The following is a 48,862-nucleotide window of genomic DNA, read 5'->3' on the forward strand; positions in this document are numbered from 1 at the left end:
CTCCTGCAGGATCAGGCCGATCCCGTGACGCAGCGCTGACTGCGCCAGATCATGGATATCGCTGCCACCGATCAACACGCTGCCGCGAGGCGCCGGGTAGAAGCCCAGCAGCAGCGACAAGAGGGTGCTTTTGCCGGAGCCGGTATGGCCGGCGATGGCGTAGAAGCCGCCGTCAGGCACCTTCAGATCAATATCATGCAGTACCGTTTTTGCTGGTAGGTAGCCAAAACTTAACCCCGTCAGCGTCATACTGCCATTGTCGAGCTGCGCCTGTTGCTCGCCATAGCGTGCCTCCGGCTCATCTAACAGTTTCGCCACTCTATCGCCGGCCACCATTGCTTGCTGATACAGATTAAAACGCTGGGTGATCTCGGCCAGCGGCTCGGTAAAGCGAGCCATGTAGTTTAAGAAAGCATAAAGCACCCCGATCTCGGCGACGCCGGCGACCACCTGTTGGCCAAACAACCAGAGGATCCCGACTGTGGTGGTGATACTGAGCAGATCGATCGCCGGACGCAGCAACAGTCCGCTGGCAAACACGGTGCGCAGCCGACTGCGGTAATAGTGATCGTTGATCTGACCAAAGTGGCGCAGGAAGCGCTCGGATTGATTGCTGGCCTGGATCACCGCCATCCCGCCGATCGATTCATTCAAGCTGCCGTTGATCTCGGCACGCTGCACTCGGCTTTGCGCAACCGCCGGGCCGGACAAACGCTGATAGAGATAGATGATGGTGATCACCGCCGGCACCAGCGCCAGCGCGATCATCATCAAGGTGAGATCCAGCAGCGCCATCGCCACCAAAATGCCCAGCAGCATCACCGCATTGCCCAGCACGTTGGAAAGAAACTGGACGTAGAGATCCTTGATCGCCTCCGTATCATTGGTGATCCGACTGACCAGTTGGCCGGTGCGGGCATGATCGAAATAGCGCATGGGCAGCCGCATCACCCGGGCAAAGGCGCGTTTGCGGATATCGGTTACCGCATTGAGCGCCATCTTGGTGAAGCTCAAGGCCTGCAGGTAACGAAACGCCCCGGCGCCCAGCTGACACAATAGATAGATAAGCAGTAATTGCAGGATCAGTTGCCAGCGCAGATCCCCCGTCAACAGGTAGTCATCGATGTAGATCTTGGCCAGAAGTGGCCCAACCACGTCCAGCGCTGTTGCCAGTAACAGCAGCAAGAGCGAGCGGATCAGCAAGCGGGGATCGCGATAGATGTACCCAGCCAAAAGACGGAAGGTACGGTTGTGATCAGGCCTGCTCATCCAGCGCCGCCTCCATCTGTTGATAGGTCCACATGCGGCTGAACCAGCCATCCTGCGCGATCAGCTCATGGTGCCGACCGCGCTCGCACAGCGCCCCCGCGCGCAGTACCACGATCTCATCGGCGTCCATCAAGGACGATAAACGATGGCTGATGATGATCCGGCTCTGCTGCCGGTTGTGGCGACGCAGATGGGAGAGGATCTGCTGCTCGGTCTCCATGTCCACCGCCGATAAGGCATCATCGAGGATCAGGAGCGGCGCCTCACTCAGCAGCGCCCGGGCGATGGCGATCCGCTGGCGTTGCCCGCCGGACAAGGTAACGCCACGCTCGCCCACCTGCGTCTCAAACCCCTCAGGGAAGCGCAGAATGTCGGCTTCCACTGCAGCGAGTCGCGCCGCCTGACGGACGGCCTCATCACTGGCGTCCGGGCGGGCTAGGGCGATGTTATCGCGCACGCTGGCACTGAACAGGAAGGGATCTTGCGGTACCAGCGCAAAGGCACTGCGCAGCTGCGCCAATGGGTATTGATCGATGGCATGCTCGCCCAGCGTGATGGCGCCGGCGCAGTCAAATTGTCGCTGTAGCAGCCGCACCAAGGTCGTCTTGCCAGCACCGGTTGGACCGGCGATCCCCAGCACCTTGCCGGGGGGCAGATCCAACCGGTCAATCGTCAGCGCGGGGGCCGTCGTGCTCGGATCATCCGGGTAGCAAAAGCGGAGATCGGAGATCTGTAGCCGAGTCTGCGTCAGCGCGCGTTCGCCCTCATCGACTACACTGTCCGGCGCATTGAGCACACTATCGAGCCGCACAATGGCCGCGTTGCCTCGCTCGACGATATTCAGCAGCCAGCCGAAGGCAAACATCGGCCAGATCAACTGACCCAGATAGAGTGAGAAACTGGTGAGTTGACCCAGCGTGAGCTGATCATGGACGATCAGCCAGGTGCCAAACCCCAATGACAATACCGTGGTGAAGGCCAGGCAGACGAAGATCACTGGATCGTACATCGCCTCTGCGCGGGCGACCTGATAGGTGCGCTCGGCCGCTGCGTCGGTGATCTGATCAAACCCCTGGCTCTCGATCCGCTCGCGGCCCATCGCCTTGACTAAGCGGATCCCCGCGATCGCCTGTTGGGTCGCCTCGTTCAACTCAGAGAAGCGCTCCAGCGACTGATGAAAATGGCGGTGCAGTAACTTGGAGATCCGATAAAACGCCAGTCCCATCAGCGGGAAGGGCAGCAAGGCCACCAGCGTAAGGCGCCAGTCGATCACACTGAACATCATCAGCAGGATAAAGGTAAAGGTCAGCACGCCGTCGAAGCCGGTCAAAATGCCTTCGCCCGCGGCCACCTCCACCGCATCCACATCATTGGTGGCGCGGGCCATCAGATCGCCGGTGCTGTGGCTGCTGTAAAAAGCCAGCCCCTGACGACTGAGGCGGCGAAACAGTTGCTGGCGCAGATCGCCGCCGAGACGATAAGAGGCGCCAAACAACACCATGCGCCAACCAAAGCGCAGTAGGTACAGTGCCAGCCCCAGCAATAGCAGCTGTGGCAGATAGCCAAACAAGCCGGTTTGTTGCTCTGGCTGCTGTAATAGGCCATCGAGGGTTTGGCCGATCAGATAGGGCACGCTGATGTTCATCAACGCCACCACCAACAGCATCAGCAGCGCCAAGGCATAGGTGAACTTGTGGCGGCGGAAAAACCAGCCAAGGTGACGAAACAGCGACATAACAGTCCTAAAGCAACCCCGCTAAGCATCCGGCGAAACGGCGGTCGCCGATAATAGCACAGCCAAAACAAGTGAATAGCTGTGTGTTTGGTTATCAAATAAAAACAGAGAGACACACTGGGAACCTGGCGATCTCTGCATTAATCTATGGAGTATTGATAACAATAGAGACGAGAGAGATGCGCGCGAGTTTAATTGATGGAAAAGCCCTGTCTGCTGAGGTTTTGGCCGACGTCGAGCAACAGGTATCGGCGCTCATTGAGCAAGGCAATGCCGCTCCCTGTCTGGCGGTCGTGCTGGTCGGGGAAGATCCCGCCAGTCAGGTGTACGTGCGCAATAAGCTGCTGAAGTGCGAACAAACCGGGATCCGCAGCATCGAGCACAAACTCGATGTCGACACCAGCGAAGCCGAACTGTTGACCCTGCTTGCCCAACTCAATGGTGATGCCAGCGTCAATGGCATTCTGGTGCAGCTGCCGTTGCCCAAGCACATCGACGAGCAGAAGGTGATCTGCGCTATCGATCCCCGCAAAGACGTCGACGGCTTCCACCCCGAAAACATGGGCCTATTGCTGTCGGGCGCCAAAGAGGTGTTGGTTCCTTGTACCCCACTGGGTTGCCTTATCATGCTGCAAAAGACCCTGGGCGATCAGCTCAGTGGCAAGCACGTGGTTGTCGTCGGCCGCTCCAATATCGTCGGTAAGCCCGCCGCGCTGCTGACCCTGCAGCAGCACTGCACCGTCACCATCGTCCACTCGCGCACCGCTGAGATCGAAGCGCTGTGTCGTCAGGCCGATATCCTGATCGTCGCCGTCGGCCGTGCCGAGATGGTCACCGCCGATTGGGTTAAGCCCGGCGCCGTGGTGCTGGATGTGGGGATCAACCGCATCGAGCGTGACGGCAAATTCCGTTTGGTGGGCGATGTCGCCTTCGACCAAGTCGCCGAGGTAGCCAGCGCCATCACCCCAGTTCCAGGGGGGGTCGGCCCTATGACCATAGCGTGTCTGCTGCGCAACACCCTGCAGGCGTACCGCAACCAAACGGCGTAACCCGTTTGCTGCGATGACGAGCGAGCCAAGCGGCTCGCTTTTTTGTGCGCATTGGGTGGGAAGGCATTACCTGTAGCGAGGGCAGGGTATGCGTCGCCAAGGGGACCGCTCGGCTGCGATCCGCCACTCCGACTTCGCCTGAATTTGCTTGAGCCTTTCGGTGAAAATGACAGCAGCTTAAAGGGGGGCGCCGCTGGCATTTAGGGCTGATCATCGACATTAAAGTGCAAACTGACATCGACACCGAATAACGTGAATGAACAAAAAAGTGAGGTCAGGGCTTTCGGCTGGCCGTAACGGGCGTTCGCAGTCATCCGTTGTTGCCCTCGATCAGAGCAGTATGAGCGCGTTGTTGCGCGCATTGTGTACATTTGATGCTGCCAAGCGCTATCAAGGAAAAGACGATCCGCATTTCAATGCAGCACCTCATGGCGGATCCCCCCTCGCTTGGCGGCGAATTCCGCTCGACGTTGGATGAACCCGTATAGACACCCACAACATGGCTGCTTACCGCCGCCAACACTAGTCTTTCGATGATGTTGAACTGAGGGAGCGCTGGCTAGGTACTGTCGTGATTGCCGTGCTTTTTTCTTACAAGTATCTGAATGGCTTAATTTTTGCATTGGTACTTAGCATCAAACGAGAACAAGAAAGGAACTCAAACTATGCGCTTATCTGCACAAGAACGGGGCTGGTTGCCCTATTTTGGGGCAAACGGCAAGTGGCACTTAGGTAAAGCCTGCTGGCTAAACCGTCACCGTATCCCTTTATTGGAGCAGACGTTTGATAGCTTTGCCCATAACAGAGTGAAACTGTTGCAAAGCTGGGCCGAAAGTCAGTGGGCATTTTTGCAGGATGCTGCCCTCTATCTCAACAGCAAGCCGGGATCAGAGCAGCAGGAAGCGTTGCTGCAACTGTGTGCCCGTGCGAGTGATATCAGTGAATTGTTTGTGGTGGGGACGCAAGGAGAGGTGCATTACAGCAGCGCGAAGGGAGCTTTGCCTGCGCCGCTGGACAGCGCTCTGGTTTGCCGTGGGCTTGAGGGGCCTTTCTTGCATGGCCCTTATGTGGATCCCCGAACCTTGGCACTTGGGCCATCCAGTTCTAGCTTCCATGATGCGGTGACTCTGATGTTCTATTTTCCCTTGCCGGACGGGCAAGGGTGCTTATGTGCCAGGGTCCCTAATGATGTCTTGGGCGACTTGATCCAGCGGGAAGCGGGTCATATCTATGCTGAATCCGGCGATAACTATGTCTTTATGGTGCGGTCTCAGTTGGAGCCTGACATTTTGCCCGGGACGGCATTGTCTCGCTCCCGTTTTGAAGACGATACATTCAGTCATGGAGAGAATTTAAAGTCTGGGATCCGAACTCGGTGGGGCCAAGTTCGGATCCGTGCCCATACTGAGTTTGAGATCCGTTTTACGGATCCTGCGACAGGGCAACTGCACCCAGGTGTGCGTGAGACCATTGCCAACGGGCAAAACCTGTTTGTTGAGTATCCGGGTTATTCGGATTACCGACATGTGCCGGTGATCGGTAAGGGGATCACCTTTAGCTTGCCGGGCTCACCTGACCGTTGGGGAATGATGTGTGAAGCCGATCTTGAGGAGGTGTATCGTCACCGCTCGGTTGGGTTGACCTTATTGAAGCGGGCGATCCTGGCGATGGGGATCACCGCACTTTTGCCCTTTGGGCTGACACAAGGGTTCGACCTCGACGCCGGAATGGCCATGGTAGTAACTCTGACCACGTTATTGATGACCTGCCTCGGTTTGCACTGTTGGGCGTTTCGCCCCTTGGCAGGTCAGCTCACTGAGATGACCTCAGTACTGCAGCGGATCGCCGAAGGCGAGTGTGATCTGACCCAGCGTGTGCCGCATTCCAGTGGGGTTCCTGACGAGTCAGCTGAGCTAGGGCGCTGGATCAATAGCCTTATCGACAATCTGCAGGGGGCATTGGGACAGATGGTGTGGGCCTCCAATGAGGTGAAACAGGCGAGTGAATCGATGTTGCGTCGTTGCCAACGCGTTGACGACGCAACTCAGCAGACAAAAAACGCAATTGAGGCTTTACTGACGCTGTCGGATCGCCAGTACGCAGAGATCGGCGAGGCGAACGACTCTGCCCACGGTATGCAGACCCAGATGCACGAAGCGCTCGCCCTGGCGCAGGAGGAACAGAAACAGGCCCAAGCCAATACAGGCTCAGTGAAGGCGATTGTACAAAACTCATCTCAAAGCGTGAAACAGGTGAACGCTCAGATGGGGCAGATCGACGATATTGTTAAGTTAATTAGTGATATCACGGCCCAAACCAATTTGCTGGCACTCAATGCCGCGATTGAGGCTGCTCGCGCTGGCGATCATGGGCGTGGATTCTCCGTGGTGGCGGATGAGGTCCGTCAATTGGCCAGCAAAACCTCGGATGCTGCAGCTCATATCGGTACCATCATGGAGCGTTTGCGTCAGGAGTCCGAAGCGGCTGTTGTGTCGATGGAGCGGGGCGTTCAGGCGGTCGATCAGGGCAGCGGTTCCGGGGAAGAGGAGGACCGAAACCGGAGGCTGAGTCAGACTGCAGATACTCTGTTTTCGGCGATGGCGCTATTGGCCCAAAGCAGTCAGGTGCATGCGGCCACGGCGCAACAAGCCAAAGAATCGAGTGAGGGATTGGCGCAGGGTGCGGCGCAACTCAGTCGTCGCACCTCCATTGTACGAAATGCGATCCAGCGACTCGAAACACAGGTTGATCGCTTTGTCCTTTAGGGGCTGAGCGTATTCGCATACAGCAGTGATCCCTGCTTGAAGTTAACCCCGGGGGAAACAGCGCTGTCGCCTGTGTGGATAAAGTGTCAGACTGAGATAAAACTTCAAGGCGTTGCTGAGCCGTGTTTGCTTTGGGGAAGGAGTGCGGGCTTCGGCATATGCGCGAAGCCCTGCGGGGATTAGAAGCGCCGGTCGAACATCATCGTTGCCTGATGGGTATGATTGAGCTGATTGTTGCGGTGGTTGTAGTCCATGTCCAGATAGCGATAACCCAGATCAACGGACCAGTTGCTGGTCAGGCGGTACTGCAGTCCTGCCTGTGCACCCCAGGTAAAGGTGGTGCGCTCACGGTCATCGAGTTTGTTGCTGGCCAAGCCGATGGTTGGCCCGATGTATCCCGCCAGCTTTCCTTGCAATGCCAGAGGCTGCAGGTAGTCATAGCTGATCAATGCCAGGTGCTGGGTGTGGTCAAACTTGTCTCCCGCCCACTGAAAGTCGTCTTGTTTATAGGAATAGCTGGCGCTGATCCTGTGTTGCTCCTCCAGTACCTTGCCGGCACGTAACTGATAGTGAGCGGCATCGCTTGTTTCGCTCACGGTGCGTTGCACTTTATCTTGTTGCCAGCCGATCCCAACCCCCAAAAAGGTGTCATTAGCAACGGCGTAACCAGAACAGGCGATCATTGCGATCATTGCAGTGGTAAGGGTTCTCATCAGTAACCTCCTGGTGGATCAAAATGGCGTAGCTTCATTGTCACCATATCGAACAATAGCGCGGTCAATATTGAGCCAGATCAGAGTTTTTACTCTAGCGCGATGTAATGCCGATACATTCGGTTTGAATTCAGTTTGTGGCTTGTCTCTTGTACTCGAGCTCACGGCATTCGGCGCAGGTCGCTCGGGCCATCGAGAGCGAGCGGGTCATTGTGTCCCATCAGTTCGGACTTTGTCGGACTGTAACGGAAAGGGTTGTTTTTTGGGTGATTAAGAGCGTGAAATTGGATTGATGGCGTTGTTTGCCAAGTGATCCTTTGGCGACACTGTCGGGATTATTTCCATGGAAGAAGCGTTACCAAATGAAATCGTTCGCTCCACTTATTGCCCTAGGTTTGCCGGTTTGTGCCCTAGCTGCGCCGCCAAGCATCGAAGATGTCATCGTTATTCGCGGTGAACAGCCGACCAGCCAACAGATGGCGACCACTCAATATCAGATTGACCGAGAAAGCATTGCGCAATCCGGTGCTGTTTCGCTCGACCAGATCCTGAGAACTGTGCCTGGCGTGAACGTCCGCTGGGGCGGCGAAGGCACCCCACGGGTCGATATTCGTGGTTACAAGACTCGCCATGTGACCTTTTTGATCAACGGTGTGCCGCAGAACATGGCGGAAGATGGCCAGTTTGATCCCAGCCTCATCCCTGCCAGTCAGATCGAGCGGGTAGATGTGGTGACCGGCGGTGGCTCTCTGCTGTATGGCCCAGGCGGCAATGCCGGAACGATCAACGTGATCACCCGTCGTGATTCTGCCGGAGCACACGCCAACATTGGTTACGGCAATGACGACCGCTGGCAGGCGGGAGTTGGGGTGTCGGGCAGCACAGACTCCATGTCTGGCTCACTGAACTACCAGGGCTATGGTGATCGTGGCTTCCGTTTGAGCTCAGACTTTGAGCCCGGCTCCCAAGAAGATGGTGGTTTGCGCAATAACAGCGACCGAGAAACCCATGCCTTGTCCGGTCGTCTCGGTTGGCAGGCTGCGGCAGATACTCGACTAGCATTGACCGCCAATGTGGCGACCGAGGAGAAAGGCGCCCCAATTAAGGTCAATGAGAACAAGAGCGAGGTCTCTCGCGTTGACGACCTGACCCGCTATGCACTGCAGCTCTCCGGTGATCATCGCATCAATCAACATCACAATCTGCGCGGCTTTGCCTACGTCAGTGAGCAAGAACAAACTCTCGGTGATTATTCCGATTACACCTTGGCAGAGAAACTTAGTGAAACGGATTCCCGCGAATTGAATCGCGGTGCAAATGTGCAGTGGCTGTTTCAGCAAGACGCGCACCTGTTGACCACCTCTTTGATGCTCGATCATCAAAGCTGGCGATCCAACTTCTACGAGCTACCCGGGCTGACATCAGGTGATGGTTCTGGCGGCGGTGGCGGCGGTGGCGACGGTAGTGGCGGTGGTTCCGGTGGCGATGATGATGGGGCGATCAATACGCACCAGCAAACCCGCTCTGCAGTCGTAGAATATCAGTGGCAGGGCACCGAGCAGGGCGTCACGCTGTCCGGTGGCGCGCACGATAACACCATCGACGATAAAGTACGTTACTCCGCCTTGGCTTCGGCTTATCAGATGCTGGGCACGCAGACCAAGCTCTCCTCCAGTGTAGCAAGGAAGATCCGCTATCCAGATCTGTCCTCGCTGTTTGAAGGCAGCAGTGCCAATCCAGACTTAGTACCAGAAACCACCTTCCACGCCGAGCTGGGGCTGGATCATCGCCTCGGTCAGGCTAACCGCTTGAGCGCCAGCGTGTTCTACTCCGATGTGGACAACTACATCGAGAAAGACGAAGACGGGATATCGAAAAACTTTGCCCATTACCGCTTTATCGGTGTCGACACCCAATGGCATAACCACAGCTTTGACGCGGTGGATCTGGTGCTGGGATATAGCTATCTGGACGCAGAGGATCGCGAAGGTGAGTTGGGCCGGACTGCGCTGCAGTATCGCCCGACGCACAGCATCAAGGCATCCGCCGTGGCTCGTCTGCCATGGCAGCTAACGGCGCGTTTGGATGCGCAATATCTGCGTGATCAGGTCTACTACCAGAAGGAGGAGCAGTTCAGCATTGATAACTTCTCTTTGGTGGACATCAGCATTTCCCAGCCTTTGCCGTGGGATGGCTTGTCCTGGCAAGCGACCATCACCAATCTGCTCGACGAGGACTACGTCACTAGCCGTGAAGCTCCCCGCCCCGGCCGTGAATGGATGCTGCAATTGAAGGCTCAGTTCTAAACCATGCTGCAGCTTGAACAACTCACCCTGAAACGGGGTGAGTTGACTCTATTTAAGGATGTGTCGCTGTTCCTGTCAGCCGGGGATTGCGCGCTGATCGGCGGGGCGACAGGCTGCGGTAAAAGCAGCCTGTTGTTGGCCGTCGCCGGTTTACTCGAACCCGCTGCGGGCACCATTCGCCGACCGGAAACGGTCGGTTTGGTGATGCAGGATCCCTGCGTGCAACTGATGCGTGAGCAGATCGGACCGGAGGTGGCGCTCTGGTTGGAGCATCAGGGGGTCGATCCGGAGTTGATGCCGCAGCTAGTCCGCTCGGCGCTGGCGCGGGTCGGGCTGGACTTGGCGCTCAATACCCGAGTCGGGACCCTGTCACAAGGACAGAAGTATCGACTGTTAATCGCCGCTCAGTTGATCGCTCAACCGCAACTCTTGTTGCTCGATGAGCCGTGGGCGCAGTTGGATCCTCAGGCGCTCGCCGAGGTGCTCGATTGTCTGACCCAGTTGCAACAACAGGGCCTGACGCTGTTGATCTGCGAGCATCATCTTTCTCCGTTTGAGGCGTTGGCGACCCACAGCCTGTCACTGAGTGACAAGCAAGAGGGGATTGCACCTGTCCTGACTTGGCCTGAGCCGGGCGAGCAGATGGTGCTGACACTGGAGCGGTTTGTGCTGTCGGCGTCGGAGCGCACCCTGTATCAAGGCGAGAATCTGTCGCTGGCGGCAGGCCAATGCATCGCGCTGCACGGCGCAAACGGCAGCGGCAAGAGCACGCTGCTGCAGGCATTGATCGGACTGGGCGAGGGGCTGGAGGGCGAGTGGCACAGCGTCGACGTCAGTCAGATCGCCTGCCTACTGCAGCAGCCCAGTCGCCAGCTGTTCTGCGCGACGGCGCTGGAGGAGCTGTGTTTCTCGTTGACGCGGCGTGGTTATGACACGTCCGCCGCTAAAGATCAGGCTGAGGTGATCCTGGAGGAGCTCGGTCTGGCCGCACACCGTCATCGCTCGCCGTTGCTGATGTCCTATGGCCAGCAACATCTGCTGGCGCTGGCGGTTCAGTTGGCACTAGCGCCGAAGTTGCTGCTGCTGGACGATCCCTTTGCCGGGTTGGACGCTCGCAGCCAGGCACGGATCTGGCAGATGTTGAACCGTTATTGTCATGACGGTGGCGCGATCCTGATCGCCAGCCACCGGCCTATCCATGAGGTGAGTCAGCAATGGCAGATCTGCGCGGGGAGGCTACATGTGGCAGTGTGATCCCGTTCGGCTGACCCAAGCCAAATTGATACTGGTGCCGCTGTTGGTGGTCGCCGCCTTGATGGTGCCCGTCTTGGGGCTGCCTTTGATGGCGCTGCTGCTGGTAGGACTGGTGTTGAAATGCCCCGGTGGAGCGCGTCAGCTACGTCGGGTCGTCCTGTTTATGTCGGTGAACTGGGCGCTGATCATCGGCGTCTATCTGCTCAAGTTCGGTGTTGACGGCGTGTTGCCGGCGATGGAAGTGGCGTCGCGGGTGCTGTTGGCCATCTTACCAGGGCTGTGGTTTTACCTGTCGACCCAGAGCCATCATGTGGTGCTGGCGCTGGATCCTTGGATGTCGGTGCGCAATGCCGCGGTGCTCAGTGCGGCGCTGTCGTTGCTGCCCCATCTGGTCAATGAAACCCGGGTGCTCTATCAACTGGCGCGACTGCGCGGCGCGCGTATTGCCCCAAAAGATTTTACCCGTTTACACGGTTACCGCGAGTTGTCTGAAACCGTCTTGCTGCCCTTGATCGTCCAGTTGATGCGCTACAGCCAGCAGCAGGAGATCGCGCTGCGCTGCCGCGGCTATCAGGAGCAACAACCGGTAACCCGTTTTCCCTATAAGGATCTACTATGAAACGCTTTTCTCTAGCCGATGCGCTGCTACTCGGTGCGCTGGCACTGTTGTTTGTGGCGGTCAAATCGGTGTTTCGCTTTAAGTTGGGCCTGACCGGCCACTCCATGTTCTTTGTGATGACCACCTTCCTACTGGCCCGTGGGCTGGTGCCGGTGCGTGGCTCGGTGATCTACTGCGGTTTGATGGTGGGACTGCTGGCGATGATCATGGGAATGGGTAAAGGCGGTCCGTTGGTGCTGTTGAAGTTTATGATGCCAGCGGTTGCGCTGGAGTTCGCGCTGCTGTTTCTACCCAATGCACCCTGGCGCTTTATCACAGCTTGGGCTGTGGCGTTTGTTGGCGTGTTGGGCTGGGCGCTCAAGGGGGCGATTGAGATGTGGCTGGTCGGAGCGGCCTGGGAGCTCATCGCCGTCAAGGCGTTGTGGAAAACCGGCGGTGGCACACTGTTTGCTGGCCTGGCGTGTCTGATGGTGCCGAAACTGCTACGCCATTTGGCGCACCATCAGTTGATCGGCGAGCACCGAGTCCCTAGCTGGGTACGCAAGGGGGCCCTTGTATGAGTGAGGCACCAGTGAAGCTGTATATGTGTATCGACGATACCGACATTCTGGGCAGTAAAGGCACCGGCGAGCTAGCGGAAGAGATCGCTCAATGTATTGAGGGATTGGCGCTCGGCCGATGCAGTGGCGTGACTCGCCATCAGCTTTTGGTGCACCCGGACATCGCCTATACCTCCCACAACTCCAGCATGTGTTTCGAGGTGGAGACCCAGACACAACATTGGGGCGCCATTTGCGCATTGGCACAGCAATACCTTCTGAGCCATGCTGCTGAAGGTTCCGACCCCGGCCTGTGCATCGCACCCGCCTCAAGGCTGGCCGATCCGCGACTCAAAGCCTATGGCGAGGCCGCGAAACAACAGGTACTCAACCGGGTGCAGGCGTATCAATTGGCGTTTGAGCTGGGGCTGCATCTGAGTGAGCATGGTGGCGAGGGGATCGGCGTGATCGGCGCACTGGCGGGCGTTGCCCTACGTTATGGCGGCTTTGATGGGCGTTGCAAAGGCAAACTGGAGTTGGCCGCAGGCACCTACACGGTAGCGCAATTGTTGGCACAGGATGGGATCGAACAGGTGATGGACTCACAAGGTACCTTGCTGGAAATGTCTGAGGTAGTGAACCTGCAAGGCAAGCTCAAGACCATCTGGTGGGATCATCAAGCGACTCTATTGGTAGAAAGGGTTGACGGCAAGTGGCATAACGCCGGTAAACCCTTGTTGCAGGCGTATTGAGCATGAAGATCGATATGACCTCAGTTGTCTTAGCAAAGGTTCGACAACAAGCAGATCGGTGCTCATTTTTTGTCGCCGATGATGAAGATGAACAGATGGACGATGATTGCGTGCGCAGTTGTTACAACTGTGGGCTTCGCCGTTGGCTGCCTGCAGGGTTTGAATGTGGTAAAGCTTTAGGAGAGCGCAACGAATGAGACACACTCTACTGTGCGGGGCGCTGACGTTGCTGCTTATTGCGGGGCCTACGGCCGCAGCGCAAAAACAGAAACATGAAACCCCGCTGCGGATCGTGTCGGTGAGCACCCCGGTCTATAGCGGACTGCTGGCGATGCTGGCGCAAGGGTTTGAACAGGAAACAGGGGTCAAAGTCGAGTTTCGATCCTCTAATGATCCCCACCGTCAGGGCCGTACCGGCCAAGCGGATCTGGTGATCTCCCATTACGGCAAGTCCGGTATGGAGACCTTTATTTCCGATGGGATGGGTCACTGGCCGCGCATGCTGTTTGCGAACCAAGCGGTGATCATTGGGCCCAAGTCGGATCCGGCAGGGATTGCCGCGCTCAATGCCCGCGACGCGTTTAGTCGCTTGCAACAGCAGCAGTCACCGTTTGTCGCCAACGCGCTGCCCGGGCCGCAATTTATTCACGATTTCTTGCAGGCGCAAAACGGAGGGACACAGCCGCTGGCTCAGGCCAGCGACAAAACGTACGCGAAGGCAGCCGCGGTGCGACAGGCAGAAAAGCAACAGGCTTATGTCGTTTGGGGGGCATTCCCATTCCTGCGTTATCAAGCGCAGAACGACAGTGATTTAGCCATTCTGGTTGCCGATGATCCCATCTTGCACCGAGTGATGGCCAGCTCTGTGGTACGCAGTGACCAGGTATCTGGTGTGAATGAATCGGCGGCCCGCCAATTTGAACAGTATGTGATCCGAACGGATACGCAGGCGAAGATCGCCGCGTTCCGCACCATGGGCAGTGAGCGTCAGCTGTGGTGGCCTTACGGACGTCACAACTGATCCGATGGGTGGCAGCCTCGAGCAGTCAACGTTTTGTTGGGATCGGATTGCCGTTGTCTGAGCGATCCGATCTATTGCAGTGGGCTCGAGTAAAGATCTGGTGCAATGTAAGTGTGAATTTGGTCACGCTCGATATGATGTCGTTTGTAAAACGCAAAGAAAACGAAGGTCGGCCGACTGGAGGTGTTTTGCGGTTTTGTCGTTACTATGGTTACTTCAACGCATTGAGACTACAAGTGATTGTGTGAGTTTTTGGCGCACAGATTAGAGTCTTAACGGATCATTCAAGAGCCAGTTTGTCATGTTATAAACTGCGCTTTTCCACCCCTGTGGTAACCCTTCGCTGCTTGTTGCCCGAGAGTTGTTGTCGCTTGTTTCTTGTGCGATTGCTGTTATTGATATCGATACCGGAGAGGTTTTGGCTATCTTTCCGGCCGCGTCCAAGCTGCTTAAAATCGATGTCTATCATCTCGTTAACGCGGCGGTTCATCATAAATATCTGGCTGAATGGAATGAGCTGCGGACACTTGGCGTAGTGGGTGGCGAGCCGGTGCGTGTCTTTGGCTGGACGAAAGATGCACATGGCAAGGAGTTTCGGGAGTATGGCAGTATCCTGCTTACGGTGATGGCAGGATGCAGTGTGATGGTTGCGTATATCGAGCGAGGTTATTGAGCCGATAGAAATAACGAACGGGTGGAGCCGCTGGATCGCAGTGCACTGCTGTCAAAATCAAGCAAGAACCAACGGCGTGGTAAAGACTACTGAAACATCGCACGCTTTAGTTTGTTTCTTCAAAAAACAAGACGGTGGTGAATGCAAGGAGAGTGCGGATGCACTGGTGCCTGTCTGGAGAGAGCAAACGGTTTCAACGCAGAGCACGAATTTTAAAGGAACTTGCTTGCGTGTCGTCCCAGACTTGATCTGCTATCGATTGTCAGGTTATGTGGGTCGCAGGAACAAGGTATCGGATCAGTCACACGCAGGGGGGCAGTTTCCGTTATGTTGACGAAAATGCAATACCGCACAATTGAGCCAATAGGGCTGCTGAGCGAACGGCAGGCACTGCGGTTTGAAGCGCCTCTTGTTTTCGGCTAGAAATCGATTGTGTACGGCTCTGTCAATACAACCGAGTAAGCCTCTGACGAGTTGGCGTTTGCCGCCGTACACGCAACAAAGCAGTGATCTTTAATTTTCCTGTTTTAAGACTGAATGGAGCGTTGTCCAACATGCCCAGAAGAACCACCCAAACCCCTAAACATACCCACCAAACCCTAAAAAACATGAGTTTTGAGAGTATGGTGATCAGCTGGTTGATGTATGACGGCTGGCAGGTGTTTACGCCGATCCTGGATAACGGCCATCAGACTGACATCCTCATTTCGGATGGGCCGAATTATCATCGTATTCAGATCAAAACCGTCGAGGCGAGCGGTGACGATCATTGGGTCGAGAACAAGTGGCAGGACAGCCACGTCGACTTGGTGATCTACTTCGCGCGCAACTCGACTTGGGGCTACATCGCTCCTGCCTTTGCCGATCAGCGTCGGCCGCTGAATCACCCCGAGCATGCCCGCTTTGCCGCCAACAGTCGCACCGAGTTTCTTAAGGAGTTCCACACTATCGATTAGGTGAACTGTCTCTAGAATATCTTTTCGAACGGTTGAAAAAATGAACGGGTAGTTGTGATGGGGCGGGGCCGTTCGCATACGCGAGTAAGCCTCTGGCCGGAGGATGATGGACAACCGCCTAAGCGCTTCACTGAGGCTCGGCTATAAAGGCCACCGGTTCAGTATATGTGTGATTGACTCGGTGTTTGTGCACGGGAAACGAACCGATCCCCAAGACGTCGGAAGCGTCTCAAGTACACTTACTGAGTCGATCACAAGCGCCGAGCTGAGGGATAAACGGACCTGCGCTAGTCGTTGCTAAAACTTACAAAATGTTACCTTGGTTGCATTTAATAAGCTTAGCTTTATCAGAGTGTTGCTCCGTTTGCCTGAGTGTGAATACAATCCTGAGGCGGTCATTATTCGCCATCAGGAGGAGTGTCTTGTCGGTCTTAGAACGCCATCATTCTGCTTTGCCTTTTATTCTCGGTGTGGTCGGGCACCGGGATCTGCTCCCCGAGCAGGAAGGGCCGATCAAGCGTCAGGTTCGTGAGGCACTTCAGTATTGGCTCGAACAGTTGTCGCCAGCGACCCCGCTCTGGTTGATGAGTGGATTGGCGGTCGGGGCGGATACTTGGGTCACCGAGGAAGCCTTGGCACTTCAGCAGCGATGGGGAGCGGAGCGAATACGGATAAAAGCGTGTTTGCCTATGCCGTTGTCTGCCTACCGACAGGATTTTGATGACACTGAAAGGGATTGCGCTGAATCTCGACGTCTAGACGCTATTATCGAGACGCTGGCGCAGCAAGGGGAAGAGCTACTGGTGGTTCCCAGTCACCTGTCCGATGAACAGCTAAAGGTGGCGCTCCTTGATGGTGGTTACGGCCTCGAACGCAATACCCTATATCTCAATCAGAGCGTGTTTGTGGCGAAGTACGCCAATGTATTGCTTGCATTATGGGATGGCTTGCCTGCCAAAGGGGCAGGGGGGACGGCTGATGCGGTTTCCTACAAATTAGGTTTGCCGACGGAGTGGCCTTTGGGGCAGTCGAATCCGGCCTTGGCCCCCGTCAGTGCCTTTGATGGACAAGTCGGTGGTTTAGTGCATCGGATCCCTGTATCACGTATTGATGGGGCAGAGCCAGCGACTCCTTTATACAGTGCCTTTGAAGCCCGATCGTGCAGTGGCGATTTGATGGCAGGGCATCAGTTATGGGTTTGCCAAGGCGGCGAAACACAATCAAAGCGCTCTGCTGCTGATTTCCTCTCAGAAGAGTTTAACCGGCTAGTACGTGATCTGAATCATTACAATGAGCTGGCCCCTGGCCAAGTGCAACAGGGAGCGGCCGCGCCAGGATTGACCATTAGCTTGCCCGCGTTCCGACGGGCCGATGCGGTTGCGTTGAGTCGACAAACTGAATACCGGCGGGTGTTACAGCGCTTTTTTGTCACCGTTTTGATCGTACTAGTATTGTACGAATTGGCGTCCAACTTCCTTGATAGCGTTGCAGGGATAGGGATCTTTGGGGCGATCTTCGTTGGTATTGGCCTTAGTGCACTGCAAGTGAAATTAGCCTCGCGAAGAGAGATTAAGTGGAAGTATCAATTGGCTCGAGGCATTGCAGAAGGCATGCGGATAAGAGGGTTTCTTAATGCCGCAGCGGTTCCCCCCAGTGCTGCACCACTTATCCCACGTCGATTTCGTCAACACCTCCCGCTATTGAACCACGCAATTGCGTTTGCCGAGTGGGACTGGTGGTACCACAAAACACAGTTTTGTGGTGAAACGACGAGGCAAGTTTGGCTCGATGATCAACTTAGATTCTTCGGTGATCGGCTGCAAACAGAGCCATCCCGTCAGGTCAAATGGCAGGATCGATTCTACAAGCGCCCTCGTTACGGTGCCAAGAAGTGTAAGAGATGGGCTAAGGCTCTCTTTAATGCCAGCATTTTGTTTGCTTTTGGGTTGTTTGCCGTTGTGGCATTGGAGTTCGGATTTGATGTGTCCTTGTTCGCCCAGAGTAAGAGCGTGTTGATGCTGGGAGTTCAGTACTGCTTGATGGCAGCTGGTGCAGTCGCCCTGTGGGGGGAGTTAACCGGTTATGGGGCGATCACCGAGGGCTACCAAACCCTAGAGCAGTTATACCGTCGAGCCGATGAGCTATTGGAAGGCGATTGGGATCTCGGCAAAGAGGTGATGCTAACGGATCTAGCAAGGGAAGCGATGTTTGAACACGTAACATGGCATAACGCAGAAGCGGAAAACGATATAAAGCGAAAGCAGCAACTCTAATACGGATGTGGTTTATGAGTGAGAACAGGCAGTTTAAGACGCTAACGGATAAAGAGCTGAGTAAAGGGACGGTTCGAGAGGCGAAGCTTAATCGAAAATATCGGATCGAGTGGGGACCGAAGTCTCACTTTTCTATCGTATGTGACGATGAGGATAGCCGAAAGAGTTATCAGCGCCATTCGAATGATCTGATCGGGTTGTTGGCACTAAAAAAGTGTCCTCAAACCTTTGTGACCATTGGTTTGGACCACAATATCAGCGTATCGGCATTCAACGGCCGACAGTTGCAATTGTTGACCGGACATACCGATAGGATCCTTGGTGTATTAGAGTTGAGTAAGAGCAAGCTGTTGAGCGTGGCGCAGGATAAAACGGTGCGGATCTGGGATCTCAACAACGGCGAAGCGCTGGCGGTGATGACAGCCGACGTGGTGGATTTGAGTGCGATAAAACGCTTCGCCAACTCTGAACATCTGGCTATTCGGGAGCCAAAGGGGATCAGTATCTGGACTGAGTCTGGGCAAAAAATAGCGGATATGCAGGGGTTAAAATCTGCGCTCAATGCAGTGTATACCCTGTTCAATGACAGCTGGCTGGTCGAAACCGAGCAAAAGCTTCCCAGTATCTGGTCTGCGACCGGCAGCCTGCTTTACCAGTTTGAATTTGATTTCAGTTTTGAAAACGATTTGATTGAGCTGGGTGAGGATCGTTTATTGATCCGTAACAATGGCGCTATCGGTCTTTGGGATCTCGAGGGTAAGCTGCTTTGCGAGCATGAAGCGAGCGAAGAGCTTGAGCAATTGTTTGACACACTCAAGCAAGGACGCAGCGATAGCACGAAGAAAATGAAGTCTTGTCCTGATGTCATTGACTATCCCCATTTGAGGAACCCGCTGGATCCACGGCGGTTCCAATGCGATGCCCGTCAGGAGCTGAAATCGCAAAAGTTGGCGTTGAAGGGCGATCGGAAACTGTTCTGGGACTTTTTCAACCGACCGCTGTTTGAGCCGATAAAAACAGCGATGAAAGAGATCGTCTCGTCCGCACGCCGCCGGTTAAAGCAGCTAGAGACTTTACAGGCCCAGGCCGAGTCGGAGAGAGATGCGTCGATAGTAAAACGTCTCAGGGCAGCTCGATGGAGTTGCGTAGCCCTTGCTATTGCCTTGCCGCTTGCTGGAGCGGGTTATTTGGCCTATTTAGGCAACTCGGCGGTGATCAGGCTGGCAGACTTGTTTGTGGGGCGAGGCCATCTGGAACTCGGGTTAGCCGAGGACGAGTGGTCACTTTTGGTTGCTGTTTTGTTTGGAACCGTCGCAGCCTCTACCGCACTTGTTAGTCTGATCATGTTGAGCCGCAATCGTATTCATTGCAGCCGCCAGTTGCAGCTTGAACATAACATCGAGGTATATCAGGCCATTGCCCCTGCGTTTGAAAGCTTAATCTTGCAAATTAAACAATACCGCCGCCGTTTGCTCAGCCAGATCCCCATTTTCTCAGATAAGACGTTGTTTGATGGTAAGCGGGTTGCACAGGCCATTGATCGTAAGATCGATACTGACCTCAAACTGATGGCGATGGACGAGTGTGGTTTAGAAAAAGAAGACATCATTTATACCGACCATGAAGCCATCGTATTGAAAGATTGGGCCTTGATCCAGGATGACGAAAAGCGTCAACAGGTCGAATCTAAGCTGCATCTTGGTAATGCCCGGAGCTTCTGGAGTGGCGCTAATCGACCGATCCTATTTGCGGTGCAGTACGTGCAGTATATCTTCCTGACAGAAGACAAAGTGGACGTATTCACAACCTATTATGATTTCATTGCCGGGAAGTGCATCGGTAAAGAAGCCAATGCCTTCTATTACAAAGACGTCACGAATATTGCTAAGCGCGAAGTGGACAGAGGCAATATCTATGGCAATGAGGACAACTCTCTCTCTGCAACGGAGATCGCGTTATCGGTTGCCAGCGGTGAGAAGATCCGTTTGACCATCCTCAATGAGGAGGGGGTGAGCTCGATGGCCAATGCGGCGAAGGATAACGAGAGTATGTCGGCTCAGATCCGCATCGACCAGCTCAAGCAAGATCGGGAAAGCATCGTCGAGGATCCCGATCTGGACGAAGATGAAAGATCAGAGGAGTTGGCGTTGATCGATGCCCAGATCATCGACATCACCAATCAGGAAGTTGCTCAGGACGTTTCAGCATCGAACAATATGGCGGATGAGACCATTCGAAATATTCGCAGTCAATTGCGCAATCACAAACAGCTCGAACGAGTTGCCGAGGCGGTCGAATGAGGTTATTCCTCAGCCATTCTAGTCAGGACCATCAGGTGGCAGCCGGCTTGGTAGCGCAACTCAAGGCATTGGGTCATTCGGTTTGGTTCGCGCCAGCGAAGATCCAGGCTGGCCACTGTTTTGCCAGTGAGATCAGTGCTGCGATGAGGGAGGTCGAAGCATTCTTGCTGTTGGCGAGTGGACGTGCCATTGGCTCTGGACATCAGTTGGGTTCTGAAGAAGTAAAGACCGAACTCAAGATGGCGCGTGAGCGCCGGATCCCAGTGATCCCGCTCAAAGTCGACGCAAGTCTGGACGGTGGCGGCGCTCAGGGGTTCGATTATTTGCTCAAAAACTATCAGTGGTTGGATCTTCAGCCCATGCTATCGGTCTCTCACTTTGCGGATATGGCGCTATTGATCGATGCCGCATTGAACGTCAGGGGCAATACCGCCAATCTGCCTATTGAGTCTCTTATCGCGCAGGCGGAGCAACGGCTTCGGGATAAAGACTGGCGTCGTGCCTCTGCACTATTGGAGGCTCTTGCCGTGCCGGTGGAACGGACGGGTCAGCATAAACTGTTGTTGCTCATTGCGAAACTGCAGTCGCAACCGATCAAGCGTCTAACAAAATCTAAGGCTGACGCGATCATTGCGCAGCTGGAGGGGCTCAGCCTCGGTGCTGAGGCGGCACCTGGACTGTATTTGCAGGCTTTGCTGTCTGAAGGTTTTTATCGCGCTCAGGCTATTGCTGATCCAACGCCCGGCTTTGATGCACTCAAGCACGCCGCGCAGGGCCAGGGGCGATTGAAGGCGAAATACGTGACGATGACGGACACCATGCTGAGGAACTCGACGGCTTTTGTGACTCAGTGGCGGTATTAGGTTTTGCTGTGTGTCGCAGCGGCGCTGTGAATGGGGTGAGATGAGCTGGAGATCGCGACAGATCAATTCAGAAGCTCATGCCGAGTCGGGGTTTGGCGGTTTCAAGACAGGATCCACCCAAGCCCGCTTCGGCGGGCCCTTGTTGGTAATTGACGTTCGCCGTTAGAAAGCGCGATGTGTCAATCATTGTGACGGTATCGAACATTGCTGGCTTGGCGAGATTGCTGATTTTGCTGACTTTCGTTACTGTGCGTTTCACTATGAGATGCGATGATGCACGTCATCGCCATCCTAAGAAGATGTCAGGGAATGCAAAAGATGAGCTCAGAACAAGATAATATGGCCATTGAAACCCAGCTGGTAACGGCCGGGCGACACAACAAATTTGGCCATGGTGCGGTCAATACCGTGGTGCAGCGGGCCTCCTCATTGGTGTTCGATTCGGTGGCACAAAAAAAAGTGGCGACGGCGAACCGGGCCAAAGGTGCACTGTTTTACGGTCGCCGTGGCACCGAAACCCACTTTGCGTTGCAGCAGGCGATGACCGAGTTGGAGGGGGGCGCCGGCTGTGTACTCTATCCGTGCGGTGCGGCAGCGGTGACCAACGCCATCCTATCCTTTGTCAGCGCCGGGGAGCATGTACTGATGACCGGCTCAGCGTATGAGCCAACTCAGGATTTTTGCAACGTCATGTTGGCAAAGATGAAGGTGACGACGACCTATTATGATCCGCTGATCGGCGAGGGCATTGCCGCACTGATGCAGCCCAATACTCGCGTGGTGTTTCTTGAATCGCCGAGCTCCATCACCATGGAGATCCCTGATATTCCGGCGATTGTCCGTGCTGTCCGTGCCGTCAATCCCGACGTGATCATCATGATCGACAACACCTGGGCGGCGGGCATTTTGTTTAAAGCCTTGGAGCATGACATCGATATCTCCATTCAGGCGGGAACCAAGTACCTCATCGGCCATTCCGATTACATGTTGGGCACCGCTGTGGCCAATGCGCGTTGTCTGGATCAACTTCGTGAGCAGTCCTATCTGATGGGGCAGATGGTGGATGCGGATACGGCTTACATGGCCAGCCGTGGGCTGCGTACCATGGGGGTGCGGCTGAAGCAGCATGGCGCGGCGAGCCTGGCCGTGGCCCAATGGCTCAAAGGCCGGCCAGAGGTCGAGCGGGTAAACCATCCCGCATTGCCCGAGTGTCCCGGCCACGACTTCTTTGACCGTGACTTTAGCGGTGGCAATGGCTTGTTCTCATTTGTCCTTAAGGCGCGCTTGAGCGATGCGCAGCTGGCGGACTATTTAGACAACTTCAAATTGTTCAGCATGGCCTATTCCTGGGGCGGTTTTGAATCCTTGATCCTCGCCAATCAGCCAGAAGAGCTCAATGCCATCCGTCCGGCTGCGCCGGTGGATTTTGACGGCACTCTGGTGCGGGTGCATATTGGCTTAGAGCAGGTGGACGATCTGATCGCCGATCTGGCGGCAGGCTTTGAGCGACTGCAGCGCTAACCGGTCACTCACCCAATAGAGGCATGGCGGCGGGTAACCTCCCATGCCTTTTTTATTGCCTCAGAAAGGCGTTGCGCGGGATTGACGTGGCTGGGTTGTGATCGGCGACTAATTTTCCGCGCCTTTTTTGCCGGCTTTTCATTTATTGACAGTCGGCGAAAATATCTGCGTTAGTATCGGCCTGAAACCGATCTCTAAGGCTCTGTATAAAAATGAATAAACTATCCCGAGTAGGCAGCTCAGTGTTAATGGGACTGGCGGTGGGCAGTGCAACGCTGGCTCCTACCGCTTTGGCGGCCGATCCGAGTCAGCCGAATATCATCGTGATCTATACCGACGATCAAGGCATGGGCGATGTCGGCTACCACGGCTATGACGACATCAAAACACCGAATATTGATAAGCTGGCTGCTGGCGGGGTTCATTTTCCTCAAGCCTACGTGTCTGCGTCGGTCTGCGGACCTTCCCGAGCCGGTCTGTTGACCGGCGTGTACCAGCAACGATTTGGTGTTTACGGTAACTTCAAGACCACCAAGATCCCTCATGAGCAGCCGATGATGACGGCGATGATGAAGGAATTTGGTTATGAAACCGGCGTCGTTGGCAAGTGGCATATGAGTGCACTCACTGGCACACCTAATGAACGGGGCGCAGACTTTTTTTACGGCTTCATTGGCGGCTCTCATGACTATTACAAGTCGGATGCAGAGGAGGGGGGCAAGCCTTGGCTGTCACCCATTTACCGAAACGAGGTTGCTGAACCGCCGATCCAAGAGCAAAACGGTTATCTGACGGAGCTGTTTACCGATGAGGCGGTGGGCTTTATTGAGCGCAATGCGGACAAGCCGTTTTTCCTGCACCTGGCCCATTTTGCGGTGCATCACCCTTGGACCGTGCCACAATCCTACATCGATCGGGTTGATCATCTGGATGCGGGCGAGGAGCGCAAGCTGTTTGCGGGTATGGCACTGGCGATGGATGATGGCATCGGTGAGGTGATGGAGACGCTGAAAAAGCACGATCTGTACGACAACACCCTGATCTTCTTCATGAGTGACAACGGCAGCCCGCGCGGGCAAGGGTTCGTCGCCCCACGTAAAAAAGCCCGGGGTGAAACCACCATGTCAAACCCAGGGATCTATAACGGGTTTAAAGGCGATACCTATGAAGGCGGCATTCGCGTGCCTTTCCTTATGCATTGGCCGAATGCGCTACCCGCCGGTGCGGTGTTTGAACATCCGGTGATGAACCTGGATATCATGCCAACCATCAATGCCGTGTTGGGCGGCAAAGAGGGTGGGGCCGGACCGGTACCGTTTGACGGGGTGAACCTGATCCCATTTTTGCTCGGCGAAGTGGGCGAGGGTGAGATCCCCCACGAGACCCTATACTGGCGTCGGGATCAAGATTACGCCTTCCGCGAAGGCGATTGGAAAATGACCTGGAACGATCAGAGCGGGCCGCAGACCATTCGCTTGTTTAACATTGCCGAGGATCCGGGCGAGTGGAATGACTTGGCGTTCAAAATGCCGGAAAAGACCCAGCAGATGAAAGACAAGTTCGACGCCTGGGAGTCCGAACTGCCGGAAAATACCCATGCCAAGCAGCGCACCAACCGCAACTATGAGTTTAAGAATGGCCATCGTGTGAATGTCATGCAGTTCAATAACGAGATGGCAGATAAAGCCGAGCGGGAATAACCTCAGGCTGAATTAGGGGCGTTCGAAGTCGTGTGTCACAGGGGGCATCGGGCGCTAACTTGTTGCTTGTTCGACGTGCACCACCAAGCCGCAGGCTTTTATTGTTAAACGCAAACGGCCCGCTCAGAGGATCCTGAGCGGGCCGTTTCAGTGCAGTGGAACGCTTACAGCTTGTGCAGGATGCGGCGCGCCAAACGCTCAGCACAGCCGTAGTTGTCCCACTCTTCAGTCAACAACAGGGTCTCTTTGTTGTTGCAGATATGCGGTAGGAAGGCATCATGGCAGTCGCTGATCAGCTTGATGTAGGAGTATGGCGTGCCATCTTCCGCTTGACGGGCGCGGTTGAGCATACGCTGATAGGCGATCTGTGGGCTGGAGCGCAGATACAGTACGGAGGTGACCTTAGGGTAATCTTCCAGCTTGTCCCAGATATCGTAGTAGTAGGTCAGATCGTCGCCGTCTGGACGACAGGCTTCCTGCAAGTTGGCCTGACAAAACACCAGATCAGAGTAGAGGGAGCGCTCCAATACATAGTTGTAAGCCGGATCCAGATCGGCACACAGAGATGCGCGATGGTTGGTGATAAAGCGCTGGAAGTTGATACGCTTGGTTGGATCTTGCGTAAACTCGGCCAACAGGCGACGGAACTCCGGGTTGGTGTCCACATCTTCGAGGATCATCTTCCAGGGTTTGCCGTCCATCGTGTTGAGGTGCTCGACCAATCTTGGTACCAAAGTAGATTTGCCGACGCCAATGTTGCCTTCTACTGCAACCAACTCAAATTGCTGTTGTTTCATGTTTACCCTCAAACACACGCTGCTGGTGGGCGGACTGTTCCGACCAAAACGGCGGGCAATACTAACGGCATCATTGCCCAGTTTCCACAAAAAATTGAGCGCATGTCGAGTCAAGCAAAAATGGCAAAATTCTCCGATTAAAACTCGCCTGCAAAGCTTGCTTTTGGCTGAGCAGTGAGGTCATTTTGATGACCAAACGGGTAGGCTGAGCCAAGAAATGCCTGCGTCGCGAGAGTCAAGTTCAAATGGAAAGATCTTAGGGGCTCGCTGGCGAGCCAGTCCGCGTGTTGTTGGACGACGCATCGGGTTTGAATGGCGACGAAACGAACGTTCAGGGCTTGGCGTGGTGGGACGATTGGGTACACTAACAGCAACCCCCCCTAGTGTAAGTGGAAAAGAGATGATGAGCCCAGAGTTCGCTAGCAAGGAACCCGCCCCATTTTCGTTGATGCGGATCGATGTCTCATTCGAGTTAGAACAAAAATGGGTGCGGCAAGTGGAGCAGGTGTTGTCTGTTTACGTCGAACACCCTGAGGTCGCAACGGAGATCGTGACCAGCGGTTATGAAGACGGTCAAATGACGCTGGAGCTGGTCTATTTTTCGGTAGATGGCACCTTCAAGAATGAATTGGTTTGGCTGCACAAAGCACTGCAAACCGTTGTTGTCCCTGTGCCTGTGTTTACGATTGAGGTGCGACAGGATTGAGACTCTTGGGAGCCGATCGTTGCGCTAGCCATAAAACGCTCGGCGAACCAACGACCAAGACAACCTTGGCATGCTCCAACGGGAGCTCGATGTGATTAAGTATTGCCGAGGCAGGAGTGCTAGTGCGCAACCTGCCTTGTTGTTTATCGGGCTCGCTATCCCCAGAAATGTCACACAATTCAGGCACCGGCAACGGTATATCGCTGCAGTCTATCGGCACCCTCGAATAAGTTCGAATTCGTCGTCCGGGTATGGCCCGTTATAGGGCTTGCATGATGATCTTGACTTGAACCTCGCCCGATAAAACTGGGATTAGGTTGCCCTCGCGCCATTGGCCATCGACGCAGATCCGGCGTACCCCTTGCTCTAATCCATCTGGGTTGCTGATCTCAATGTGATAGGTGGCATCGCGGAACCGCCGGATCACGCTAAAACCGGCCCATGAGGCGGGGATACAGGGATCGATCCGCAAGCCATCCAGCTCTGGCCGGATCCCCAGAATGAACTGGGTCACCGCGTAGTAATTCCAGGATGCCGTGCCGGTTAACCAACTGTTTTTGGCCTCACCGTGTCGCTTAGCGTCTTTACCGGCGATCATCTGTGCATAGATATAGGGCTCTTGCCGGTGCAATTGCTGGTCGTTTTGCTCGCGATAGGCGGGGGCGATGCGGGTGTAGTAATCGAACGCTTTCGTGCCCCGGCCCAGTCGGGTTTCCGCGATCATGATCCACGGGTTTGCGTGGCAAAAGATCCCGGCATTTTCCTTGTATCCCGGCGGATAACTGGAGATCTCGCCATACTCCGGATAGTAGCGAGAATAGGCTGGTTGTTGGACGACGATGCCGTGGGCCGTGGCCAAGCGATCGGCAACCGCGTCCAGCGCGCTGCGGGCTTTGCCGTTGTGCAGACCGATGTCGGCCATGACGCAAAAGCCCTGGGATTCGATAAAGATCTGCCCCTCTTGGTTTGACCGGCTGCCGACCGGCCGGCCCAAGGCGTCATAGGCCCGCAGGAACCAGTCTCCATCCCAGCCATGGGTTTCGACGGCGCGGACCATGCCGGCAATGGCGTCAGCGGCCGCCGCAGCGGCTTGCGTTCGCCCGGTTTGCTCACACAGTGTCTGGTACTCTCGGCCAAATAAGACAAACTGACCGGCGATCATGACCGATTCCGCCACGTCGCCCTGGCGGTTTTCGGTGATCTGGAACGATTGATCCGGATCGTCGGAAAAGCAGTTGAGGTTGAGGCAATCGTTCCAGTCTGCGCGGCCGATCAACGGCAGCTGATGTGGCCCCAATTTGTTCAATACGTGCTGGAATGACGCGCTGAGGTGATCAAACAGGGCGGCATCGCCGTCCGGTTGATCGTCAAACGCCACGGGCGCGGCTAATATCGACAGATCGCCGGTTTCCCGAACGTAGCCGGAGACAGCAAAGACCAGCCACATCGGATCGTCATTAAAGTTGCCGCCGATGTCACTGTTGCCTTGTTTGGTCAGGGGTTGGTACTGATGATAGGCCGAGCCATCACGCTTTTGCGTCGCGGCGAGATCGAGGATCCGTTGGCGCGCGCGCGTTGGCTCCAGATGGACCACGCCGATCAGATCCTGATTGGAATCCCGAAAGCCCATGCCCCGGCCGATCCCGGACTCAAAGTAGCTGGCGCTGCGGGAGAGATTAAAGGTCACCATATTCTGGTAGGGGTTCCAGATATTGACCATACGATCCAGCAGCGGCTCTGGGCTTGCGACGTGGAAGCCTTGCAGTTGCTGCTGCCAATAGTGTTTGAGCGCGTTAACATGTCGCTCGACCGCGTCGTTATCGGCAAACCGGTGGGCCAAGGCGTGCGCGGGGGCGAGATAAGGCACCGCCGCGCTGGTCGATTGTCGTGACGCCGAGGGTGGGTTGTCGGCCCATTTGTCCGCGGCAGCGACCTCGATATAGCCAAGCACAAAGATCAGATCCCGGCTTTCCCCCGGGGCCAACTCGATGTCGAGCTGGTGTGACGCGATCGGCGACCAGCCGTCCGCCACCGAATTTCGACTTTGGCCACGGCACACGACGTCAGGGCAGGCCAAGGTGCCTTGGGGGCCGAGGAACGCGTCCCGATCGGTATCGAATCCGCTGATCGCTTGATTGACTGAGAAGAAGGCATAATGATCACGCCGCTCTCGGTATTCGCTGTGATGGACCAGTAGACTGCCATCGACCGTCACTTCGCCAACCGAGAGGTTGCGCTGGAAATTGCTGGCATCCTCGTCGGCATTCCACAAACACCACTCAACGAACGAGAATAACTGCATAGACTGCGGTTGTTCGCCCTCGTTGCTGAGGCGTAAGCGATGCACCTCCGCCCGGGTATCCAGCGGGACAAAGCTCAGCAATTCACTGCGGATCGCGCCCAAGCGGCTGTTGATCTTGCTGTAGCCGGTACCGTGTCGACACTCAAAGCTATCGAGCTCGGTATTGGCCGGCCGGTAGCCTGGCGACCAGATCGTGTGGCCCTGTTTTAAGTAAAAGTAGCGACCGCCGCTGTCCGCCGGAATGTTGTTATAGCGGTAGCGGGTGAGACGACGCAGCTTGGCATCCTGCCAAAAGCTGTAACCGCCGCCGGTATGAGAAAACAGGCCATAGAAGCCGTTATTCCCCAAGTAATTGATCCAAGGTGCTGGCGTGTGTGGCGTTGTGATCACGTATTCCTGGGCGTGATCATCAAACGCGCCGTATCGCCGCGGCGATCCCTTCAGCTTGTTCATGATGTTGTTCATCCAATTTATCGTACCAGCTGTACTTCATGACCAAAGCGCACAAGCTAAACAGCAATGCGCTGATCCCAGCCCAGTAAAAGTCCTTTATGACAATAAAAATGGGTAGCGCAACTAGGCAGGTTTGCGCGACCACACCGAGCACAACGTTGGCCATATCGCGCCAGAAGTTGCGGTTGTGGGGGAACTGGGGATCCTGCGCACTGATCTGGGCGGCAACGGGCCCCCAAAAGCCCCAAGGGCGGACCGTGCGGTAGAAAGAGAGCAGGACTTGATTGTCAACCGGCGCCGTGGCGAAGCTGACAATGAAACAGGCGGCGGCACTGATCAGCAGCACGGCCGGAAACAGGTAGAGCGGCAGGAGATCGGACGCGATATAGGGGAATAATCCGCCGGCGAGTGGCGGCAGGATGAGGCTCGCTAAAATGCCGCTTGCCATACCCCAGAAATAGCCGTGTCCATTGAGTCGCCACCAATACCACTTGAGGACATTGGCCACGGTATATCCGCCCCAGAGGCCGGACACCAACCACTGCAAAACGCTGTTGATACTGGTGACAAACAGGCCGATCCCGGTACTGATCACGACGACCAACACGGACACCAGGTAGCTGGCCTTGATCAGGGTGCGATCCGAGGCTTGTGGATTGAAATACCGTTTATAGATGTCGTTGACTACATAGGCCGGTGCCGCATTCACCGTCGAGGCGAAGGTGGACATAAAGGCGGCGAGGAGCCCGGCAAGGAGTAGGCCTAACAGGCCGACGGGGACAAACTCCAGCATGGCGCTGGGCAGGACATTCTCAAAGTCGAGCTTGCCGCCGTTGATCAGATCCAGTCGGTCATAGTGAACCACGGCGAGCACCGCAAAACCGGCGATCATAAAATACCGAATGGGCATGAGTGCCACCGACACAAAGCCGCTCATCAGTGCCCCCTCTTTGGGGCTCTTGGTGGCGAGGATCTTCTGCATGTCATAGTTCGGTGCCGGCCCGGCCGCACTGACCAGGACGCCCTTAAACAGCATCATCATGACGAAGATCCCGAACAATGAATAGCCGTCGCTGTTGACCTTGGCCACGGCTTCGGGGATATGGCTGGCCCAGTCAATGGCCAACTCCCAGCTAATGCTGGGATCGGTCCACCCCGCTGGGACGGCGGCATGCAGGGTTTCCTGTGGCACCGACACCATGGCGATGATCCCGATGGTCAAAGCCGCAACGGTCATGATGGCGAACTGTAAAATGTCGGTCCAGACGATGCTGTACATGCCGCCGAGGATCACATAAAAGGTGGCTATGGACGTAAAGAAGATCCCATAAAAGTGCGGGACATACTGAGGCGCCACGGTAAAGGGAAGGTAGGGGCTGATGGACTCGAACGGAATGAAGATCTCCATGAATTTGCCGACGCCGATAAAGCCGTAGGCGAGAAAGCCTAAGACGGAGATCAGCGCAAAAACCACCACCACCAGATGGGACATCTGCGCTCCGCGCTCAAAGCCAAAACGGGTTCCGATCCACTCGGCACCGGTTAACACATTGGAGCGGCGTAACCAGAGTGACAGAAACACCATCAAAAAGACCTGGTTGAATACCGGCCAGAGCCAAGGGATCCAGATACTTTTCAGTCCGTAGAGGAAACACAGTGCCACCAGCCACATGGTGCCGGAGATATCGAACATGCCCGACGCATTGGATAGCCCCAGCATGTACCACGGCAATTGCTTGCCACCTTGAAAGTAACTCTTGAGGTTCTTGCTGGCCCGTTTCTTCATGGCCAGCCCGATCCCGATGGTGGTTAACAAATAGAGCAGCACGATGGCGCTATCGATCCAGGTCAGATGCATCATGTCTCCTTGTCGATATGTGTTTTGATGGGGCTGTTGCTTCAAGCAACCGGCCAATTGTCGAAGTTGGTGTAGAGCGCGCGATCGGAGTCAGCACAGGGTTGTGGCTGCCGTATTGATAAAATGATGGGTTAGCGTTGGCGGCGATGCATTGGGGGGCGGCTAGTCCGCGTTGGAGAGCCGTGGCTATGCGCTGTGCACCTACTAGGGCGAGGGTACGAATGACGCCATAGGACAAGTGGTGCGCCGAGGTTTGCCACCAGTCGCATGGCATCGTGTTGCATTGACGCAGGGTTAGCAGTCGACTTGACCGGCGCGGAGGTGGGCAATTGCCAACTTGGCCACCGCTGCTTGCGACAGCAATGATCGTGAGGCGGGGCGGGCACTCATTTTGTGGTTCCACGTTGCACTCCTTGCATTGTGGTCGCCAAGATCCGAGCTGTGCTATAGACAGCGGGATCGTTGCTGCAGTGATTGTTTTCTATCTATAGCGTCATTGGTTTTCACCAAAAATGACGTCACATCGTTCTAGTATGGCCGCTTGGGATCGAGGATGAGAAGATCAGGACTGTTTTTTCTTTAGCCAGTCAGTTATGTGGGTCGTTACCCTCTTCCGGCTTTTACGATATTCTGCTCGAATAACGATAATTTATAGAGGTCACCCGTGTTGTTGTTGAACACAGTCTTTTGTATGAAAGGGCGCGACAATCGCGTTCGACACGCCGCCGTTCATGCCGCGCTATTGTTGGCACTGATGGTGCTGGCGGGTTTGTTTTATGGGTTGGCTATCAGTGCTGCGGTCGTCAGCATTGCGGCTTGCGTCGCGACTGTGATCAGCTTTGCAACCAGCCGTCGCCGGTTGCGCGATGCCGGACGCCCACTGTCATGGGCGGCGGCGGTTGGCTCGGGCTGGCTGTTGTTTGCCCTTGTCCATGGGGTTTGGGCTGGCGCGGGATGGAGTTGGTGGCTGTTACTGCTGCCCATCGGCGGTGCAGTGGTACTCGCGGTGTTGCCTGAGCATCAAGGACGCGCGACGCTGATGCGAACCTGGGGGTATGCGGGCCCGCAGACCGATTCGCTCCAGACGACGGCGAACATGATGGCACAACCTCGGGTCGAGCCATCCATCGATGGCGAGACGACGGCGCAGCCGATCCCGAGCGAGGTCCCACACGCGCCACACGATTGGGATGCACCGGTCGCGTCCACTTGGTCTTGGTCATTGCCGCAGATGGATCTTCACGCACTGTGGCAGCGGCTGCGGCCCTATTGGCGTCATCTGGCAGCGGGCGCGGCGGGTTTGGTGATGGTATTTGTCGCGATCGTCGGGTTACGACAACCGGCGCAGCCGCTGCCGAGCGATGTTGAGGTTGCACAGACGACGGTATCCGAGCCGAGTTTTGACCATCAGGTTGATATGCCAGACAGCTATCAACTGCAGTTGCTGAATGATGGCGTGATCGTACGTTGGCCGGGCAGCGCCAACGCCCAAGGGGAGATCTGGTCGTTGTTGACGGCGCAGGGAGATCGCAGTTGTCAGGTTGCCCGCTTTAATAATGGGACGGAGTATCGTCCGGTGAAGGTCGAAGTGTGGGGCGATGACGTTTATTACGCCTATCTGTCACCCCTAGATACCGCAGCCTTTATCTATGATGTGGCGATGCGTGGCAACTTCAAGTTGTGCGGCTACGACTTCAGTTTGCGTGGCAGTATGGACACCTTGCGGGCAGATCCCGCCTTCGCGCTCTACACCCGTCAGCGCTAACAACGGCAGCCCCATCAGCGCTGTACTGTCCACGCGACGCTCAGGTCCTGAGCGCCCATTCAGAACACCCCACAGCTAGATGGCTGTGACACAATTCGAAGCGATGATCGGATGATGTCGTCGTTTGATGAAGCTCCGTGGCTCTCTGAGTCACGGAGCTTTTTTATGGGCCCTGCGGCAACGCCTAATCGGGATAAATCCGGTCATTTGTTTGGCAGTTTTGCCCCGGTTCTCTATGTTTGTCTATTCATCGTCAATCCATGGCTTTGCCTGCGGTAACGGCAGGATGACCCTGAGGGACGGGCCCCGAGCGGACCCAAATTTGGGAGTATAACGGCCTATGACCATCGCCATCGTGCTGGTGCTGATCCTGCTTCTGTCCATCGCCTTTCATTTCTCCGGGCCCTGGGTATTGCCAGAGCTCGCCTCCAATTGGTCGGATATTGATCTCACCATCGGGATCACCTTAGTGGTGACCGGACTGGTGTTTATCGCGGTGATCCTGTTTACCGCCTATGCGGTATTTCGCTTTCGCTACCGGGCGGATCGCACCGCGGACTATGAGCCTGAAAACAAAAAGCTGGAGTTGTGGTTAACCGGGTTAACCACAGTGGGGATCGTGGCGATGTTGGCGCCGGGCCTGGCGGTCTACTCTGACATCGTGACCGTGCCTGACGACGCTATGGAGATCGAGGTGTTGGCCAAGCAGTGGAGCTGGGCGTTTCGCTATGCTGGCGAAGACGGTGAGCTTGGCCGTTCTGACATCAATCTGATCAACCAAACTAATCCCTTTGGGCTCGATCCCAAGGATCCCGCCGCGCAGGATGATCGCCTGGTCAACGCCAATGAGTTTCGGCTGCCGTTGGATCAACCGGTCAATGTCAATTTGCGCTCGATTGACGTGCTGCACGACTTCTACATTCCCCAGATCCGCAACAAGATGGATGCGGTGCCTGGGATCGTCTCCTCGCTTTGGTTTACACCGACCAAGATCGGCCGGTTTGAGATCCTCTGTGCCGAGTATTGTGGTGTCGGCCATTACAACATGCGGGGTGCATTGTACGTCGCCAACACCGAGGCGTTTACGGATTGGCTAGAGCAGCAGCCGACCTTTGCGGCGTCGCAAGCGGCGTCGAATGACAGCGCGCTCAGTCCAGCGGCACAGCGCGGCGAGATCCTATCGGTTGAGCAGGGCTGTCTGGCCTGCCACGGCTTTGACACCAGTCCACTGGGACCAAGCTGGCTGGGCTTATATGGGCGCACTGAAGAGATGGACGATGGCAGTGAGGTGCTGGTTGATGACGTGTATCTTGCGGTCGCCATTCGCGAGCCGGCAGCTCAGATAGTGGACGGTTATGGCAACGTGATGCCCCCCTATGAGCTGAGTGATGAGCAGATCAGCGAGATCATCGCCTACATCAAAGAAGCGGGGGGGATCAGCCCGGCATTGAGCTCCCAGTGGGATGAGCCTGAGCCGCCTCCTCAGGCTGAGCTTGAGCCAGCCCCAACGCCATCCCCCGGTCCAGCGGCGCCGTTAGATGGGGCGACGTTGGCTTCGGCCAAAGGGTGTCGGGCCTGCCACAGCACGGCGCAGCAAACGATGATAGGTCCCGCTTGGGGCGGACTTGCTGGCAGCACGCGTACCTTGGAGGGTGGTGGATCGGTGATCGCCAATCGTCACTATCTGCGCCGCGCCATCGTCGCCCCGGCTGAACAAGTGGTTGCTGGGTATCCGCCGGTGATGCCGGCTGTGCCATTGACGGATGAGGAGATCGAGGCCTTGGTGCAATATCTGATCGATCTGGGAGAGCAGCCATGAGCAGTCTGGATATCGAAGCAAACCGGAACAACGAGCCCGGCGATCGCAGCGAAACCGAACCGCATCAAGATCATCCGCCGCTGGGCTTCTGGCAAACCTATGTGTTCAGCCAAGATCATAAGACCATCGCGGTACAGTACACGCTAACGGCCATCGCGGTTGGCTTAGTCGCCTTGGTCCTATCGGGCGTGATGCGGTTGCAGTTAGGGTTTCCCGATAGCTTTGATCTGATCGATCCCAGCGAGTACTACCAAGCGGTGACCATGCACGGCATGATCATGGTGGTCTATCTGCTCACCGCGCTGTTTCTCGGTGGGTTCGGCAATTATCTGATCCCCCTGATGGTTGGGGCGCGGGATATGGTATTCCCGTTTCTTAACATGCTCAGCTACTGGTTCTACTTTCTCGCGGTGGTGGTGTTAATGGCGAGTTTCTTCGTCACCGGTGGCCCATCGGGGGCGGGCTGGACACTGTATCCGCCTCAGTCGATTTTGCCAGGGACACCTGGGGTGGATGGCGGCATCGTGCTGATGTTGGTCTCGCTGGCGATCTTCATCGTGGCGGCCACCATGGGTGGCCTGAACTACGTCACCACTGTGCTACAGGCGCGCACGCGCGGCATGACCTTGATGCGGATGCCCTTGTCGATCTGGGGGATCTTCACCGCAACGGTACTTGCATTACTGGCGTTCCCGGCGTTGTTTGTCTCAGCGGTGATGATGCTGTTCGATAAGTTGCTGGGCACCAGTTTCTTTATGCCGGAGATCATCTCTCTGGGTCAAAATCTGGACTACGGCGGGGGCAGTCCGGTGTTGTTCCAGCACCTGTTCTGGTTCTTTGGCCATCCCGAGGTGTATATCGTCGCGTTGCCCGCCTTTGGGATCGTGTCCGATCTCATCAGTATCCACGCCCGCAAAAACATCTTTGGTTATCGTCAGATGGTCTGGGCCATTGTCGGCATTGGCGGCTTGAGCTTTGTGGTGTGGGCGCACCATATGTACGTCTCTGGCATGAATCCCTATTTTGGCTTTTTCTTTGCCGCGTCGACCTTGATCATCGCCGTGCCGACCGCCATCAAGGTGTACAACTGGGTGTTGACGCTGTGGCGGGGCAACATTCGCTTGAACGTACCCATGCTGTTTTCATTGGCGTTTATCCTCACCTTTGTTTTCGGTGGCATGACGGGCTTGTTCTTAGGCAATGTGGTAGTGGATCTGCCGCTGTCCGACACCTACTTTGTGGTGGCGCACTTCCATATGGTGATGGGGGTGGCGCCTATCTTGGTGATCTTCGGCGCGATCTATCACTGGTATCCTAAGATCACCGGCCGGATGCTCAATGACATCATCGGCAAGCTGCACTTCTGGATCACCTTCCTTGGTACCTGGTCGATCTTCTTCACCATGCACTATCTGGGCGTGCTGGGCGTGCCACGGCGCTACTACGCCTACGACAATTACGACTTTATCCCACCGGAAGCGGTGACCCTCAACGCCTTTATCACGGTGTTGGCCTTGATCGTCGGGATCGCCCAACTGCTGTTCCTGTTTAACTTGGGCTGGAGCTATTTCCGTGGCAAGGCCTCAGGGCCGAACCCGTGGCAAGCCACCAGCCTGGAGTGGTCAACCCCCCAGACGCCGCCAGGGCATGGCAACTGGGGCCCGACTCTACCTGTGGTGCACCGCTGGGCGTACGACTACAGCGTGCCGGGGGCAGAGCAGGACTTTGTGATGCAAACCAGCGACTGGCAGGCACCCACGCAGGAGGACTCGGCATGAAGGCGGTACAGACCCTGGCGCAAAAGCCGTGGCAAGCGGGCGTGGTCGATGCGCCGCCCTCGGCATTCAATCGGTTTGATGCAATGCGCACCGGCCTGAAGTTTATGATCGCGGTGATCACCTCCATGTTCATGCTCTTTATGGTGGCAATGGTGATGCGGAGCCAGTTGGGCGACTGGCAACCGCTGACTGAGCAGCCCTGGCAGCCGCTGTTTGAGACCAGCAGGATCTGGCAAAACACTTGGTGGTTGTTGGCCAGCAGCCTGTTGATGCAAGGGGCGTATTGGAGCTGCACGCGCGGCGCGCTGTTAGCCCGAGGCCTGTTGCTGGCGGGCGCATTCACTGCGGTGGCGTTTCTGTTTGGTCAATATCAACTTTGGCAAGATTTTGTCGTGCGCGGGCTGGGCGTTCAAAGCTCAGTGGCGGTGAGTTTTTTCTATCTGCTAACCGGTCTGCACGCGCTGCATCTGTTGGTGGGGTTGTTGTTTTGGCCCCGCAGTGCGCGGGCGCTGTGGCACGGCCAACCTCAGGTGGCGCGTCAGCATCTCTCGCTGCTGTTGATGTACTGGCACTTCCTGATGCTGCTTTGGCTGGTGTTGTTTGCGCTGTTAACCAGCACGCCGGCGACCTATAAGGCGTTGGCGGCGTTGTGCGGTGTCGATGTGACCCCCTAAACGCATGATGGAGTCACCTAAGGAGACTCATTATGAGTGACATGAGTGACATGAGTGACATGAGTGACAAAGGCCCGGACAACGCCGGATGGTCCGGCGTGGTCGAAGATTGGTCGCATGATCGGGAGATCTTTAAGGTGTCCTGGGGCAAGGCGATGATGTGGATCTTCCTGCTCAGCGACACCTTCGTGTTTGGTACCTTCTTGGTGGGCTACATGACGGTGCGGATCTCCGCGGTCGAGGCATGGCCACTAACCTCGGAGGTGTTTGCTTTGACGGTGGCCGGCCATCACATACCGCTGCTGCTGATCGCCATCATGACCTTCATCCTGATCACCTCCAGCGGCACCATGGCGCTGGCGGTCAATTACGGCTACCGGCGTAACCGCAAAGTGGCCGCAAGGTTGATGCTGGTGACCGCCATCTTAGGCGCCAGCTTTGTCGGCATGCAGGCGATCGAGTGGACCAAGTTAATCGAGGAAGGGGTGCGCCCCTGGGCCAACCCGATGGGGGCCTCACAGTTTGGCTCGGCGTTTTTTATGATCACCGGCTTTCACGGCCTACACGTGACGATCGGCGTTTTGATGCTGCTGATCTACGCCCGTAAGGTGGCGCGGGGTGACTATGAAAAGCGGGGGGATTACGGCATCGTCGAGATCGTCGGTCTGTACTGGCACTTTGTCGATCTGGTCTGGGTGTTTATCTTCGCGTTCTTTTACCTTTGGTAAGGAGGGTTGTTATGGCACAGGCACAACAACACCCGCTTGGGATCTACTTTAAGATCTGGACGCTGCTGTTTGTCCTGAGCGCCATGTCCTATATGGTGGATTACATGCAGGTGCAAGGCGCGCTGCGCTGGAGCCTGATCCTGATCTTTATGGTGCTCAAAGCGGGATTGATCCTCGCGGTGTTCATGCACATGATGTGGGAGCGGTTGGCGCTGATCTACGCGATCGTATTGCCGCCACTGGTGATATTGGTGCTGGTGATGATGATGGCCCTGGAAGGGGAATACACCTTTTTAAACCGGTTGGCGCATTTTGTCAGCGGGGCGAGCTGAAGCGACGGCACGCGAATGAAGCTCCCAGCATGGGGGCTTTTTTAGGCTGTGTCTGAGTTAACTGTTGGTCTATTTTTTGTTTTTTATCTCAACCTGCCGTATCGACCTCACCCACTAAGTCGCGTTGGCGACGGCAAGCCATCTTTGTGAAGGCATGGGGGGCGAGCCCCTCTGCACTCCCCTTACCGCTGCGTTTCGCTGTCCCCTCGCTTATGGTGCGCTTCAACAGACACGCTGTAAGTCGCCATTTTTCAACGACAAAAGCGGCCAGCCGCTTTCAAAAAGGGCTCCGTCCAGCTCCCGGTCTGCCTCCACGCACCAACGCTCGGCGCTGCACTAGGCGGCCTAAATGCCGTGTTAACCTCGAACTTCACCGTAGAGCTTCAACAATTACTTAAGACACAGCCCTTTTTTATTATCGGGATGGTGAGGGCAGCACGATGAGTTGTGTTTTGGGGGGAGGCGAGGGTGTCAGTCAGAGCGGCGGCGCTTGACCCACCAGTGTTGAATGCGAACCGTGGTTGGCCAGGCGCCTTCGCTGGTTCCCTGTTCGCTGAGCATCGGGTGTTGCGCCATGATGCTCAGCAGGGCGGCCACTTGCTGAGGCTCGACGTCGATAAGCAGCAGGTGCTGACCGCGCTCGATGTCTTTGTGGAAGCGTCCAAGCGCGTGATGGGGCGACTGCAGGCCGATCAATCCGCCCTCCCAGGTGCAAAACCCCAACACCATCAGCGCCAACATGCCAAACGGCAGCCAACTGCCGATCGCTTCTGGCCAGCCCGCGTAGGCCACGCCGATCAACACCGCGATGGCAAGTAATAGTCCGAGGGCCAAGCCACGCCAGAGATAGTGGGGCAGATCGTACAACCAAAATTCGGACAGGGGCAGTAAGCGGAAGCGGGCAGCCAGACTGGGTTTCTGGCTGAGGACGTGGATCTGAGCCGGAGACAAGCCCGAGCGTTCGAGCTGGCGCTCGATCAGCTCCAGCTCCCAAAGGCTGTTGCTTAAGTAATAGTGCCGTACCATACGAATACCCCGTTCCGGTATTTGCAATGAGTGCACAAGCTCCAACTTCCGGTGTTAACCGACTAACCCACTCAGGAATAAATTCCATTGAGTATAACCCAATCAGGCCAAGTCGTAGGCGGGGCGCTACGCTTTGAGCTGGTTCAGTGAGCTGACAAAATCGGCCAGTTGTTCGGTGCGGTAGCACGCCTGGTGTTCGTCGAGATCGTCGCGATTGACCAGAACGGTGCGCATGCCCATTTGCTGTGCCGTGGTCAGGTTGGACGGCTGATCGTCGAACATCACGGCGTTACGGGACTCAAAACCGAAGTGATCGCAGATGGTTTGATAGGCGTGCGGGTGCGGCTTCATCTTGTAATCGGTCTGCTCAACGCTGAACACGCCATCAAAGCAGTGCGCCAGACCCAGGTGCTCGAGCAGGCGCTCGGCGTACGGCCGGGGCGAATTGGTAAAGACAAAGCGTTGCTTGCCGTTATCCAGCAGCGCTTGAGCCAGGGAAGGGGCCTGCGCGACGTGGGTCAGATCCACATTGTGGGCGTAGAAGGAGAGGGCATCGAGATCGATCTGCGGGTGATGCAACTGCATCCCACGCAGGGTGCCACCGTATTTCAGGTAGTATTTGGTGCACAGCGCATCGGCATCCTGTGGTGACAATTGCAGCGCATCGGAGATGTAATCTCGAAAACGCAGGATGATCTGCTCGATGATCTGGCTTTCAGGGCGATAGAGGGTGTTGTCGAGATCAAACAGGTAGATGTCGCGTTCTAGCAATGGGGTCACAGGTCAAACTCCGGTACGGCGGGCGGAGAAGGATATCAGTGCCCCCGCAGTGGCGCAAACCAGGTGCGACAACCGATGGACTTGGCTCACGCTCTGTCGCGTCTGCCTTGGCGCGCGCTATTGATAACGGCCTGATCCTGTTGATTATCTTTGTTGCGGAACTTTGCTTACGCCAATAAGGACAAAGCAAGGCATGCCAACAAAGGAATGGATGGCCAGATGCATAAGCGTGTTCAGCTGAGATCACTGTTCTTGGCGCTCCTAGGCCATATCGTGCTGCTCTGGGCCATCAGCCAATGGCGCACTGAGATCCCGCTGGCGCGTCCCGATGTTCCAGCGTTAGAGAGTTACCTTTATCTCCCACCGGCCGCGGGAGTAGAGCAGGCGAAAGCGCTACCGCTCACGTCTGACGCGGTTGAGCGGTTGGCGCCCGCGCCCGCTAACAATGAGGCAGATGAGGCGCCGGTTGTCCCCGATGAGCGTGGGGAGCGCATGGCGCGGCCAAGGCCACAGGAACCCCAGCGGATGAATGCGGAGCGCCCGGCAGCGGCTGAGTCGGCGCGGCCGGCTCAATCAACGGCGACCAGTCAACCGGCGCAAACGCAACGCGCGCGCGGTCCGATCCCCTCCCCACAGCAATTGGCACGCGGCTACCTCTCCGCTCAGCCCTTTGTTCGGCCAAAGCGCGGGCCGATCGACCGGGCTCCACTGACGAGCGCCGAGCGCGCCGCCTTGATCGATCCCCATGGCTCCAATCGCGCCATCGAATGGCAGCAGCGGCTCGCCAACGGCAACCGCTTGAGCCAAGTCAAAGGCAACTGTTCTGAAGTGGGCGACGATCCGTTGGACAAGGCGCAAAATGGCTATCAGGTTTGGGTGCCGTCGAGTGGCTGCGCGTTACGTCAGCGCCAGGCCGCTCTGCGCGACTATTGGCCCAAGCGCTGATGTTACGGCCGCGTCATTTTTGTTGCGTCGATAGCGGCGCTATTGTGATGGGACGGACTTGTTGTCTATACTGCCCGGGTCTTGTCGGAGTGCCTAAATGCCTGATTATCAGTGCTGCAGGCTGAGATCGCGAAAGCGGGATCCGTGGAACCTGAACCGGCTAATACCGGCGTAGGAAAACAAGCAACGCCCCCGAACTCAGTGTGAGATCGGACTCCATCCCCACTCGGGGGCGCAGAATTTGTTCGCCAACAGGCTCACGTCCGACAGGCAATTTCCCAATGGATTATCCGGAGATTGTTATGTCGAGCACCGAAACACCGCAGGCCATTGCCCCTGCACGTAAGCATGGCCGCGTAAACCCAAGAGAGGTGCGCGCCGAGGCCCAGCAATACCTGGACAACCTCAAAGGCCACCCCTTTCCCAATTCTGAAAAATTGTACCTGACTGGCTCTCGCGATGATCTTCGCGTCGGCATGCGGGAAATTCACCTGGCGCCCTCCGTGATAGGCGGCGATAAAGACAATCCCATCACCCGGGATAACGAGTCCATTCCCGTGTATGACACCGCCGGCCCCTACAGCGACGCGGCCAGCGAGCTGGATGTGCGCAAGGGCCTGCCGCCCCTGCGCCGTGACTGGGTGCTGGAGCGGGATGATACCGAGGAACTGCCGGGCGTCAGCTCCCACTTTACCCAGCAGCGTCTGGCCGATGGCGGCTTCGATCACCTGCGTTTCGACCACCTGCCCAAGCCCCGCCGGGCCAAGCCGGGTAACAACGTTTCCCAACTGCACTACGCCCGCGCCGGTATTGTTACCCCGGAGATGGAGTACGTCGCCATTCGGGAAAACCTGGGGCGGGATCGGGTGCGCAATGAGATCCTGAAAAAGGCCCATCCGGGGCAAAACTTCGGGGCCAACCTGCCCGAGGCCATCACGCCGGAATTTGTCCGCGACGAGATCGCCCGGGGCCGAGCCATTATTCCGGCCAATATCAACCACCCGGAAGCGGAGCCGATGATCATCGGCCGTAATTTCCTGGTGAAGGTCAACGCCAACATCGGCAACTCCTCCGTCAGCTCCTCCATCGAAGAGGAAGTGGAGAAGCTGGTGTGGTCCTGCCGCTGGGGCGCCGATACCGTGATGGATTTGTCCACCGGCCGGCATATCCACGAGACCCGCGAGTGGATCATCCGTAACTCGCCGGTGCCCATCGGTACCGTGCCCATCTACCAGGCGCTGGAGAAGGTCAACGGCGTCGCCGAAGATCTCACCTGGGAAGTGTTCCGCGACACCCTGATCGAGCAGGCCGAGCAGGGGGTGGATTACTTCACCATCCACGCCGGTGTGCTGCTGCGTTATGTGCCCATGACCGCCAACCGGGTGGTGGGCATGGTGTCCCGTGGTGGCTCCATCATGGCCAAGTGGTGCTTGTTCCACCACAAGGAAAACTTCCTCTATGAGCACTTCGAGGAGATCTGTCAGATCTGCGCCCAGTACGATGTCTCCCTGTCGCTGGGCGATGGCATGCGTCCCGGCGGCATTGTTGACGCCAACGATCGCGCCCAGTTCGCCGAGCTGGAGACCCTGGGTGAGTTGACCAAGGTGGCCTGGCAGTACGATGTGCAAACCATCATCGAAGGCCCGGGCCATGTGCCGATGCACCTGGTGAAGATCAACATGGAGAAGCAGCTTGCCGACTGCATGGAAGCGCCGTTTTATACCCTAGGGCCGCAGATCACCGATGTGGCACCGGGTTACGATCACTTCACTTCCGGCATTGGCGCGGCGATGATCGGCTGGTATGGCTGCGCCATGCTCTGTTATGTGACGCCCAAGGAGCACCTGGGCTTGCCGGACAAGCAAGACGTGAAAGAGGGCCTGATCGCCTATAAGATCGCCGCCCACGCCGCCGACGTGGCCAAGGGCCATCCGGGTGCGCAGATCCGCGATAACGCCCTCTCTCTGGCCCGCTTCGAATTCCGCTGGGACGATCAGTTCAACCTGTCGCTGGATCCGGAAACCGCCAAGGCCTATCACGACGCGACCCTGCCGCAAGAAAGCGCCAAGGTGGCCCACTTCTGCTCCATGTGTGGTCCTAAGTTCTGCTCGATGAAGATCACCCAGGAGGTACGCGATTATGCTGCGGCCAATCCTGAGTGTTTGATCGAGGTGGAGGACGTCACCGACGGCCCTGCCAGCGAGCGGGTGGCCGAAGCCGGCATGGCTGCCAAGGCCAAGGAGTTCCGTGACAGCGGCGCCCAGCTCTACGCCGAGGTGAGCAGCACGGAGGAGGGCGTATGAGCCAAGTAGCAACGGCAAAGCGGCCCATTGTCTGGACCATCGCCGGCTCCGACTCCGGCGGCGGCGCCGGCATTCAGGCTGACTTGCTCACGATCCAGGATCTGGGTGGTCACGGCTGCAGCGTGATCACCGCCTTGACCGCGCAAAGCTCGGTGGCGGTGGATCACGTCGAGCCCGTCTCGGATATCGGCTTTATTGCCCAGCTCGATACCCTGTGGGCCGATCTGAAACCCAGCGCGATCAAGATCGGCCTGCTGACCGGTCCGGCTCAGGCGACATTGCTGGCGGACTGGTTTGCCGCCGGCGCTGCACAAGGGCAAGGCGCGCTGCCGCCCATCGTGCTGGATCCCGTGCTCGTGGCCAGCTCCGGCGCCATGTTAAATACGGTGGAGGCGTCGGATCAATTTGACGCCCTGCTGCCTTATGTCGATCTGATCACCCCCAACGGCGATGAGCTGGCGGCACTGACCGGTGTGGTGATCGACTCGCCCGGGGCGGTGGTCCAGGCCTGTGAGCAGTTGTTAGCACGGGGTGCCCGCGCGGTGCTGGCCAAGGGCGGCCACCTGTTTGTCCAAGGCGAGCATCGCCACGGCGACAAGGACGCACCACGTTGTGTCGATCTGCTCTACAGCGCCGAGCGCAAGGCGCTGTTTGACGGCCCCCGCATTGCGACCCACAACACCCATGGTAGCGGTTGTACCCTGTCGTCGGCTTTGGCCACGGTGCTGGCTCAGGACTATGTGCTCGAAGATGCGCTGTGCGTGGTGCGGGCTTACCTGCATAACGGTCTGGTCGCGTCGCAGCAATACGGTGATGGGCCGGGCCCACTGGCCCGTACCGGCTGGCCGACGCAATTGGAAAGCTTTCCCCGCATTCCCTTGCCGGGCAGCGCTTTACGCCGGGCCTATGGGTTAGACGCTCCATTGCTGACCGATCGTGATGCCTACATACCTTCGGGGGGAACAGAGCAGAGCAACACCGCAATCCCATTCGCCGACTGCGATGTGGCGGCGTTGGGCGTTTATCCTGTTGTCGACAGTGTCGATTGGGTCGAGCAGCTGTTAACGCTGGGAGTGAAAACCCTGCAGCTGCGGATCAAGGACAAGTCGGCGGATGAGGTGGAGCAAGACATTGCCCGCGCCATCGCATTGGGTCATGCCTTCGAGGCGCGCCTCTTTATTAACGATTATTGGCAGTTGGCCATCAAGCACGGTGCCTACGGCGTGCATCTCGGGCAGGAGGACATGGCCGTGGCTGATCTGGCCGCCATCCAGCGCGCGGGCCTCAAGCTCGGTCTCTCCACACATGGCTATTATGAGATCCTGCGTGCCCACGCCCTGCAGCCCAGTTATATCGCCATGGGCCACATCTTCCCGACGCCGACTAAGGCCATGCCCTCGGCGCCCCAAGGCTTGGAACGACTCAGCAAGTATGTCGCCCTGGTCCAGCCCCACCGGCCGGCGGTGGCGATCGGCGGGATAGACATTCCCCGAGCGTTCGAGGTGGCCAAGAGTGGCGTCGGCAGCATCGCCGTGGTGCGGGCCGTGACCCAAGCGGACGATATCGGCGCCGCGCTGACGGCACTGCAGCAGGCCTTTGACTCGGCGCCAACCCTGCCGACCCAGACGCTGAGTCCGGAGTGTACGGCCCATGCTTAACGATGAAGCGTACCTGCGTTTCGGTCGCCAGCTCCTGCTGCCTGAATGGGGTGAGGCAGGACAGCAGCGTCTCGCCGACAAACGAGTGTTGGTGATCGGCCTGGGTGGATTGGGTTGCCCCGCGCTGCAGTATCTCGCCGGTGCTGGTATTGGCGCTGGCGAGCGTGGCGCGCTGGTGCTGATGGATGGCGATCGGATCTCCCTGTCCAATCTGCCCCGGCAGACGCTCTACCGCGCCGATCAGATCGGCCAGAGTAAGGCCCAGGCGGCCAAAGCCTGGGCCAAGCAGCACAATCCCGGGATCCGGGTGGAAGCGCTGGCCCAGATGGCCAGTGCCGAGGGGTTACCAAAGCGTCTAGCGGGGATCGATCTGGTACTCGACTGCACCGACAACCTCGCCAGTCGTCATGCCATCAATCGCGCCTGTGTTCGAGCGGGCGTGCCGCTGATCAGCGGCGCCGCCATCGGCTGGCAGGGCCAGCTGATGGTGATCGAGCCCGGCGCAGTCGACGCCCCCTGCTTTGCCTGCTTCAGCGATCCCGCCGATTCGGCCGACGCCGCATCCTGCCGCGAGGCGGGCGTGGTTGGGCCCGTGGTCGGCGCGGTCGGCACCCTGCAGGCCCTGATGGCACTGCGACTGTTGCTGGGGCTGCCGCCGGAGCACAAGCTGCACCGTTTCGACGGACTGACTGTTCACTGGCAGGCTTTCAAGCTAGCCAAAGCCGACGACTGCCCCTTGTGTGGCAGCGCTGCAGAGGAAAGAGTATGAATATCACCTTAAATCAGGAACGCAAAACCGTGGCGGCAGTCACCGTCGGCCAACTGCTGGTCGAGATGGGCCAGGACAAGCCCGGCGTGGCTGTGGCGCGCAATGGTGCCGTGGTACGCCGCACGGCCTGGGCCGACACGGCCATCGCCGAGGGCGACACCCTCGATATCTTTTCCGTGATCGCAGGAGGGTAGGGACGACGTATGTTAACCATCGCCGACAAAACCTTTGATTCCCGCCTGTTAACCGGCACCGGCAAGTTTGCCAGTAATGCCTTGATGCAGGAAACTATCGCCGCCTCCGGCTCCCGCTTGGTGACCCTGGCGCTGAAGCGGGTTGATCTCTCCGGTGCCCAGGGGGATATCTTCACGCCCCTCAACGCACTGGGGGTGGATCTGCTGCCCAATACTTCGGGGGCCAAGACCGCCGAGGAGGCGATCTACGCTGCCAACCTGGCCCGTGAAGCACTGGGGACCAACTGGCTAAAACTGGAGATCCACCCGGATCCGCGCTATCTGCTGCCGGATCCTATTGAAACCCTCAAGGCGGCCGAGGCCCTGTGCGCCGACGGCTTTGTGGTGTTGCCCTATTGCCATGCCGATCCCGTGTTATGTAAGCGGCTGGAGGAGGTGGGCTGTGCCGCAGTGATGCCGCTGGGCGCGCCGATCGGCTCCAATCAGGGACTCAAGACCGAAGCGTTCCTTAAGATCATCATCGAGCAGGCCAGCGTACCCGTGGTGGTGGATGCGGGCATTGGCGCGCCATCCCACGCCGCCTGGGCGATGGAGCTGGGGGCCGATGCCGTACTGGTGAATACCGCCATGGCCGTGGCGGGCGATCCCATCGCCATGGGCCGGGCCTTTAAACAGGCAGTCGCAGCGGGGCGCACCGCCTACGAGTCGGGCCTAGGTCAGGTGCTCACTCAGGCCGAGGCCTCCAGTCCCTTAACAGGCTTTTTGGGATGAACGAGAGATGAGTTTTTACGAGCTTTGGCAGCAACAGGATTGGGACGATCTGGCGCTGCGCATCAATAGTAAGACGGCCGCCGATGTTCAGCGCGCGCTGTCAAAGTCCAAGCGGGATTGGCAGGACTTCCTAGCGCTGATCTCCCCGGCCGCCGACGGTTTCTTGGAGTCGATGGCGTCGGCGTCTCAGCGGCTGACCCGGCAGCGGTTTGGCAACAATATCGGCCTCTATGTGCCGCTGTACCTGTCCAACCTCTGTGCCAATGAGTGCGACTATTGCGGCTTTACCATGAGTAACCGCATCAAGCGCCACACCCTGGATGAGAATGAGCTGCAAGCCGAATTGTCGGCCATCAAAGCCATGGGGTTCGACAACATCCTGTTGGTCACCGGCGAGCATGAGCGCAAGGTCGGCATGGCATATTTCCGCCGTATGTTGCCCAGGGTTAAAGCCCAGTTCACCTACCTGCAGATGGAGGTGCAGCCGCTGGAGACCGCGCAATATGCCGAGCTCAAAGCCTTGGGTCTCGACGCGGTCATGGTGTATCAGGAAACCTACCACCCGCGCACCTATGCCAAGCACCACTTGCGTGGCAATAAAACCGATTTTCGCTATCGGCTGGAAACCCCGGATCGGCTGGGTCAGGCAGGCGTCGATAAGATCGGCATTGGCGCCCTGTTGGGGCTCGCCAACTGGCGGGTTGAAGCGGCTATGGTGGCGCTCCATCTCGACTATCTGCAGCGCACCTATTGGCGCAGCCGTTATTCCGTCTCTTTTCCGCGCATTCGTCCCTGTGCCAGCGAGGGGCAGGGTGCGATGCCGGGGGAGCGGGATCCGGTTTCGCCGGTGGGCGAGCGACAACTGTTGCAGTTGATCGCCGCACTGCGGTTGTTTGGCCCGGAGATCGATCTCTCCCTGTCGACCCGAGAATCCGAACACTTTCGAGACAACGTGTTCCCGCTTGGGATCACCACAGTCTCGGCTGCATCCAGCACCCGACCCGGCGGTTACGCCGAGCCCTCGGACGATCTGGAGCAGTTCTCCATCGACGATGACCGATCACCCCAATCCGTGGCCGGTGCCATCGCGGCCAGCGGACTGCAACCGGTGTGGAAGGACTGGGATCGGGCCTATTCGGGTTAAGACGGGATGAAAGTAGGCACATTGGTGGTGTTCGCCACCAAACGATCGGCCGGACTGAGGGTTCCCGCATGGCGTTGACCCGCCACATGGGTATAGATCTCCGTCGTGCGCAGATCACTGTGGCCCAACAGCGTTTGCACTGTACGAATGTCAGTACCATTTTGTAATAAATGGGTAGCAAAGGAGTGGCGAAAGGTATGGGCGGTGACGCGTTTCCGCGTGCCCGCTGCGATAACCGCTTGGCGAAGCCGCTTGGCATAGGCACTGCGATGTTTATGGTGGCGGCAACGATAGTCGTCATAGGGGTGAACACAGATCGTTGATGAGGGAAACAGGTATTGCCACGCAGGGCTGTTCAGGCTGTGCTGATATTTTCGATACAAGGCCGGTGGTACCGAACTTCGGCCTTCTCCTTTTGCTAAATCGGCCCTGTGCTGAGCTTCCACGTGCTCGATCTGAGATTGAATAGCTGCAATGGCACACTCAGGCAGAAGGGAGTAGCGATCCTTCTGATGTTTGCTGCGAAAAATAAAAAGAGAGCGACTCTCAATATCAATATCCTTGAGCCGAAGTCTGAGTGCTTCGCGGATCCGAAGACCACTTCCGTAAAGCAATGCAGTAATGAGCCAATATTCGCCGCTCAGGTGCGCCATTATTTGATTGACCTCGTGTGCTGACAGGACAGTAGGAAGATTCTTTGGCCGCTTTGCAAGGCCAAACTGCAATCCCTCAATGGGCTTGTCAATGACATGACGGTACATAAAGATCAGTGCGCACAACGCCTGATTCTGAGTCGAAGCGCTGACCTGTCGCACATTGGCAAGATAGTTCAAAAAGCCCTCTATCTCTGGGTTGCTTAGCTCAGAGGGATGGCGTAAGTTATTGAAGCGTATGAATTGTCTAACCCAGAAAAGGTAAGTTTTCTCTGTCTGTAATGCGTAGTGTCGTACCCGCAACGCTTCCCGAACTTGGCGGATAAAAGGACTGGCACTCATTTGTAACCTCGATCGTTAGCCATAACTGTATATAAATACAGTTATAGGTGAGAACCTGCGAAGATCAAGTGGCTAGGTGGAGACCGTGAGAGTGTTAATGCGCCGTGCCAACCGGAATTTGAATAATGTAACCCATATATATCAATTTCTTATGGGTTGGTGTTCGCTAACACTAATGGCGCGCTTTTAACGCTGTTCTCGCTTTCGCCAAGGTTCATAAGCGCCGATGGTGACATTTTGGTAAGCATTGTAGGCACTTAGCTACATTGTCTGGGTTTTAGAGCAGCGGGATAAATGGAAATTCCGCATAATATACTGTTATATTACTCGGACAGGTTCGGAGGGGGCAATGAAAGTTAAATATAGAATGTTCATTTTCTACGAGGCTCTACTAATGATCGTTCTTTTTGCTCTTTCACTGATTAAGTACCTGAAAGAAGGGCATGTTGAGGTCAGGGGGTTGTATACGCTTTTTTTGTTTTTCAGGTTGTTGCATTAATAGTCACTTTTCTATCTCATAGAAAGCTCAAACGTATAGATGAGTTGGAAGGGTGACTCGTTCATATAACAAGCCCAATCAGAAATGCGCACTGCGTGCGCGGGATCTCGCTACGCTCGTCCCCTGTTGGGAGCGTTGTACTTGCCGGGCAAGCCCGGGGAAGCTTTAAACACAAAGAATTCAGTTAGATAAATAACTTAATCTGGATGTTTATCCAGTATGATCTACAGTCTAGTTCATGACTGGATTAACACTAAA

40 protein-coding genes and 1 riboswitch (1 of these 41 cut by a window edge) are annotated in these 48,862 nt (G+C 56.6%); of the genes, 30 read left to right on the top strand and 10 right to left on the bottom strand.

Translation table 11 applies throughout. The annotated features are described in order from the left end of the window. Together ABEA08_RS18480 and ABEA08_RS18485 are read right to left on the bottom strand one after the other, a co-directional pair. On the bottom strand, positions 1-1,269 hold the 5' portion of the coding sequence (locus ABEA08_RS18480; protein WP_345336873.1) for an ABC transporter ATP-binding protein. It extends 495 nt beyond the left edge of the window; the window shows 1,269 of its 1,764 coding nt (coding positions 1-1,269); the start codon lies at positions 1,267-1,269; the stop codon falls past the left edge of the window. Next, positions 1,256-3,004 (bottom strand): ABC transporter transmembrane domain-containing protein, encoded by a 1,749-nt coding sequence (locus ABEA08_RS18485; RefSeq protein ID WP_345336875.1) that lies wholly within the window; start codon positions 3,002-3,004, stop codon positions 1,256-1,258. Before ABEA08_RS18485 ends, ABEA08_RS18480 begins: the two co-directional genes overlap by 14 nt. A gap of 179 nt (positions 3,005-3,183) precedes the next feature. On the opposite strand from ABEA08_RS18485, the gene folD reads away from it, so the two are divergent. Next, positions 3,184-4,053, top strand: coding sequence for a bifunctional methylenetetrahydrofolate dehydrogenase/methenyltetrahydrofolate cyclohydrolase FolD (folD, locus tag ABEA08_RS18490; protein ID WP_345336877.1), 870 nt, complete (start codon positions 3,184-3,186; stop codon positions 4,051-4,053). A gap of 665 nt (positions 4,054-4,718) precedes the next feature. Next, a complete protein-coding gene (locus tag ABEA08_RS18495) occupies positions 4,719-6,818 on the top strand; it encodes a methyl-accepting chemotaxis protein (RefSeq protein ID WP_345336878.1) in 2,100 nt (699 codons plus the stop codon). A gap of 179 nt (positions 6,819-6,997) precedes the next feature. On the opposite strand, the gene ABEA08_RS18500 is transcribed toward ABEA08_RS18495, so the two are convergent. Beyond that, entirely contained in the window at positions 6,998-7,531 is a 534-nt protein-coding gene (locus ABEA08_RS18500) for a porin family protein (RefSeq protein ID WP_345336879.1), read from the bottom strand. 362 nt (positions 7,532-7,893) lie between these two features. Between ABEA08_RS18500 and ABEA08_RS18505 the strand changes: the two genes are divergently transcribed. The 12 genes from ABEA08_RS18505 (at position 7,894) to ABEA08_RS18560 (ending at position 21,087) form a co-directional block, all read left to right on the top strand. Then, entirely contained in the window at positions 7,894-9,837 is a 1,944-nt protein-coding gene (locus ABEA08_RS18505; RefSeq protein ID WP_345336880.1) for a TonB-dependent receptor plug domain-containing protein, read from the top strand. A 3-nt stretch (positions 9,838-9,840) separates the two neighbouring features. Further along, positions 9,841-11,091, top strand: a complete 1,251-nt coding sequence (locus ABEA08_RS18510) for an ATP-binding cassette domain-containing protein (RefSeq protein WP_345336881.1) — start codon at positions 9,841-9,843, stop codon at positions 11,089-11,091. After that, positions 11,078-11,710 (top strand): energy-coupling factor transporter transmembrane component T, encoded by a 633-nt coding sequence (locus tag ABEA08_RS18515; protein ID WP_345336882.1) that lies wholly within the window; start codon positions 11,078-11,080, stop codon positions 11,708-11,710. The genes ABEA08_RS18510 and ABEA08_RS18515 overlap by 14 nt, the downstream gene beginning before the upstream one ends. Beyond that, a complete protein-coding gene (locus ABEA08_RS18520) occupies positions 11,707-12,270 on the top strand; it encodes a core component of ECF transporter (protein ID WP_345336883.1) in 564 nt (187 codons plus the stop codon). Before ABEA08_RS18515 ends, ABEA08_RS18520 begins: the two co-directional genes overlap by 4 nt. Then, complete coding sequence (locus tag ABEA08_RS18525; RefSeq protein ID WP_345336884.1) at positions 12,267-13,001, top strand: DNA-binding protein; 735 nt, start codon at positions 12,267-12,269, stop codon at positions 12,999-13,001. Before ABEA08_RS18520 ends, ABEA08_RS18525 begins: the two co-directional genes overlap by 4 nt. A 2-nt stretch (positions 13,002-13,003) precedes the next feature. Then, a complete protein-coding gene (locus ABEA08_RS18530; RefSeq protein ID WP_345336886.1) occupies positions 13,004-13,198 on the top strand; it encodes a hypothetical protein in 195 nt (64 codons plus the stop codon). Further along, positions 13,195-14,022: a substrate-binding domain-containing protein gene (locus tag ABEA08_RS18535; protein WP_345336887.1), complete on the top strand. Its 828-nt coding sequence runs from the start codon at positions 13,195-13,197 to the stop codon at positions 14,020-14,022. Before ABEA08_RS18530 ends, ABEA08_RS18535 begins: the two co-directional genes overlap by 4 nt. A 364-nt stretch (positions 14,023-14,386) precedes the next feature. After that, the gene (locus ABEA08_RS18540; protein WP_345336889.1) at positions 14,387-14,695 is read left to right on the top strand and encodes a hypothetical protein; all 309 of its coding nucleotides are present in this window, start codon (positions 14,387-14,389) and stop codon (positions 14,693-14,695) included. A gap of 554 nt (positions 14,696-15,249) precedes the next feature. Further along, positions 15,250-15,651, top strand: a complete 402-nt coding sequence (locus ABEA08_RS18545; RefSeq protein WP_345336891.1) for a hypothetical protein — start codon at positions 15,250-15,252, stop codon at positions 15,649-15,651. A gap of 632 nt (positions 15,652-16,283) precedes the next feature. Beyond that, entirely contained in the window at positions 16,284-17,924 is a 1,641-nt protein-coding gene (locus ABEA08_RS18550) for a hypothetical protein (protein ID WP_345336892.1), read from the top strand. 14 nt (positions 17,925-17,938) lie between these two features. Continuing rightward, complete coding sequence (locus ABEA08_RS18555; RefSeq protein WP_345336893.1) at positions 17,939-20,224, top strand: WD40 repeat domain-containing protein; 2,286 nt, start codon at positions 17,939-17,941, stop codon at positions 20,222-20,224. Beyond that, on the top strand, positions 20,221-21,087 hold the full coding sequence (locus ABEA08_RS18560) for a toll/interleukin-1 receptor domain-containing protein (RefSeq protein ID WP_345336894.1): 867 nt from the start codon (positions 20,221-20,223) through the stop codon (positions 21,085-21,087). The genes ABEA08_RS18555 and ABEA08_RS18560 overlap by 4 nt, the downstream gene beginning before the upstream one ends. A 67-nt stretch (positions 21,088-21,154) precedes the next feature. Here the strand turns inward: ABEA08_RS18560 and ABEA08_RS18565 are convergent, their stop codons facing one another. Then, a complete protein-coding gene (locus ABEA08_RS18565; RefSeq protein WP_345336896.1) occupies positions 21,155-21,346 on the bottom strand; it encodes a hypothetical protein in 192 nt (63 codons plus the stop codon). Positions 21,347-21,405: 59 nt separating this feature from the next. Here ABEA08_RS18565 and metC point away from each other — a divergent pair, with 59 nt between their 5' ends. Then, positions 21,406-22,608, top strand: a complete 1,203-nt coding sequence (gene metC, locus ABEA08_RS18570; protein ID WP_345336897.1) for a cystathionine beta-lyase — start codon at positions 21,406-21,408, stop codon at positions 22,606-22,608. A 212-nt stretch (positions 22,609-22,820) separates the two neighbouring features. Further along, on the top strand, positions 22,821-24,308 hold the full coding sequence (locus ABEA08_RS18575) for a sulfatase family protein (protein WP_345336898.1): 1,488 nt from the start codon (positions 22,821-22,823) through the stop codon (positions 24,306-24,308). Positions 24,309-24,472: 164 nt separating this feature from the next. Here the strand turns inward: ABEA08_RS18575 and ABEA08_RS18580 are convergent, their stop codons facing one another. After that, positions 24,473-25,105, bottom strand: coding sequence for a deoxynucleoside kinase (locus ABEA08_RS18580; RefSeq protein WP_345336899.1), 633 nt, complete (start codon positions 25,103-25,105; stop codon positions 24,473-24,475). A 403-nt stretch (positions 25,106-25,508) separates the two neighbouring features. On the opposite strand from ABEA08_RS18580, the gene ABEA08_RS18585 reads away from it, so the two are divergent. Then, entirely contained in the window at positions 25,509-25,811 is a 303-nt protein-coding gene (locus tag ABEA08_RS18585) for a hypothetical protein (protein ID WP_345336900.1), read from the top strand. Between the two features lie 259 nt (positions 25,812-26,070). On the opposite strand, the gene ABEA08_RS18590 is transcribed toward ABEA08_RS18585, so the two are convergent. After that, positions 26,071-28,566, bottom strand: coding sequence for a glycoside hydrolase family 94 protein (locus ABEA08_RS18590; RefSeq protein WP_345336901.1), 2,496 nt, complete (start codon positions 28,564-28,566; stop codon positions 26,071-26,073). Further along, positions 28,523-30,424, bottom strand: coding sequence for a sodium:solute symporter family protein (locus ABEA08_RS18595; protein ID WP_345336902.1), 1,902 nt, complete (start codon positions 30,422-30,424; stop codon positions 28,523-28,525). The genes ABEA08_RS18590 and ABEA08_RS18595 overlap by 44 nt, the downstream gene beginning before the upstream one ends. Before the next feature lie 691 nt (positions 30,425-31,115). On the opposite strand from ABEA08_RS18595, the gene ABEA08_RS18600 reads away from it, so the two are divergent. The 6 genes from ABEA08_RS18600 (at position 31,116) to ABEA08_RS18625 (ending at position 37,520) form a co-directional block, all read left to right on the top strand. Then, positions 31,116-32,189: a hypothetical protein gene (locus tag ABEA08_RS18600; RefSeq protein ID WP_345336903.1), complete on the top strand. Its 1,074-nt coding sequence runs from the start codon at positions 31,116-31,118 to the stop codon at positions 32,187-32,189. A 340-nt stretch (positions 32,190-32,529) separates the two neighbouring features. Continuing rightward, complete coding sequence (locus ABEA08_RS18605; protein WP_345336904.1) at positions 32,530-34,008, top strand: c-type cytochrome; 1,479 nt, start codon at positions 32,530-32,532, stop codon at positions 34,006-34,008. Then, positions 34,005-35,786 carry a cytochrome c oxidase subunit I gene (locus ABEA08_RS18610; protein WP_345336905.1) on the top strand — a complete coding sequence of 594 codons (1,782 nt, stop codon included), beginning with the start codon at positions 34,005-34,007 and terminating at the stop codon, positions 35,784-35,786. Before ABEA08_RS18605 ends, ABEA08_RS18610 begins: the two co-directional genes overlap by 4 nt. After that, positions 35,783-36,460, top strand: a complete 678-nt coding sequence (locus ABEA08_RS18615; protein WP_345336906.1) for a cytochrome c oxidase subunit 3 — start codon at positions 35,783-35,785, stop codon at positions 36,458-36,460. Before ABEA08_RS18610 ends, ABEA08_RS18615 begins: the two co-directional genes overlap by 4 nt. 32 nt (positions 36,461-36,492) lie before the next feature. After that, positions 36,493-37,188: a heme-copper oxidase subunit III family protein gene (locus ABEA08_RS18620; RefSeq protein WP_345336907.1), complete on the top strand. Its 696-nt coding sequence runs from the start codon at positions 36,493-36,495 to the stop codon at positions 37,186-37,188. A gap of 11 nt (positions 37,189-37,199) precedes the next feature. Further along, positions 37,200-37,520 carry a cytochrome C oxidase subunit IV family protein gene (locus tag ABEA08_RS18625; protein ID WP_345336908.1) on the top strand — a complete coding sequence of 107 codons (321 nt, stop codon included), beginning with the start codon at positions 37,200-37,202 and terminating at the stop codon, positions 37,518-37,520. A gap of 471 nt (positions 37,521-37,991) precedes the next feature. Here the strand turns inward: ABEA08_RS18625 and ABEA08_RS18630 are convergent, their stop codons facing one another. Together ABEA08_RS18630 and ABEA08_RS18635 are read right to left on the bottom strand one after the other, a co-directional pair. Further along, positions 37,992-38,546 carry a hypothetical protein gene (locus tag ABEA08_RS18630; protein WP_345336909.1) on the bottom strand — a complete coding sequence of 185 codons (555 nt, stop codon included), beginning with the start codon at positions 38,544-38,546 and terminating at the stop codon, positions 37,992-37,994. A gap of 126 nt (positions 38,547-38,672) precedes the next feature. After that, positions 38,673-39,326 carry a pyrimidine 5'-nucleotidase gene (locus tag ABEA08_RS18635; protein WP_345336910.1) on the bottom strand — a complete coding sequence of 218 codons (654 nt, stop codon included), beginning with the start codon at positions 39,324-39,326 and terminating at the stop codon, positions 38,673-38,675. Positions 39,327-39,545: 219 nt separating this feature from the next. Between ABEA08_RS18635 and ABEA08_RS18640 the strand changes: the two genes are divergently transcribed. From ABEA08_RS18640 to thiH, 7 genes are all read left to right on the top strand, one after another. Next, complete coding sequence (locus ABEA08_RS18640; RefSeq protein WP_345336911.1) at positions 39,546-40,271, top strand: prolipoprotein diacylglyceryl transferase; 726 nt, start codon at positions 39,546-39,548, stop codon at positions 40,269-40,271. Between the two features lie 75 nt (positions 40,272-40,346). Beyond that, positions 40,347-40,467: riboswitch (TPP riboswitch) on the top strand. Between the two features lie 106 nt (positions 40,468-40,573). Then, positions 40,574-42,574: a phosphomethylpyrimidine synthase ThiC gene (gene thiC / locus ABEA08_RS18645; protein WP_345336912.1), complete on the top strand. Its 2,001-nt coding sequence runs from the start codon at positions 40,574-40,576 to the stop codon at positions 42,572-42,574. Next, complete coding sequence (gene thiE / locus ABEA08_RS18650; protein ID WP_345336913.1) at positions 42,571-44,232, top strand: thiamine phosphate synthase; 1,662 nt, start codon at positions 42,571-42,573, stop codon at positions 44,230-44,232. Before thiC ends, thiE begins: the two co-directional genes overlap by 4 nt. Continuing rightward, on the top strand, positions 44,225-45,001 hold the full coding sequence (locus ABEA08_RS18655) for a HesA/MoeB/ThiF family protein (protein ID WP_345336914.1): 777 nt from the start codon (positions 44,225-44,227) through the stop codon (positions 44,999-45,001). The genes thiE and ABEA08_RS18655 overlap by 8 nt, the downstream gene beginning before the upstream one ends. Next, positions 44,998-45,195 (top strand): sulfur carrier protein ThiS, encoded by a 198-nt coding sequence (gene thiS, locus ABEA08_RS18660; protein WP_345336915.1) that lies wholly within the window; start codon positions 44,998-45,000, stop codon positions 45,193-45,195. The genes ABEA08_RS18655 and thiS overlap by 4 nt, the downstream gene beginning before the upstream one ends. Before the next feature lie 9 nt (positions 45,196-45,204). Beyond that, positions 45,205-45,966 carry a thiazole synthase gene (locus ABEA08_RS18665; RefSeq protein ID WP_345336916.1) on the top strand — a complete coding sequence of 254 codons (762 nt, stop codon included), beginning with the start codon at positions 45,205-45,207 and terminating at the stop codon, positions 45,964-45,966. 7 nt (positions 45,967-45,973) lie between these two features. Further along, a complete protein-coding gene (gene thiH, locus ABEA08_RS18670; RefSeq protein ID WP_345336917.1) occupies positions 45,974-47,110 on the top strand; it encodes a 2-iminoacetate synthase ThiH in 1,137 nt (378 codons plus the stop codon). On the opposite strand, the gene ABEA08_RS18675 is transcribed toward thiH, so the two are convergent. Then, positions 47,107-48,105, bottom strand: coding sequence for an integron integrase (locus ABEA08_RS18675; RefSeq protein ID WP_345336918.1), 999 nt, complete (start codon positions 48,103-48,105; stop codon positions 47,107-47,109). The genes thiH and ABEA08_RS18675 overlap by 4 nt on opposite strands. Positions 48,106-48,862: the final 757 nt, after the last annotated feature.

It is taken from the genome of Ferrimonas pelagia (assembly GCF_039543565.1).
In the GTDB taxonomy this organism is placed as follows: domain Bacteria; phylum Pseudomonadota; class Gammaproteobacteria; order Enterobacterales; family Shewanellaceae; genus Ferrimonas; species Ferrimonas pelagia.

Excerpts from the sequence above, each read along its gene's own strand:
- ABEA08_RS18590 (WP_345336901.1), bottom strand. The coding sequence starts at position 28,566 with ATGAACAAGCTGAAGGGATCGCCGCGGCGATACGGCGCGTTTGATGAT.
- ABEA08_RS18515 (WP_345336882.1), top strand. The coding sequence starts at position 11,078 with ATGTGGCAGTGTGATCCCGTTCGGCTGACCCAAGCCAAATTGATACTG.
- ABEA08_RS18625 (WP_345336908.1), top strand. The coding sequence starts at position 37,200 with ATGGCACAGGCACAACAACACCCGCTTGGGATCTACTTTAAGATCTGG.
- thiE (WP_345336913.1), top strand. The coding sequence starts at position 42,571 with ATGAGCCAAGTAGCAACGGCAAAGCGGCCCATTGTCTGGACCATCGCC.
- thiC (WP_345336912.1), top strand. The coding sequence starts at position 40,574 with ATGTCGAGCACCGAAACACCGCAGGCCATTGCCCCTGCACGTAAGCAT.
- ABEA08_RS18535 (WP_345336887.1), top strand. The coding sequence starts at position 13,195 with ATGAGACACACTCTACTGTGCGGGGCGCTGACGTTGCTGCTTATTGCG.
- ABEA08_RS18610 (WP_345336905.1), top strand. The coding sequence starts at position 34,005 with ATGAGCAGTCTGGATATCGAAGCAAACCGGAACAACGAGCCCGGCGAT.
- ABEA08_RS18585 (WP_345336900.1), top strand. The coding sequence starts at position 25,509 with ATGAGCCCAGAGTTCGCTAGCAAGGAACCCGCCCCATTTTCGTTGATG.
- folD (WP_345336877.1), top strand. The coding sequence starts at position 3,184 with ATGCGCGCGAGTTTAATTGATGGAAAAGCCCTGTCTGCTGAGGTTTTG.
- ABEA08_RS18505 (WP_345336880.1), top strand. The coding sequence starts at position 7,894 with ATGAAATCGTTCGCTCCACTTATTGCCCTAGGTTTGCCGGTTTGTGCC.
- thiS (WP_345336915.1), top strand. The coding sequence starts at position 44,998 with ATGAATATCACCTTAAATCAGGAACGCAAAACCGTGGCGGCAGTCACC.
- ABEA08_RS18615 (WP_345336906.1), top strand. The coding sequence starts at position 35,783 with ATGAAGGCGGTACAGACCCTGGCGCAAAAGCCGTGGCAAGCGGGCGTG.
- ABEA08_RS18575 (WP_345336898.1), top strand. The coding sequence starts at position 22,821 with ATGAATAAACTATCCCGAGTAGGCAGCTCAGTGTTAATGGGACTGGCG.
- ABEA08_RS18495 (WP_345336878.1), top strand. The coding sequence starts at position 4,719 with ATGCGCTTATCTGCACAAGAACGGGGCTGGTTGCCCTATTTTGGGGCA.
- ABEA08_RS18500 (WP_345336879.1), bottom strand. The coding sequence starts at position 7,531 with ATGAGAACCCTTACCACTGCAATGATCGCAATGATCGCCTGTTCTGGT.
- ABEA08_RS18520 (WP_345336883.1), top strand. The coding sequence starts at position 11,707 with ATGAAACGCTTTTCTCTAGCCGATGCGCTGCTACTCGGTGCGCTGGCA.
- ABEA08_RS18640 (WP_345336911.1), top strand. The coding sequence starts at position 39,546 with ATGCATAAGCGTGTTCAGCTGAGATCACTGTTCTTGGCGCTCCTAGGC.
- ABEA08_RS18530 (WP_345336886.1), top strand. The coding sequence starts at position 13,004 with ATGAAGATCGATATGACCTCAGTTGTCTTAGCAAAGGTTCGACAACAA.
- ABEA08_RS18665 (WP_345336916.1), top strand. The coding sequence starts at position 45,205 with ATGTTAACCATCGCCGACAAAACCTTTGATTCCCGCCTGTTAACCGGC.
- ABEA08_RS18485 (WP_345336875.1), bottom strand. The coding sequence starts at position 3,004 with ATGTCGCTGTTTCGTCACCTTGGCTGGTTTTTCCGCCGCCACAAGTTC.
- ABEA08_RS18605 (WP_345336904.1), top strand. The coding sequence starts at position 32,530 with ATGACCATCGCCATCGTGCTGGTGCTGATCCTGCTTCTGTCCATCGCC.
- ABEA08_RS18525 (WP_345336884.1), top strand. The coding sequence starts at position 12,267 with ATGAGTGAGGCACCAGTGAAGCTGTATATGTGTATCGACGATACCGAC.
- metC (WP_345336897.1), top strand. The coding sequence starts at position 21,406 with ATGAGCTCAGAACAAGATAATATGGCCATTGAAACCCAGCTGGTAACG.
- ABEA08_RS18675 (WP_345336918.1), bottom strand. The coding sequence starts at position 48,105 with ATGAGTGCCAGTCCTTTTATCCGCCAAGTTCGGGAAGCGTTGCGGGTA.
- ABEA08_RS18630 (WP_345336909.1), bottom strand. The coding sequence starts at position 38,546 with ATGGTACGGCACTATTACTTAAGCAACAGCCTTTGGGAGCTGGAGCTG.
- ABEA08_RS18580 (WP_345336899.1), bottom strand. The coding sequence starts at position 25,105 with ATGAAACAACAGCAATTTGAGTTGGTTGCAGTAGAAGGCAACATTGGC.
- thiH (WP_345336917.1), top strand. The coding sequence starts at position 45,974 with ATGAGTTTTTACGAGCTTTGGCAGCAACAGGATTGGGACGATCTGGCG.
- ABEA08_RS18600 (WP_345336903.1), top strand. The coding sequence starts at position 31,116 with ATGAAAGGGCGCGACAATCGCGTTCGACACGCCGCCGTTCATGCCGCG.
- ABEA08_RS18560 (WP_345336894.1), top strand. The coding sequence starts at position 20,221 with ATGAGGTTATTCCTCAGCCATTCTAGTCAGGACCATCAGGTGGCAGCC.
- ABEA08_RS18620 (WP_345336907.1), top strand. The coding sequence starts at position 36,493 with ATGAGTGACATGAGTGACATGAGTGACATGAGTGACAAAGGCCCGGAC.
- ABEA08_RS18555 (WP_345336893.1), top strand. The coding sequence starts at position 17,939 with ATGAGTGAGAACAGGCAGTTTAAGACGCTAACGGATAAAGAGCTGAGT.
- ABEA08_RS18545 (WP_345336891.1), top strand. The coding sequence starts at position 15,250 with ATGCCCAGAAGAACCACCCAAACCCCTAAACATACCCACCAAACCCTA.
- ABEA08_RS18510 (WP_345336881.1), top strand. The coding sequence starts at position 9,841 with ATGCTGCAGCTTGAACAACTCACCCTGAAACGGGGTGAGTTGACTCTA.
- ABEA08_RS18655 (WP_345336914.1), top strand. The coding sequence starts at position 44,225 with ATGCTTAACGATGAAGCGTACCTGCGTTTCGGTCGCCAGCTCCTGCTG.
- ABEA08_RS18595 (WP_345336902.1), bottom strand. The coding sequence starts at position 30,424 with ATGCATCTGACCTGGATCGATAGCGCCATCGTGCTGCTCTATTTGTTA.